The sequence below is a fragment of the Nocardia sp. NPDC057455 genome (genome assembly GCF_042802775.1).
Taxonomy (GTDB): domain Bacteria; phylum Actinomycetota; class Actinomycetes; order Mycobacteriales; family Mycobacteriaceae; genus Nocardia.
In genome coordinates, this window is sequence record NZ_JBHVDM010000036.1 from 1 (window position 1) to 57,671 (window position 57,671).

Genomic DNA, 57,671 nt, shown 5'->3' on the forward strand with positions numbered 1-57,671 from the left:
GCCCCGGACTCTCCCGAGTCCGGGGCGGTCGTGTCGGTGCGGCCGAATCGCTCAGCCGGTCGGTCCGGCCGCGCGGATCGCGGGAAGGATGACGTCGGCGACGCCACGCATGCCCAGCGGAGTGAGGTGGTAGGGCAGCAGTGTCTCGGTGGCGATGACGGGGTCGATCCAGCGGACACCGACGGGCGCGCACGCGTCACGGCCTACCGAGGCGGCGCGGGTGTCGACGTAGGTCGCGCCGTGCTCCGCGGCGACGCGGGCCACTACGGTGTTGAGGTGGTCGAAGGCCGCTTGGATGGGCGCGGCATCGGACGGTCGAAGGCCGACCAGCTCCGGACAACCGCCGTCGCGCACATAGGTCGGCCAGCCGTCGACGACGATCATCGCCTGCGGCGCCAGAGCCGAAATCTGTTGCAACGCCGTCGCATAGGGTGCCGCGATCGCATCGATGGCGGAGGCCCAGTCCGCACCGGCGCACCCTCCTACGCCGGAGAGACCGTAGACATGGCAGGCGACGATGTGCTCGGCCATCAACGCGTCGTTGGCGCCGATGTGCACCGTGACCAGCCTGGTGCCGGGGCCGAGCGCCTCGAACTGTGGTGGAATGCCCGGCTGCTGCGCGGCGGCGAGATCCGGGATGCGCGCGGAGTTGCAGGTGCGGTCGTCGAGCCGCAATCCGAGATCCCGCGCGATCAGCTTCGGTGTGTTCGCGGTCGAGCGGAGGCAGCGCGGTGGGGCGGTGACGTCGAAGTTCCGCACGCCCGTGGTGGCCGCCCCGGAATCGCCAAGCGCGACGTACTCGGCACCGCCGTCGATGGGGGCGGCCTCGGCGGGGGCGGTGGCGCCCAAAGCGATCGAGCAGGCGGTGACCGCGACGGCCCGTGCAAGATTCGTCATGTCGGATCCTGTCCGTCCGTTCGTCGGCGCGCTCACGGGACATGTACGTCTCTGTGCCGAACGGTACTCGGCAAGCCGGGCCCACGGGCGGAATCGGGTGGCAGACTTCCAGGTATGACGACATCTGGATGGGCCGACGTGGACCGCTATCTCGTGGAGACGCTGGTGGCGGATCCCGATTCCGACGCGGCGTTGGAGGCGAACAAGGCGGCCGGCCTGCCCCCGATCGACGTGTCACCGCCGCAGGGCAAATTCCTGCATCTGCTCGCCAGGACGGTCGGGGCGCGGCGTGTGCTGGAGATCGGCACGCTCGGCGGATACAGCACGATCTGGCTCGCTCGCGCGGTCGGACCCAAGGGCCGGGTTGTCACGCTGGAGTTCGCCGCCGAGCACGCCGAGGTGGCGCGGGCCAACCTGGAGCGGGCGGGTGTCGGCGACCGGGTGGAGATCCGGGTCGGCGCCGCACTGGACAGCTTGCCCGTGCTCGCGGAAGAGGACCCGGACCCGTTCGACCTGGTGTTCATCGACGCCGACAAAGTGAACAACTCGAATTACGTACTGTGGGCGCTGCGGCTGACCCGGCCGGGCTCGGTGATCATCGTCGACAACGTCGTGCGCGGCGGCGCGATCGCCGAGGAGCATTCCGAGGACCCGAACGCGCAGGCCGGTCGCGAGCTGGTCGAGCTGCTCACCGCCGAGCCGAGCCTGGACGCGACCGTGGTCCAGACCGTCGGCGGCAAGGGCTGGGACGGCTTCGCCTATGCCGTGGTGAACGGCGACAGCGCCGAGTGAATCCGCTCGGCTAGGGCTCCAGCACCACCTTGCCGGTCGTTGCGCGCGTTTCCAGCGCGCGGTGCGCCGCGGCCGCGTCGGCGAGCGCGAAGCGATGGACCGCGGGACGCAGCCGGCCGGCGGCCGCCTCGGCCATGGCGCGGTTCTCGAGGACGCGCAGATCGCCGCCGGCCCGCGCCGACATCGGCGGGCCGATCACCATCTCCGAGGTGATGCCGCGTTCGGCCAGTTCTCGGGCGGAAAGCCGCACCGGCCCTTCGGCGGCCGACTTGCCGGACCAGCCGTAGACCAGATGCTGTCCGCCCGGTGCGAGCAGATCGATGCCGGCGCGGGCGACGTCGCCGCCGACCGAGTCGAACAGCACATGCGCCCCGTGGTCGCCGACATGCGCGCGGACCCGCTCGGGCCAGTCCGGCGACAGGTAGTCCACCGCCAGGTCGGCGCCGTTGCGCCGCACCTGGTCGACTTTCGCGGGGCCACCGGCCAGGCCGATCACCATGGCCCCGGCGTTGTTCGCGTATTGCACGAGCAGGGTGCCGATGCCGCCCGCCGCGGCCGTCACCAGCACGATGCTGCCGGGCTTCAGTTCGGTGAATTGGAGGATTCCCATGGTGGTCCGTCCGGTGCCGATCATCGCCACCGCCTCCGCCGCGTCCAGGTTCGCCGGGATCTCGTGCAGCCGGGCGGCCTCCGTCACGGCCAGTTCGGCGTAACCGCCGGGCACCACGCCGAGATGGGCCACCGCCTGCGCGCCCAGCAGGCTCGCGGACACACCTGCGCCCACGCGGTCGATGGTGCCCGCGACTTCGCGGCCTGGGATGGTCGGCAGCTCCGGGGCGGGAAACGGCCCGGCCCGGCCCTCGCGCAGGGCCGTATCGATCAAATGCACACCGGCCGCCGCCACGGCGATGCGGACCTGGCCGGGGCCGGGGGCGGGATCGGGTACGGGTTCGTAGCGCAGATTCTCGGCCGGGCCGAAGGCATGGAGGCGAATGGCGTGCACGGTGGCTCCCTTGTCGTGCGGCGGTCACCGGCCAGCCTGCAACATCAAGTCAGGTCGAGGTCAACCGATCACGGCGCGCGGCTCTGGCCTCGAATCCGTCGCAGAGCGCGTCGAGGCCGTCGTAGAGCAGTTCCTCCTGCGTCAGGTCGCCCACACCGCTGCCGGCCAGATCGGTCAGGACGGGTGGGACCGGTTGCGGTGCCGTGCCGTTCAGCAGTGTCCGCAGCGCGTTGTCGCCGCCGGGATCCATGCCTTTGCGCGCCATCAATTCGGCGCTGATCTCCGGCAGCGTCGCACCGGAGATGTGATTCCACACGGAGAAGGACATGCCGGTCGCCTCGCGGGTGGACACGCCGAGTTCCCGGAAGCCGTCCACCAACCAGGCCAGGCAGGCCAGGCTCTGCGGCCCGAAACTGTAACGCGGAGTGGCGAAGGTGAGCAGCACCCACGGATGCCGACGGTACAGGGCCCAGTCGATCTCGGCGGCGATGCGCACCCGGTCGCGCCAGGTCCACCGCTGTCCTTCGGGAGAGGGGTAGGGGTTGCGCCGGGCCACTTCGTCGGTCATCAACGCGAGCAGTTCGTCTTTGTTCGCGACATGGCGATACAGCGACATGGCGCCGACGCCGAGCCGGTCGGCGATGCGTCGCATGGACAGCGCGTCCAAACCCTCCGCGTCGGCGAGTTCGATCGCGGTATCGACTATGGCGGCGCGGTGCAGCATGCGTACACTGTACCCGGACTCATGCGTACGACGTACGCGCCAGCGAGAGGATGTTCGGCGATGACAGACGTGCAGCCGGTGCGGACCGCGCCGTCGACGACCGGCTCGCACCGCGCCTGGCTGGGCCTCGCGGTCCTGCTGCTGCCGGTGCTGCTGGTGTCGATGGACATCTCGGTGCTGTTCCTCGCGCTGCCGACGCTGACCCTCGACCTGGATCCGTCGGCGGACCAGCAGCTGTGGATCCTGGACATCTACGGCTTCCTGATCGCGGGATTGCTCATCACCATGGGCAATCTCGGCGACCGGATCGGGCGGCGCAACATCTTGCTCGTGGGCGCCGCGGTCTTCGGCATCGCTTCGGTGATCGCCGCGTTCGCGCCCAGCGCGGGCGTGCTGATCGCGGCGCGGGCGCTGATGGGCATCGGCGGTGCGACGCTGCTGCCGTCCAGCCTGGCGCTGATCTCGAGCCTGTTCCCGGACGCGCGGGAGCGGGCCGCCGCGATCGGCGTCTGGACGGCGTTCTTCGCAGGCGGCTCTGCCGTGGGGCCGATCATCGGGGGCGTGCTGCTGCATCACTTCTGGTGGGGTTCGGTGTTCCTCATCAACATCCCGGTGCTATTGGTGCTGTTCGCGTTCGGTCCGTTCGTCCTGCCGGAACACCGGGCGGGCGTGCGGGGGCCACTGGACCTGCCGAGCGTCGCCTTGTCGATCGGCGGCATCCTGCCGGTGGTGTACGGCATCAAACACGCCGCGACCGAAGGCATCGACGCGCAGGCGATCGTCATCGCGCTGACCGGCGCGGTGATCCTGACCGTGTTCGTGCGTAGGCAGCGCCGGCTCGACGAACCGCTGCTCGATCTGCGATTGTTCGCCCGGCCCCAGTTCTCGGTGGCCATCGGGGCCAGTCTGACCGGCATGATGTCGCTGGCCGGGCTGAGCTACCTGACCAGCATCTACCTGCAGTCGGTGACCGGGCGCACGCCGCTGGCCGCGGCGCTGCTCGGCATCCCGATGGCGATCGCCGTTTTCGTCTGCTCGGTGGGCGGCGCCCCGGTCGGACATCGCTTCGGCGCTCGCACCACCTTCGTGTTCGCTCTGCTCGCCTCCGCGGTGGGTAACCTGATGCTGCTCGGTGTCGGCGCGCACGGCGGGCTCGGGTGGTATCTGGCCGGGTCCACGATCGCCGGAGTCGGCTACGGTCTGGCCTTCACATTGGTGTCCGAGGTGTCGGTGTCCTCGGTGCCCCCGGAGCGGGCCGGGTCGGCGGTAGGCATCTCGGAGACCAGTTTCGAACTCGGCAACGCGCTGGGGTTGGCGCTGCTCGGCTCGCTCGCGGCGCTGATCTTCCGGTCCGGGGGTGACTACGCGGCGACGCTCGGCGAGACCATCCAGCAGGCCGGTGGCGACGCGGCGCTGATCGAGGCGGCGCGCGGATCCTTCGTCGACGGCATGCACGTCGCGGTGGCCGTCGGCGCTACTGTGCTCACCGCGATGGCGCTGATCGCGCGGTTCGCCTCGCCCCGCCCGCGCTGAGCCGCGCGGCCGGGATCAGCGCCCGAACACCGCCGCCACGACCTCGGCCGCCCAGCGGTTCATCGGCCGGACGATCGTGCCGTGCACCCAGCGAACGGGGCGTACCACCAGCGCGTGCCAGACGACCGCGAAGGCGGCGAATACCGGGCGCAGCACGTAGCGGTAAACCGCCCGGCACGGAATCACTACGAGCACGCCCACGATGAGGGTGGCCACACGCCCCCCGTACCGGGCGGTCGCGCGCACCACGGCCCACAGTGGGCGGAGCACCCAACGCCACAATTGCGACAGAGGCCAGACGATCAGCCACTCGACGATGTGGTGGCACACCCAGGCGATGGCATAGACGATCGGGGACACGATCCAGCGCAGCAGCCAAGCCCCGGCGGGGCGGATCACTCTGCGCCACAAGAAAACTTCCACCGCATGCCGCAGCGGTCGCAACAGGTACTCCAGCAGGAGGGAGGCCAACGGCGTGAGCACCGATCCCCACAGCAGTTGTCGGAGTACCCAGCCCCACAAGAAGTCCTTCACGAAGATCCACGCGGGCCGCAGCATCCAGTGCCATATCAGTTCGGCCACCGGAACCAACAGATGGCGCGCGACGAACACGAGCACCGCTCCGGTGACGCGACCGAGCAGGAGAATGCCCTCCCACAACAGGCGGATCGGGACCAGCACCACGATCGCGATCCCACGCGCGATCCACTGCGCGATCGAGATCTGCGTGTCCGGCGTCGACACGATGTTCCCCCTCGGCTGCTGCGCCGGGGCGAAGTCCGGCGAAAGAGTCTCCGTGGAACCTACATTCGAGCACATCGCCGCTACGGGGCGCGTGAGTAGAAATGCTCGAGTCGCGCACCGGCGCGCCTCCATGGGATCGAACGCCGTTCGCGATATTGTCAAATGTCATATTTTCGCACGATCCTGAGTCCCCGATCGCGCTTCCAGGCCCGGCATCGAGGCGGTCCAGGCGTTTCTCCGCCGCTGAGAGGACAATGTCTCCGCAGCCGACCGCAACTCGTATGGGACATGTCGCCGCCGGCCGATCACGCGAACCCCGGGTGGGTGCGCTGATCGACGCCTACAGTCGGATTCGTGAACCGCGCCCGGGCCTCGAGCAACGGCCGGCCGATCGCCGAACGGGTGGCGACGCGGCTGCTGTATCCCACGTCGCGTCCGCGCGAGCAGGCGTTGCGCGCCGCGGTGGGCGGCAAGATCGCGCTGGTCACCGGTGCGTCGCACGGGATAGGCAAGGGCAGTGCGCGCAAGCTGGCCGCGGCGGGCGCGATCGTCCTGCTCGTGGCCCGCTCCGGTGACGAACTCGACCGGCTGGCCGCGGAGATCACCGCCGCGGGCGGTGTCGCGCACACCTACGCCACCGATCTGACGGACATGGACGCCGTCGAACGGCTCGGCCGCGCGCTCCTCGACGAGCACGGCCGCCTCGACGTGGTGATCAACAACGCGGGCAAGTCGATCCGCCGCCCGATCGCCGAGTCCTACGACCGTTTCCACGATTTCACCCGCACGATCGATGTGAACTACCTCGGCCCGGTGCGCCTGCTGCTCACGCTGCTGCCCGCCATGTGCGCTCGCGGCGGAGGCCATATCGTCAATGTGTCCACCTGGGGCGTGCGCATGCCGCCCGCGCCCCGCTGGGCTGCCTACGGCGCGTCGAAATCCGCCTTCGACGTCTGGTTGCGCAGTGTCGCGGCCGAGGTGGCCTGCGACGGCGTCACCACCACCTCGATCTACCTGCCGCTCGTGCACACCAGGATGAGCGCGCCCACCGACTTCAGTCGTGTCCCCGGGCTGACCGTGGACGAGGCCGCCGACTTGGTCTGCCACGCGGTGACCGCCAAGCCACGGGAGATCGCTCCGTGGTGGTCGGCCCCGGTGCAGGCATGGACCGACCTGACCCGCGGCCGTGCCCAGCGCTTCATGGAGCGCGCCTTCCACCGCTGACCCGCAACGACCGGGGTCTCCGGTCGGCGGGCCGGGACATAGGATCGACCGATGCGTGCATCCACTGCGACCGGTCCGGCTGCGTCCGGCCTGACGATGGTGCTCGCGCTCGCCGACTCGCGACTGCCGATCGGCGGCCACGTGCACTCCGGCGGCGTGGAAGAAGCCGTCGCGTCCGGCTCGGTCCGCGACGTCGCGACGGTGGAGCTGTATCTGCGCCGCCGGATCCGGACCTCGGGACTGGTGGCCGCGTCGCTTGCCGCGGCGGTGTGCGCGGGCGAACTGAATCCGGCGCGCGCCGAGGCGGAAGCCGACGCCCGCACGCCCGCACCAGCCGCACGTGCCGCGTCGCGCGCGCAGGGCCGCGGCCTGTCGCGCCTGGCCAAACAGTTGTGGCCCCGGCACGATTGGTCGCCGCTCGGCACCACACCGCATCTGTCCACGGTCTTCGGCATGGTCGGCGCGGCTGCCGCGGTGCCGTCCAGGGAGATCGCGGGCGTAGTCGTCTACACGACCCTGACCGGCGCGGCCACCGCTGCCCAGCGTTTGCTGGCCCTGGATCCCGCCGCGATCGCCGCGTGCACGATCCGGCTGGCCGACCTGTGTGACCGCGTCGCCTCCGAGGCCGTGACCGGTCTGGCCGCGATGTCCGATCCGCTGCAGGACGTGCTCGCCGAGCGCCACCGGCAGCGGGACATACCCCTGTTCGCGAGCTGAAGCCCCGGAAGAAGGAGACCGCGCCATGCCCCCGCATCTGATCGACGGTGAGCCGCACGACCACGGTCACGAGCGGCCGAAACGGACCCGCACGCCCGGAGAGGCACTGCGCATCGGCATCGGCGGCCCGGTCGGGTCGGGCAAGACCGCGCTGGTGGCCGCGCTGTGCAGGCAGTTGCGCGACGAGCTGTCGCTGGCGGTGCTGACCAACGACATCTACACCACCGAGGACGCCGATTTCCTGCGCAGGCACGCGGTCCTGCCGGACGAGCGGATCACCGCCGTGCAGACCGGCGGCTGCCCGCACACCGCCATTCGCGACGACATCACCGCCAACCTCGACGCCATCGATGACCTGGTGGCCGCCAACCCGCCGCTGGATCTGATCCTGGTCGAATCCGGCGGCGACAATCTGACCGCGACCTTCTCCTCCGGCCTGATCGACGTGCAGATCTTCGTGGTGGACGTGGCGGGCGGCGACAAAGTCCCGCGCAAGGGCGGTCCCGGCGTAACCTTCTCGGACCTGCTGGTGGTCAACAAGACCGATCTGGCGCCGCTGGTCGGCGCGGATCTCGGCGTGATGGAGCGGGACGCGGCGCGGGTGCGCGCCAACCGGCCGACCGTGCTCGTCTCGCTCACCGGGGACCCGGCGGCGACACCGGTGCTGGCCTGGGTGCGCGAGCAGCTGCGCGCGGTCGCCGAGCGGGACCGCGCGGGCGCGGGCGAATCCGCCGCCGCGCACTGAGTGCCGCTGTTGCGCACCGAATTACGAATACTCGCCCACCCGGCGGCCCTTCCGGAGATCCATGCTCGCGGCGGGTTGTCGGCCCGCCGCACGGGCCCGCGAACGGTCCATCTGATCGGCACCGCAGCTACGCCGCTGGGCGGCGACGAACTCGACATCGTGATCGTGGTCGCGCCCGGCGCCGAATTGACGGTGCGCTCGGTCGCGGCGACACTCGCACTACCGGGCCCCGCGACGCCCCTGTCGTCCGGCCGCTGGCACCTGGAGGTCGGCAGCGGGGGAGTGCTGGATTTCGATCCGGAGCCGATGATCGTCGCCGGTGGCGCGCGGCACCACACCGTCACCACGATCCGGCTGGCCTCCGGCGCCCGGCTGCGCATGCGCGAACGTGTCCAAGTCGGCCGCGCGGGCGAGGACGGCGGCGAGTGGCGCGGAGACCTGATCGCTGACGTGGACGACATGCCGCTACTACGCCATCGGCTGGCACTGGGCGCGGGCACACCGGCCGATGACGCGCTGTCCGCGCCTCGGGCTCTGGAGAGCGAACTGGTCTACCCGGACGAATGCGCCGCGACGACGACCGGCTTGACGCAGACCCGGCTGCCGCTGGCGGCGGGTGGCAGCTTGTTCACCCGCACCGGGACGCTGCTGAGCGCCTCCGGTGGGGAACACGCCGAAGCAAGTAGCTGATCGAGGGCGGATCGGCTGGAGATTCGCTCGGTCCGCGGGAAGCCGACATCCCTGGCGGGCTGTCGAAAGCGGGTCCAGTGCCGTGTGTGATTCGTTCCTTACAGGTGTAATCCGACGAGACATGGAGAAAGAAAGGGTGGGAGCTCGACAGCGTCGTCGGGTTCCCACCCTTCCGGCTCGCTCCTCGGACACGTCATCCGATCAGCCGTCGGCCGCGTCTGTCGCCTCCGGAGCCGGATCGGTGACCTCCGGAGCCGGGTCGCCCGACTGCGGCGCGCTGAGCGCCCGGGGAGGTGCGCTGAGCGCGTGCACCGCCCCGAGTCCCGCGCCGATGCCCGCGCCGATGGCGGACAGCGGGGCGGCCATCAGAGCCGCACCGTAGGCTGCCCCGATCGGGCCTGCGGCGAGGCCGATCGGCGCGAACGGCAGACCGATGGCCAGGGCGAGACCGCCGCCGACGGCTGCTCCGAACAGTGCGAACGGGCTGGCGAACACGAAGCCCGCCGCCGCGCCGATCGCGGCGGCGCCCACAGTCTGGCCCGCCACCCGATCGGACCTCGTGCGCTCCATTCCGACCGAGTCGAGGAAGGTCGCGATATTCGCCTCGGCCATCGCGGCGCCGTCGTTGATCTGGATCGCCTGCTCCCGGTAAAGCCATTCCGGCGCGTCGACCTGCACGTCACCGAAGCGCAACTTGCCGGAAGGCGGTGCGATCGGCGGTACCGGGGCGACCGGAACCGGTGCATGCAGCCCGACCAGCGGAGCCAGGTACTGGTGGTCCGGCAGGGGACGCGCCCACTGCAACGAACTCAATATGTCGTCCGGAATCCGCAGACCCTCATAGGGGCGCATGTTCGGCGCCTCGGCGCCGGGCCACTGGGCCTGCTCGGCGATTTCGGTCCTGGTCACCGGAACGGGCTGATCGGGCTCGGCATTCGCCGTACCGGCTCCCACCAGCGCGAGAACGAGAGGAACCGTCCCCGCGGCGACGATGGAGCCCAGCTTCGGCCGATACGGTGCGGGTTCTCGGTGCTTGCCTGTGCCCATAGATCACCTTTCCTCCGAAGGAGACGTCGACGCCTCACATTCGGATCTGTCGGCGACCTGGATTGGTCGAGCGCGCTACGACACCGGTCAGCCCGCTTTGGCGTCGGTATGCGCCTTGTCCACGGCGACCCGGCTGTTGGTGGCGGTACCGAGGGCGGCGGCCAGTTGTTCGGCGTCTTCGTCGTCGCCGTTGCTGATCGCCTCCAAGGCCAGCCGGGCGAACACCCACTGCTCGGTGGCCGCCATCTGCCCGCGACTGCGGCCGAGGAAGGTGACGAACCACTGGATGACGGTGATGATGCGGCTGCGGTAGCCGACCAGGTAGTACAGGTGCAGCGCCAGCCAGGCCAGCCACGCGATGAACCCGCCGAACTCGAGCTTGCCCACCTGGCAGACGGCGCTGAACCGCGAGATGGTGGCCATGCTGCCCTTGTTGAAGTACTTGAACGGCTTGCGCTCCTGAGGCGTCTGGCCCTTCAGCCCCGCCTTGATCTGCTTGGCGGCGTAGGTCGCGCCCTGGATGGCGCCCTGCGCCTGGCCGGGCACGTTCGGCACCGACATCAGATCGCCGACCACGAAGACGTTCGGGTGGCCTTTGACGGTCAGGTCCGGTTCGACCACGACCCGGCCCGCGCGGTCGACCTCCGTGCCCTCGGACTGGTCGGCGATCATCTTGCCCAACGGGCTGGCCTGCACACCCGCCGACCAGACCTTGCACGCCGACTCGATGCGGCGGATCGTGCCGTCGGAGTCCTTCACCGTGACGCCGAACGCGTCGACATCGATCACCATGGCGTTGAGCTGGATCTCGACGCCCATCTTCTCCAGTCGCCGTTCGGCTTTGCCGCCGAGCTTGGGCCCCATCGGCCCGAGCACCGCGCCTGCGCCCTCGATGAGCACGACCCGCGCGTCGCGAGGGTCGATGTTGTGGAAGGTGCCCTCCAGGGTGCGGTCGGACAGCTCGGCGATCTGCCCGGCCAGCTCGACGCCGGTCGGTCCCGCGCCGACGATGACGAAGGTCAGCAGCCGGTCGCGCTCCTCCTGCGTTGTCGCGAGCTCGGCTTGTTCGAAGGCGCCGAGGATCCGGCCGCGTAGCTCGAGCGCGTCATCGATCGTCTTCATGCCCGGCGCGTAGGTGGCGAATCGGTCGTTGCCGAAGTAGGACTGCTGGGCGCCGGTCGCGACGATCAAGCTGTCGAACGGGGTGACCGTGTCCTGGTCGAGCAGGCGCGAGGTGACCGTGTTGCCGGTCAGGTCGATATCGGTGACCTCGCCGAGCAGCACCTGCGCGTTCTCCTGCTTGCGCAGCACGAGCCGGGTGGCCGGCGCGATCTCGCCGACCGACAGGATGCCGGTGGCGACCTGGTAGAGCAGGGGCTGGAACAGGTGGGTCGAGGTCTTCGAGATCAGCGTGATGTCGACGTCGGCGCGCTTGAGGTGCTTGGTGCCGAACAGGCCGCCGAAGCCCGAGCCGATCACCACCACCCGGTGTCGGCCGTTCTCGACAGTCTGAGTGCTCATCGTCCTGCTCCTCGATGGACCTTGGGGGCGTCCCCGGCGGCGATTCCTGACAGCTAAACCGTAGCCGCCGCGCCGGGCAGCGTCACGGCGAGATCCCCGTTCCTGGCGTGTTGCGGTACGACATCTCATCGTCGCGGGGCCGGGGCGGGGAGGATCGTCGTGACCGATCCGGCTGAGCGGACGAGGCCGGGAGCCTACGATGGGCGTTGTCGCTCAAGGAGGATTGCCATGGTCGCCGGTGACCGTGCGGTCGGCCGAAAGCCCAGCGTGCAGGCCGAATCGGAGAACATCGCGCTGATCGAGGTGCCGCACGGCCATCTGATCGACCGGGCGCTGGGGTTGCTGCCGGAACGGCGCCAGGTGCTGGCCACCCCGCCGCGGGGCAGCGACACCCTGCCGGTGCGCGGCGATGCCGGACTGCCCTACCTGGGCCGGGCATTGCACTATATGCGCTGGGGTCCGGCCGAGATGATGGAGCGCTACCGCCGGTACGGACCCGTCGCGCTGAACACCTCGCTCGGCGTGGACCGTGTGCTGGTCGCGGGACCCGACGCGCTGGACGAAGTGCTCGGTCACCGCCGCCGCGACTTCGGGCAGGGCTGGGACTACTTCATCGGCCCGTTCTTCCGGCGAGGCCTGCTGCTGCTGGAATTCGACGAGCACAAATTCCACCGCAGGATCATGCAACAGGCGTTCACCAGGGACCGGCTGGAGGCGCACCTTGCCGCGCTGACCCCGGTGGTGCGGGCGAGCATCGCACGCTGGGTGCCGCACGAGCGCGACGCCGAACGCACGGTGCGGCTGTATCCGACGATCAAAGAGCTGACCCTCGACATCGCGGGCGAGAGTTTCATGGCCGCCGACGTCGGGCCGCAGCGCAGGCAGTTGATCGACGCGTTCGTCGACTGCACCCACGCGGGACTCTCCATCATCCGGCACTCGGTGCCGGGCGGCCACTGGCGGGCCGGGTTGCGCGGCAGGAGAGTGCTCGAGGACTACTTCACCGCGATGCTGCCGCAGAAGCGCCGCGCCGAATCGGCGGACTTCTTCTCGGGCTTGTGCCACGCCCGCAGCGAAGACGGCGGCGTTTTCGGTGACGCCGACGTGGTGAACCACATGATCTTCTTGATCATGGCGGCGCACGACACCACGACGACCACCGCCACCGCCGTGGCCTACTACTTGGGCAAGCACCCCGAGTGGCAACAGCGGGTGCGCGCCGAAGTGCTGGACATGGACGCGCGCCTCGGCGACGCGCCGCCCGCCATCGCGGACCTGGAGGCGCTGCGCGACCTGGATCTGGTGGTCCGGGAGAGCCTGCGGCTGATGCCGCCGGTACCCGGACTGTCGCGCCGCGCCGTACGCGACACCGAGATAGCGGGTCGCTACATTCCGGCGGGCACCCCGGTCGACCTCGCCTACCAGGTGAACCACCTGCTACCCGAATTGTGGACCCGGCCCGAGCGCTTCGATCCGGAGCGCTTCGGCGAACAGCGGCACGAGGACAAGTCGCACCGCCTGGCCTGGATGCCGTTCGGAGCGGGCGCGCACAAGTGCATCGGGATGCACTTCGGCACCTTCGAGGTGAAGACGGTGACCGCCGCCCTGGTGCGGGAATACGAGTGGCGAATTCCCGGCGACTACCGCATGCCCTGGGGATTCACCACGATCCCCTTCCCCAGGGACGGTGCGCCGATGACGTTGCGCAGGCGCGCGGCCGCTTGAACGACCGGCCGGTCAGCGGCCGGCGAGCAGGATCTCCGCGACCTTGGTGTCGGTCTCGGCGCCCTCGGTGTAGCCGCCCGCGTCACCCAGCGAGCTCATGATGGCCAGGGTGTAGCGCTCACCCGGTCCCGCGAAGCCGACCGAGTTGACCACCCAGCCGCCCTGTTCGGCCGACCAGCCGTTCTTCAGCCCGGGACGCATGCTCGCGCCCGCGCCCCACACACCCCAGTGCTGATTGGAGTCCACCGCGCGCATCCGGTCGACCAGATAGTTGCGGTCGTCGGGGTGCATGCGGTTGAGGATGTGGTCCATCAGCCGGTCGAGGTCGGCGGCGGTGCACTTCTGGAACGACCAGTCCGGGAACAGTGCGGTGTTGGTGGGCTGCGGCACCAGTGAACTCATCCCGTTGGCTCGGAACGCGTTGTTGAACGCCATCCGGTCGATCCCCGCGTACTTGGTCCACAGCAGGTCGGCGGCGCCGTCGTTCGAGGTGGCGAGCATTCCTTCCATCAGCCCGCGATCCTCGGGCGTCAGGTTGATGGCGCCGACGCGCGCCCGGTTGAGCAGGTCGGCGGCGATCGCGAGCTTGATGGTGGACGCGGTCCAGACCGCGTTCTCGGCGTTGGCGTTGGCGTAGACGCCGCCGGAAACACGGTCGCGCAGGACGTAGCCGGTGACACCGGGACGGCTGTTGAGGTAGGCGTCGGCTTTGGCGATGCGGCTGCTCACATCGCAGTCGAAGCCGGGCAGGCAGCCCTGCGTGTGCGCGAGCGGCGCCGCGCTCGCGATCGGGAGCCCAGCGGGCAGGCTCGGGGCGATGATCGCCGCGGCGGCGAGGACACAGGCGGAGGCGGCCACGCGGGGAACGGTTCGGGTGGCGGAGGACGGGTAACGCACGAGGGACCACGATCGCACATCGCGGGTCCGGACGCACGTCTTGAGCTGGGGTCCAGGGTGTGCTATTGCCCGGTTCGGGCGATTGCGCCCCAGTGTTTTTCGTTCATCACCGCTGGCCAGGGCGCGTCAGCGGAAGGCGGCGCGCAGTTCTTCGACAGTGCGGCCGTTGAGCCGGTAGCAGTGCTCGAACGCCTCGGTGTGCCGATCCCGGGGCCAGGAATGTAGGACGACGGTGCGACCGTAGTGGCGGGAGTTGACGAGCTCCCAGCGGTCACCGATCCGGCGGACCGTGAATCCGCCTCTCGGGACCAGGGGAATCACCATCGCATCCATGAACGCGAACCAGCCTTTCGGTGCAGCTCTCTCGTTCCGCCCCGGTGCAAACACTTACCTCCCCGGTGCAGCACTGTCGCATATCGCCGCGGCGGTCCCCGCGTGACACGGCGGAGTAATCCGTTCTCGTGTGGTCTATTTCACTGGCGTCCCGATGGGGCGGTGCAGTTGCGCGTCGGTCGCTGGGCGTATAAACGTGCACGAAGTCCGAGGCCAGCGCAGCCGGACACCATCGATCGAGAGGGCGCAGATGCCGCTGCACATCCACCGTGCCGAGCGCGCCGACGTCCTCGCCCGGGTGCTGGCCGGAGTGCTGGCGTCGCCGCTGGAGGATCCCTTCGCGACCGAGGTGGTCGCGGTGCCCGCGAAGGGAGTGGAGCGCTGGCTGACGCAGACGCTCGCGGGGGTGCTCGGCGCGGACGGTTCGGGCGACGGCGTGTGCGCGAACGTCGCCTTCCCCTCGCCCGCGGCGCTGGTCGCCGAAGCGCTGGCCGCGGCGAGCGAGGTCGCGCCCGCGGAGGATCCCTGGGCGCAGGAGCGGGCGGTGTGGACACTGCTGCGGGTGATCGACGCGTCGCTGTCGGAGCCGTGGTGCGCGGTCCTGGCCAGGCACCTCGGCGCGCGTGACATCGCGGGCGGTGAGCACCGGGCCGGCCGGCGCTATGCGACCGCGGCCCGCATCGCCGCGCTGTTCGACAGCTATGCCGCGCAGCGGCCCGCACTGATCACCGAGTGGGCGGCGGGCCTGGACACCGATGGGACGGGCGCCCCGATCCCCGATGATCTGCTCTGGCAGCCGATGCTGTGGCGCGAGCTGCGTGCCGAGATCGGGGTGGCGAGTCCGGCCGAGCGGCTCGCGGCCGCCTGCGCGCGGCTGCGCGCCCGGCCGGATCTGGTCGCGCTGCCGCCGCGGCTGTCGCTGTTCGGCGTGACCCGGTTGCCCAGCGACCAGCTCGCCGTGCTGACGGCGCTGGCCGCCGCCCGCGACGTCCACCTGTGGCTCGCGCACCCCAGCCCGGTGCTGTGGTCGGCTCTGCGCGAGCTGTCCACCGCCCGCACACGGGCCGAGGATCGCAGCGCCACGGTGGTCGCTCATCCGCTGCTGGCCGGACTGGCCCGCGACGTCCGGGAGTTGCAGCAGCGGCTGGCCGCGCCCGCCGCCACCGGCTCCGACACTTATCACCCGCTCGCCTCGGTTCGATCCGAAGGCGATGTCGCGGAGGACGATTCGCCCGCGACACTGCTGCGCGCGTTGCAGCGGGGCATCCGGGACGACCGGTGGCCGCCGGCGCCGGGGGAGATCGGCGCCGACGGCACCGTGCAGGTGCACGCGTGTCACGGCCCGGCTCGGCAGGTCGAGGTGCTGCGGGAATGCCTGCTCGGGCTGTTCGCGGCGGACGAGACATTGGAGCCGCGGGACGTGCTGATCATGTGCCCGGAGGTGGAGGCGTACGCGCCGCTGGTGCGCGCGGCGTTCGGGCAGCGCACCTCGGGTACGCCGGAGGCGCAGATCGATTCGGACCATCCGGCGCACCGGCTGCGGGTGCGCCTGGCCGACCGGGGACGAGGCGTGACCAATCCGCTGCTCGCGGTGATCGCAGCGCTACTCGAGCTGGCCGACGGGCGGGTGACGGTGACCCAGGTGCTCGACCTCGCGGCCGCCGAAACCGTCCGGCGCCGTTGCGGATTCGACGACGACGACATCGAGCGGCTGCGCGAGTGGGCGGCCGAATCCGGGGCGAGGTGGGGCATCGGGCAGCGGCAGCGGCAAGCGTTCGGCCTCGCCGATTTCGCGCAGAACACGCTCAACAGCGCGGTGGACCGGATCCTGCTCGGCGTCACCGCGGGCGAGACCTCGGACGACTGGCTGGATCTCGCACTGCCCTTGGACGACGTGGACAGCAACGACGTCGACCTGGCCGGGCGCTTCGCGGAGTTCATCGACCGGCTCGCGGTCTGCCTGCGCGACCTGCGCGGTCCCCGGCCTGCGCACGAATGGGCGGTGGTGCTCGGCCGGGCGCTGGATCTGCTGACCGACGTACCGGACGGGCAGGCATGGGTGCGCACCGAGGCCAGGCAGGAACTCGCCGCCGCCACCGACCACGCGGGCGAGGTGTCGTTGCGACTGGCCGACGTCGGTGTGCTGCTGCGTTCACGGCTGGCCGCCCGTCCCACCAGGGCCAACTTCCGCACCGGCGAGCTGACCGTCTGCACGATGGTGCCGATGCGGTCGGTGCCGCACCGGGTCGTGGTGCTGCTCGGGCTGGACGACGAGATGTTCCCGCGCGCGAGCGCCGTGGACGGTGACGACGTACTGGCCCGCGAACCCCTGCTCGGCGAACGGGATCCGCGCAGCGAGGACCGGCAGCTGCTGCTGGACGCGATCCTCGCGGCCCGGGACGCGCTGCTGGTGTTCCACACCGGTGCGGATCCGGTCAGCGGGGCGCACCGTCCGCCCGCCATTCCGGTCGCCGAGTTGCTGGACGCGCTGCGCGCTCATGTCGGCGCCGCGGCGATGCCTACGGTGGTGACGCGGCATCCGCTGCAGTCCTTCGATCGCCGCAATTTCCGCGCCGAGCAGCCGTTCAGCTTCGACACCGCGGCCTTGGCCGGCGCGTACGCGGCCGACGCGCCCGTGCGCCCACGGCCCGCATTCCTGCCCGCGCCGCTGCCCGCCGCCGACGCGGCGGATGTCGCGCTGGCCGATCTGATCTCGTTCGCGGAGCACCCGGTGCGCGCCTTCCTGTGGCAACGTCTCGGCCTGCGGGTTCCCGAGCACGACGAGGACATCGCCGACCGGCTGCCCATCGAACTCGACGGCTTGGCCAAGTGGGATCTGGGCGAACGCCTGCTCGCGGCCCGCCTGACCGGCGCGGACCCGGCCGGGCTGCGGGCGGCGGAGTGGCGGCGCGGCACATTGCCGCCCTTCGGATTCGGCGCCGCCGTGCTCGACGAGGTCGAGCACACCGTGGACCGGCTGGTGCGCGCCGCGCAGGGGGACTACGCGGGCCCGGCGCGCGCCGTGGACATCGCGGTCGACCTGGGCCACGGACGCCGGCTCACCGGCACCGTGCCCGAAGTGCGCGGCGACACCCTGGTTCGCACCACCTTCTCCCGCTTGGCTCCCAAACACCGGATCGGAGCGTGGGTTTCGCTGCTCGCGCTGACCGTCACAGAAGACAGGTCCTGGCGGGCCGTGAGCACCGGCCGCGGCCAGTTCGGCCGGCCGGCCTGGCGCTGTGAGCTCACCGCTCCCGATGTGCCGGTGGCCGGAGAGATCCTGCGTCAGCTCGTCGCGCTGCGCGACGCGGGCCTGACCGAACCGCTGCCGGTCGCGCCTGCCGCGTCCGCGGTCTACGCCGAACGCCGTCTCCGTGGCGCGAGCACCGAGGACGCGATCGCCGCGGCGGAGCGCGAATTCAACGGCGGTCCCAACGGTCCCGGTCCTTTCGGCGATCACACCGACCGTCACCTGCGCTACGTCTGGGGTCCGGCACCTCGGCTCGATGACCTCATGGCCGCGCCCGCCGCGGCGGGCGAGCCCGGGGAGAGCACCCGCTTCGGTGCGCTGGCCCGGCGGATGTGGGCCCCGCTGCTGGCCGCCGAAAGCCAGGGCCAGCCGTGACCGAGCACGAGGCGGCCCGGCGCCCCCGACGGCTCGGCGCCATCCGGTACGCAACGCCGGAATTCATGGACACGGGGCGTGTCGGTCGCCGGTGGACGGACGGACGCGCGGCAGAATGTCAGCTCGGACAATCGCTTCGGCACCGTGCGACGTGGCCGGTCACTGCGGCGAGCGTGACGCCCGCGGACCGCGTGAGCACCGGCCGCGCAGGAGGGAGGCACGCATGACCGTGCAGGAAACCTCCTTCGCCGCAAACGCTTTCGACGCCGACGCGTTCGAGCCGTACGGACCGCTGCCCACCGGGACGACCGTGCTGGAGGCCAGCGCGGGCACCGGCAAGACGCACGCCATCGTCGGTCTGGCGGTGCGCTACGTCGCCGAGGCCGGAGTCGATGTGTCCCAGTTGCTGCTGGTGACGTTCAGCCGTGCGGCGACCCAGGAGCTGCGGGAACGCACCCGCGACCGATTCGTCGCCGTCGCCGCCGGATTGGCCGATCCGGCGGCGGCCCGCGCGCACGCCGACGAACTGGTCCGCCATCTCGCGCAGGCCGGGGAAGACGAGGTCCGGTTGCGGCAGCGGCGGCTGCTGAGCGCCCTGTCGGATTTCGACGCGGGCACCATCGCCACCACGCACAGCTTCTGCCAGCGCATGCTCGACGAACTCGGGCTCGCGGGCGAGCACGATCCGGCCACCCGGCTGGTGGAGACCGTCGACGACCTCGTCGGTACCGTCGTCGACGATCTGTATCTGCACCGCTATGCCCGCGCCGAACCGCCGTTCTCGGTGAAGGAGGCCCGCACGCTCGCGCTGGCCGCGGTGCGGGACCGGCACGCCGCACTGGCGCCCGACGGCGCGGCCGGTGAGCGCGTGGCGTTCGCGCAGGCCGTGCGCGCGGAGACCGAGCGCCGCAAACGACTGGCCGGGCTGCGCGACTTCGACGACCTGCTGGTGCTGCTGCACGAGGTGCTCGCCGATCCGGAACACGGGCCGCGCGCGTGCCGCCGTATCCGCGCGCGCTACCGGGTCGCCTTGGTCGACGAGTTCCAGGACACCGACCCCCTGCAATGGGACATCCTGCGCAGGTCGTTCCACGGGCACACCACCCTGGTGCTGGTCGGCGATCCCAAGCAGGCGATCTACGCCTTCCGCGGCGCGGAGGTGCTCAGCTACCTGGACGCGGTCGCGCACGCCGGCGTTCGTCGCGAGCTCACCACGAACTGGCGCAGCGACGCGGGACTGCTCGCCGCGCTGGACCACCTGCACGGTGGTGCGGCGTTGGGGCACGAGGAGATCCGGGTGTATCCGGTCGCCCCGACCAGAGGGTGGTCGCGGCTGTCCGGACCCGCCGAGTTCACCACCCCGATGCGCGTGCGGTGCCTGCCGCGCACCGGCGCGGGACCGCTGAACAAGTCCGGCTTCCCTGCCGTCGGGCGGATGCGGGCCGAGGTCGCGGGCGATCTCGCCGCCGACATCGTCCGCCTGCTCGAATCCGGCGTGCTGCTGGACGCCAAAGCGGAAATCGTTGATGCCGAACGGGATTCGCCCGCGTCCGTGGACGTGGCGCGCAGGCCGATCGGGCCCGGCGACATCGCGGTGCTGGTGCGCACCCGCTCGCAGATCGACGTGGTGCGCGCCGCGCTGGACCGCGCCGGTGTCGCGTCCGTGCTCGCCGGCGGCGTCAGCGTGTTCGCGACCGACAGCGCCACCGACTGGCTGTGGGTGCTGCGGGCGCTGGAACAGCCGCATCGCGGCGACCGGGTGCGGCTGGCCGCGTGTACACCGTTGATCGGCGTGACAGCGGCCGAGATCGACAGCGGCGGAGCGGATCTGGTCGGCCGGGTCAGCGCCCAACTGCGCGAGGCGGCGCGGCTTTTCACCCGTGCGGGATTCGCGGCCGTCTTCGAGAAGATCGCCACCGAAGCGCGCCTGGCGCAGCGACTGCTGGCCGTGGAGAACGGGGAGCGGCAGCTCACCGACCTGCGGCACATCGCGCAACTGCTCGATCAGGTCGCGCTCACCGAGGGCCTGGGATTGACCGCCCTGACCCGGTGGCTGGCCGACCGGGTGCGCGATCCCGCCTCCGGCGCCGTCGCCGACCGCAGCCGCAGGCTCGACCGGGATGCCGCCGCCGTCCAGATCGCTACCGTGCACGCGAGCAAGGGCCTCGAATTCCCGGTCGTGTACCTGCCGTTCGCCTGGGACAGCGCGAAGAATCCCTACCCGGCGACGTTGCTGTTCCACGCCGACGACGGCACCCGCGTGCTGGACGTCGGCGGTCCGGACGCCCCGGGATACGCCGAGCGCAAGACGCGCAGCGAGGCCGAGGAGGCGGGCGAGGAACTGCGGCTGCTGTACGTCGCGCTGACCCGCGCCAAGTGCCAGATCGTCGCGTGGTGGGCGCCTGCGATCACCACCGCCGCTTCGCCGCTGCACCGGATGGTCTTCGGGCGCGCGGATCGGGATGCCGTCGTCGCCACCCGCGCCGCGGTGCCCGCGGATGCCGTTGCCGTGCAGTCTCTTTCGGCATGGGCGCAGGGCGCGGGTGCGGCGATCACGGTGACGGCGGTGGCCGGTACCGGCGACGTCGAGATCCGGCGGGCGCGCACCGCACCCGGGCAGGGCGCACTGGCCGCCGCGCGCTTCGACCGGGTGCTCGACCAGCAGTGGCGGCGCACGTCGTACTCGGCGTTGACCGCGTCCGCGCACGGGCCCGCGGCGGTGGAACCCGACAGTGAACCGGAGGATCCGCGCGGGCCGGGCGACGAGCCCGCGGGCACCTCCCTGCTCGGCGCGGAGCCGGAGCCGGCCGGTGCGGCGTCGCTGATGAACGCGCTGCCTTACGGCGCGGAGTTCGGCACGTTGGTGCATGAAATCTTGGAGCGGATCGACACCGGTCGTCCGGATCTGGGGGCCGAGGTGCACGACCGGTGCCGCGCGGCGGTGGGCGAGCTGATGGCCGAGATGGATCCGGACGTGCTGGCCACCGCCCTGCTGGCGGTGCTGCGCACCCCACTCGAGGGCGGCTGCCTGGCCGACATCGACCCCCGCGACCGCCTCAGCGAACTCGAGTTCGAATTGCCGCTGGCGGGCGGGGACCGCGTCGGCGCCACCACGGCGACACTGCGGCGTATCGCGGGCCTGCTGCGTGAACATCTCCCGGCGGACGACGACATGCTTCCGTACGCCGATCTGTTGGCGGCGCTGGAGGACATCCCGCTGCGCGGTTACCTCACCGGCAGCATCGATGCCGTGCTGCGCGTCGCGGGCGGCGCGGACCCGCGATTCGTCGTCGTCGACTACAAGACCAACCGGCTGGGCACCGGCGATCTCACCGTCGCGCACTACACCCGCGACCGCATGGCCGCCGAGATGCTGCGTTCCCACTATCCGCTGCAAGCGCTGCTGTATTCGGTGGCGTTGCACCGGTACCTGCGCTGGCGGTTGCCCGGCTACGACCCCGTCCGGCACCTCGGCGGGGTTCGATACCTGTTCGTGCGCGGCATGATCGGACCGGAGACCCCCACGGGGTGCGGCGTCTTCGACTGGCACCCACCCGCAGGTCTGGTCGCCGACCTCTCGGCGCTGCTGGCCGGGGAGGCGGGGCAGTGACCTCGATCCAGGTGGCGCAGCGGGGAACCGGGCTGCTGCGCGTGTTCAACGAGGCAGGTGTGCTGTCGGCGGCGGACGTGCACGTGGCGCTGCGGTTGGGCCGGTTGGGCCGGGAATCGTCGGAGCCGGTGCTGTTCGCCGCGGCGCTGGCCGTGCGCGCGGTGCGTTCCGGCTCGGTGTGCCTGGAATTGCACCGTATGCGAGAGATCGGCGTCGACGCCGACGAGACTTGGGACGCGGGCGTCGATCCGGCGACGCTGCCGTGGCCGGACATCCCGGCCGTGGTCGCCGCGCTGCGGGCGAGCCCGCTGGTGCGCGGGGGGCCCGCGGGTCCGTTGTGTCCGCTGCGATTGGTCGAATCCCAAGGGGCAGGCGATTCCGGCCCGCTGCTCTACCTCGACCGGTACTACCGGCAGGAGCAGACGGTCCGGCGGGTGCTCACCGAGCGCTCCGCGCATCATCCGGTCGTCGATCCATCCATCGTGCGACGCGAGCTGGACCGGTTGTTCGACGCACAGGCCGGTCCCGCGCCGGACCGCCAGCGGCTGGCCGCCGCGCTCGCCGCGACGCACTGGACCACCGTGGTCGCCGGGGGGCCGGGTACCGGCAAGACCCACACCATCGCGCGGATCATCGCCTTGCTGTCCGCGCACCGTGCGGCCGAGCCGAAGCTGCCCGCCCTGCGCATCGCGCTGGCCGCCCCGACCGGCAAAGCGGCGGCACGCCTGCAGGAAGCCGTGCGCGAGCAAGCCGTCTCGCTCGGACTGCCCGAACTCACCGCCGCCACCCTGCACCGGCTGCTCGGCTGGCAGCGTGGGCGCAGCACCCGCTTCAAGCACCACGAGTTCAACCGGCTGCCCTACGACGTGATCGTGGTCGACGAAACCTCGATGGTCTCCTTGACCATGATGAGCAGGCTGCTTGCCGCGCTGCGCCCGGACACCCGTCTGATCCTGGTGGGCGATCCGGACCAGCTCGCCTCGGTCGACGCGGGCGCGGTCCTGGCCGACCTGGTCGCCGGACCGGTCGCTGCCACCCCGAACCCCGTTCTCGACGACATCCTCGGACCGGAGACGACCGCCGATCACGCCGAGGCGTTGACCGCGCTGGAGCGCACCCGCCTGCGCGGCGGCATCGTCCGGCTGACCCGGGGCCGCAGGTTCGGCGGCCGAATCGCCGACCTGGCGCTCGCGGTGCGCGCGGGGGACGCGGACGCCGCGCTCGGGCTGCTGCGCGCGGGCGGTGACGAATTGTCGCTCGGCGCGCCCGACGAGCTGACCGCGGTGCGCGCCGACGTGGTGCGGGCCGCGAGCGCGGTCACCGCCGCCGCGCTCGACGGTGACGCGGCGGGCGCGTTGCGCGCGCTCGAATCGCATCGCATGCTGTGCGCGCACCGGCAGGGACCGTTCGGCGTCGAGCGCTGGGACCGGATGGCCGCGGAGTGGGCCGCCGCCGGGGGAGCGGGCCCCGACGCCCACCAGGCGCCGTGGTATCCCGGACAACCGCTGCTGGTCACCGCGAACGATCACGAGGCGCGGATCTACAACGGCGACACCGGCGTCGTCGTGCGCATGCCGGACGGATCGCTGCGCGCGGCGCTGCAACGCGGCAGCGAGCCGTATCTGGTGCATCCGACGCAATTCCCGGCGGTGGTCACCGTGTTCGCCATGACTATCCACCGCAGTCAGGGCAGCCAGTACGACACCGTGTCCGTCGTCCTGCCCGAGCCGGAATCCACCTTGCTGACCAGGGAATTGCTGTACACCGCGATCACCAGGGCACGCCGCCACGTCCGGATCATCGGCACCGACGAGTCCATCCGCGCGGGTATCGCACGGCGGGTGCTGCGCGCAAGCGGGCTGTCCCGGCGGGAAGGAGAATCGGGGGCCCGATGACGGAATCTCACGTTCACGGCGCCCGCGGCGTCTACCCGGTGTGAGCCTGCCCCCGTTCGAGGAAATAGTGGCCGAGTACGGCCCGATGGTGTTGCGCGTCTGCCGAGCGGTGCTCGGTCCGTCCGACGCGGCCGACGCCTGGTCGGAAACGTTTCTCTCGGCGCTGCGCGCGTTTCCCGGCCTCTCCTCGGAGACGAACATCGAGGCATGGCTGGTGACCATCGCGCACCGCCGCGCGATCGACGTCGGACGGGCGATCACGCGTGCGCCCGTCCCGGCCGAGTCGTTACCGGAACGTCCCGCCACCGCCCCGGGACCCGCCGACTACGACCCCGACCTCTGGGCCGCCCTGCGCGCGCTGCCGACCAAGCAGCGCCAAGCGGTCGCCTACCACTATCTGGCCGGGCTTCCGCACGCGGAGATCGCCGAATTGCTCGGCAACTCGCCCGACGCCGCCCGCCGCGCCGCCGCGGACGGCCTGAAGACCCTGCGCAAGCTCTACCCGAAGGATGAAGCATGATGGCCACCCTCGACCGCGGTGACGGATTGTCGCGCGCACTGACCCCCGACGCCGACCTGCTCGCCACCCTGCACGCGCGACTGACCGCCGACGCCGAAGCGGCGGGCCTGCTCGATGTCGCCTACCGCCTGCTGGACACCCCCGTCGGGACATTGCTGCTGGCCGCGACACCCGCCGGACTGGTGCGCGTCGCCTACCCCACCGAAGACCACGACGCGGTGCTCGCCACGCTGGCCGCGCGGATCAGCCCCCGGATACTCGCCGCGCCCGCCCGGCTGGACGTGGCGGCGCGGCAGATCGAGGAGTACTTCGCGGGCAGTCGAACGCATTTCGACCTGCCGCTGGATCTGCGGCTGGCCTCGGGATTCCGCCGTCAGGTGATCGAGCACCTGCCCGCCATCGGCTACGGGCAGCGCGCGAGCTACGGCGCGGTGGCCGCCGCGGTCGGCAACCCACGTGCGGTGCGCGCGGTCGGCTCCGCCTGCGCGCGCAATCCGCTGCCGGTGGTGATCCCGTGCCACCGGGTGGTGCGCGGTGACGGATCCATCGGACAGTACGTCGGCGGCGTCACCGCGAAGCACGCGCTGCTGAGGATGGAAGCAGCATGAGCACGCGCGGCAGCGGCACGGCGCGGGACGGTCACCATCACGCGGACCCGGCCGCACCGCCCTCGGAGCGAGCGGAAACCGGCGCTTCCCCGACGGATCGCGTCGATGCCCAGGCGTGGCAAGCGTTGCTCGAGGAAGTCGATGCTCACGGCTGCGCGGCGACCGGACCGATCCTCACTCCGGACGAGTGCGCCGAGTTCACCGCCATGTGGGACGACCTCACCCGCTTCCGCTCCACCGTCGACATGGCGCGCTACCGATTCGGCGAAGGCACCTACCGGTACTTCGCGAACCCGGTGCCGGAGCCGATCACGGCCCTGCGGGCGGCTTTTTATCGAAGATTGCTGCCGCTGGCGCGCTCCTGGGCCGAGCGGTTCGGCGACCCGGCCCCTTGGCCGGACGACTTCGCGGACTGGCTCGACATCTGCCACGCCGCCGGCCAGATCGAGCCGACACCGATCCTCCTGCGCTACAGCGCCGGTGACTGGAACGCCTTGCACCGTGACCTCTACGGCGAGGCGGTCTTCCCGATGCAAGTCGTGATCGGCTTGAATCGGCCCGGGATCGATTACAGCGGAGGGGAATTCGTGCTCGTGGAACAGCGGCCGCGCGCGCAGTCGAAAGCAACCGTCTCCATGCTGGAACATGGGCACGCGCTGATCTTCACCACGCGTGATCGGCCGGCGCGATCCAGCCGAGGGTGGTCCCGCGCCCCGATCCGCCACGGCGTCAGCCGCGTGCGCGGCGGCCTACGGCACACGTTGGGCCTCGTGCTGCACGACGCGCAGTAGCCGCCGGTGTACACGTTGCTCGGCGGTGACGGCCGGCCGTATCGCAGTGCGGTGCCGGGCCGCTACGGGGGTCATCGCCGCAGCCGGATCTACGGCCGCCTCGACTGCCGCTGCGCCCTGCGCGCCCTCGGCCGCGGGGGCTACCGGCGGCACCGCGTCTTCTTCGCCACCGAGCGCGACGCTCTGGTCGCGGGTTATCGCCCCTGCGCCGTGTGCCTACCCGAGCGATACGCCGCGTGGAAAGCCCGGCGTCCGTAGCGATAAAGCAGCGGCGCAGGATGGAGTCGTTCCTGATCGAGGTGCCTGTCATCGAGACCCGGTTCGGTGACCGCTGTGATCCCGGGGTGCATCGGTGCCGGCAGCGCCGACAAGCCTGTGCGCCGGAGCAATCCGTGCGATGTCTTGCGCAGTGGACGCCGGTGCGCTCGAGGGCGAGATCCGCCGCATCGGGGAGGGCGGGCCGCCCGCCCGGTTTGGGAATTCTGGGAAATGGTCGCCGAGATGAATTGGTAAGCAGCACAAGATGGCACGAAAATCTGGCGCGCGACCTCGCGATGCTATTGACTGCGAATTCGAGCCCTCCTACTCGGGGCCAGGAGTCCGACATGCCCGAATATTTGCAGCGAACAGGCGCGGTACTCGCCGTCGTCCTCACTTTTGCCGGTGCGATGATCGGCAGCGCACATCCGGTCGGTGCCGACCCGTCGCCGGGTGTCGTGGCGGCAGATGTCGCACGAATAGTGGAAATGCGTTCCGAATCCGACCGGCAATCGGAACTAGAGGTGTTTTCGGCCGCGATGAACAGCACCACGCGGATTCGTCTGCTGCGCGCGGCCGATCCGGAAGCGCCTGCGCCGACGTTCTATCTCCTCAACGGCGCCGACGGCGGCGCGGACAAGAATTGGCTGGAGGGCACGGATCTCGTCGAGTTCTTTCGCGGCGAACAAGTGAATGTCGTCATCCCCTTCGGCGGCGCGGGCAGCTACTTCACCGACTGGCGCAGCGACGACCCGGTCCTGGGCAGGCAGCGCTGGTCCACCTTCCTGACCAAGGAGCTGCCGCCGCTGGTCGACGCCACGTTCAACGGCTCCGGGGCGAACGCCATCGCCGGCATCTCGATGGGCGGAACCTCGGTGTTCCAATTGGCCATGGCCGCACCGGGTCTGTACCGGGCGATCGGTTCCTACAGCGGCTGCGTGCGCACCAGCGATCCCGCGGGCCAGGCGATGGTCCAAGCAGTGGTCACCCAGCAGCGCGGCAACGTCGTCAACATGTGGGGGCCGCCGAGTGATCCCGCGTGGCGCGCCAACGATCCGTACCTGCACGCGGACCGGCTGCGCGGTCTCGCCATCTACGTCTCCACGGGAACCGGGCAGCCCGGGCCGATGGACACGCTCGACGGCGTGCACGGCGACATCTCGCACCTGCTCTATCAGCTGTTGTTCGGGACCCCGCTGGAGGCGGTGGCGCATCTGTGCACGCATCAGCTGCAGGACCGGCTGCGCCAACTGGGTGTCGCGGCGACCTTCGATTTCCGGCCGAACGGCACGCACTCCTGGGGTTACTGGCAACAGGACCTGCACAATTCGTGGCCGATGATCGAAGCGGCGATTCGATGACCCGTAAAGAGGCAGCGGTGGCGCTCGGCTCGTTCGGGGCGTGCCTGATCTCGGTTTTCATGCAGATGATCGATGTGACGATCGTCAACACCGCGCTCCCGGTCGTCACCGCGGAGCTGCGGGCTTCGCGAGCCGAGCAGCTGTGGGTGGTGGCCGGTTACTCGCTGGCGTTCGCCTGTGTGCTGCTCACCGCCGCGCGCGTCGGCGCGATCGTCGGACGCCGCCGCATGTTCCTGTGGTCGGCGGCGGCGTTCACGGCGGCCTCGGTGTGGTGCGGGCTGTCCTCCAGCGCGATGGAACTGGTGATGGCCCGGATCGTCCAGGGTGTGGCGGGGGCGGGAATGGCCGCACAGACCATCGCCATCATCACCGCGATCTTCCGGCGCGAGCATCATCAGTACGCCTTCGCCGTGTACGGCGCGACAGCCGGTTTCGCCGGAATGCTCGGCCCGATCGTGGGCGGCGCGCTGATCACCCTGGATCCGTTCGGGCTCGGCTGGCACGCGATCTTCCTGATGAACCTGCCGCTGGGCGTGGTGGCGATGGCGCTGGCCGCGGGGTACCTGCGGCTGGGTCCGGCGACGGACCGGGCCCCGCTGGACCTACGCGGGGCCGTGGTAGCCACCGCGGCGCTGTTCCTGCTGCTGTTCGCGCTGTCGGACAGTCAGCAGGCGGGCTGGCGTCCGCAGCACGCGATGTACATCGCGGCCGCGGTGGCGCTGGGCGCGGTGTTCGTGGCCCACGAGCGCGCGACACGCCGCCGTGGCGGCCGTGCGCTGGTGCGGCTGGACCTGTTCTCCGACCGCGGGTTCGCGGTCGGATCGGCGCTGGTGACGATCTTCTTCGGCCTGTTCACCGCGTTCGTGTTCACCGTCTCGATCCTGCTGCAGGACGTGTTGCGGTTCTCGGCGCTGCGAACCGGTCTCGCGATGACACCGTTCGCCCTCGGCGCGGGTGCGGGCGCGGTGCTGTCGCCGCTGTTGGTGGGGCGCTGGGGTATTCGGGCGCCCGCCGCCGGAATCGCCGTCTTCGGCGGGTGCGTCTTGGTGGGCGTGGGATACCTGTACGTGGGGTCGGGGGCGGTGAACTTGCCGCTGGTGGTCGGGCCGGTCTTCCTCGCTGGCTTCGGTGTCGGGATATTCGGCGTGCCACTGCAACCGCTGATGCTGGCGGAACTGGACGACCGGGCCATGGGCGAGGCGTCGGGCTTGCTCCCCACCGTCGAACAGATCGGCAACTCGGTCGGACTGGCGGTGCTCAGCGCGCTGTTCTTCCGCGCCCACACGCTGTCGGGCAGCATGATCATGCTCTCGGCCATCGCCGCCGCGGCCCTCGGGCTCGCCGTGCTCACCCTGGCGCTGCCGGACCGCGCGCGGGCGGCCACGAGTCCGTGGAGTTGGTCGACCGCGAACTGATCGCGATTCCGGCGTGGCACGCCTTCCAGTACTGGTCGGTGGGTCTCGACCCAGCAGATCCCGTCACATTCCCGGGCGAGAGGCGCGGGTTGGAGCAGGTCGGCAAGCAATACAGCGGCTTCCGGCTTTGTGTGGCACTCCCTCGGGAGGGCGCCCTTTCTGGGGACTAAGGGCGTTCGGAGCCGTGGACGGCTTCGGTACGGGCTTCCTCGGGTTCTGGCACGGTGTTGTGACGATCGCCGCGCCGCAGCCAGGACGGAGCCCACCAGCAGGCGTCGCCGAGCAGCCGCATGATCGCGGGCACCAGCAGCATGCGCAGTATCGTCGCGTCGATGAACAGCGCCGCGGCCATACCGAAGGCGATGTACTGCATCATGACCAGGTCCGACAGGGCGAAGGCTCCGGTCACCACGAGCAGGATCAGGGCTGCCGCGGTGATGATCCAGCCCGTGCGGGCGATGCCGACGCGTACCGCCTCGGTGGTGGTCGCGCCCGCCGCCCGCGCCTCCACGATGCGGGCGAGCAGGAAAATCTCGTAGTCGGTCGACAAGCCGTAGATCACGGCGACGATCAGCACCAGCACCAGCGCCATGATCGGCTGCGGGGTGAAGTCGAGCAGGCCCGCGCCATGGCCCTCGACGAAGATCCAGGTGAGTATGCCGAGCGTGGAGCCGAGCCCGAGCAGATTCAAGACCGCGGCCTTGAGCGGCAGCACCACCGAGCCGAAGGCCAGCACCATCAGCACGGTGGTGACGAGAAAGACGAGCGCGATCATCAGCGGCATCCGGCGCAGCAGCGCGTCGACACTGTCGCGCTGCTTCGCGGGCTGACCGCCGATCAGCACGGTCGTGCCCTTCGGCACGGGCATGGAGCGCAGGTAGTCGATGGTCGCGTTCGCGTCGTGCGCATCACGCAGCACGGTCGAGGTGGTGAAGACGTTCGGATGCCCTGGTCCCTGCACCGCGCGCGGGAACGGCGCGATGAGTCCGGGGGCTCGGCCCGCCTGCGTCACCACCCCGTCGACGTCGGCGGTGTCATGGGTGATCAGCACCAAGTCGACCGGGTTCATCTGACGCAGCGGGAAAACCTGATCGAAGTGCTGCTGCGCCGTGCGGGCCGGATGCTGCGGGGGCAGGAAACGCTCGGAGATGCCGCCGAAGGCCACGTCGCGCACCGGGGCGATGAGCACCACCAAGACGGCCACCAGCGGAATCGCCACGGCCAGCGGCCTTCGCATGACCCACCCGGCGACGCGGCCCCACGGATTGTCCCGTTCGCGGTCGCTCGCCCGGCGGGCGTGGAACCGGTTGAATCCGAGCCAGTCCACGCGCCGGCCGAGCACGGCCAGCATGGCGGGCAGCACGGTGATCGAGATGAGCGCCGCCAAGGTCACCGTCACCATCGCGCCACAGGCGAACGAGCGCAGGAAGCCCTGTGGGAACAGCAGAATGGCGCCCGCGGCGACGACCACGATGGTCGCGGAGAACACGACGGTCCGTCCGGCGGTCGCTACCGCGCGCCGTACCGCCTCGGGCACCTCGTTGCCGTCGGCCAGCTCTTCGCGGAACCGGCTCACGATGAACAGGCCGTAGTCGATGGCCAGGCCCAGACCGATCATCGAGACCACCGGTGAGACGAAGGAGTTCACCTCGGTGACGGTGGTCAGGGCGCGAATGATCCCCCACGCTCCCAGCACGGTCAGCCCACCGACGACGAGCGGTAGCGCGGCCGCCACGACGCCGCCGAACAGGAAGAACAAAAGCACCGCCACCGCGGGAACGGCGAACAGTTCCATCCGGCGCTGATCGTGGGTCATGGTGTCGTTGAGCGCGGCCGCGACCGGCTGGCCGCCGGCGACCTCCATCTCGATTCCCGGTATCCAGAACTCGTCGGCGACCGTTCGATAGTTGCGCATCACCACCGTGTCGTCGTTGCCGCGAATGGCGACGGAGACGAAGGCGTAGTCGCGGTCGGCGGAGCCGAAGACATCCGGCAGGTCGAGCCCGGTGTCGGTGGGCCAGTAGCCGGCGTTGATCTTGGCGATCTGGTCCGGAAAGCGTTGCGGCAGGCTGTTCAAGTGACCGACGATCGTGGCGGCGAAGGCGGGATCGTCGATCGTCTTGCCTGCCGGCGCGTGAAAAAGCAAGAGCACGTCGGCGATGTGATCGTGGCCGAAGGCCTCGTCTTTGAGCCGAGCCGCGCGCGCCGATTCCGAGTTCGGATCGTCCCACCCGCTGACGCTGAGATGATCGCCCAACCCGAGGCCGTACACACCGAGCGCGAGCAGTCCGGCGACCATGACCCCGATGACGGTGAATCGCCGCCGGACGAGCGTATCGGTCCAGCGCGTGAACTCGGCGAACACTGCCGCCTCCTAATCGAGACATCGTATTTTCGGCGAGGCCCAGAACAGGTGAAAAAGTAGCAATCTCAACGGATTTCATCGACAGAGAATCCAGAATCTCGATATGCCACAAATCGGTCGGCGGGTGGATTGTGAACTCTCCCTGAGTCCACGACGGGCGGGTGTGGCCGCCGTTACGCTGAGGCCGTTGCCAGCTGCGCACACGCTAATTCGTGAATCGCCGAGCAAAATGGCGATCAACTGGATCCGACCCGGAGGATGTGCATGTCGGATATTGCAATTGTCGGCATCGGCTGCAGATTTGCAGGCGGAATCGACTCGCCCGACACCTTTTGGGAATTCGTCCTGGACAAACGCGACGGTGTGGTCGAGATGCCGGCCGATCGCTGGGACTACCGTCGCTACTACGACCCGGAACCACGGACGCCGGGACGCAGTTACACCAAGCGTGCGGCGTTCATGACGATCGACCCGTGGGAGTTCGACCCGGACTTCTTCGGCATCTCCCCCCGTGAGGCGACCGTGCTGGACCCGCAGCAGCGCCTGATGCTCGAGGTGACCTGGGAGGCGCTCGACGACGCCGGGATCGCGCGGCACGCGGCCGGCAGATCGATCGGCGTCTACGTCGGCGGGTTCGTGGTGGACCAGTCGGTGATCGGCGTGGTCGGCCCGGCCCTGTTCCACACCGACATGCACACCCCGGCCAGTGCGTCCTACACGATGCTGTCCAACCGGATCGCCTACGCGCTCAACCTGGTCGGTCCCGCGCTCACGGTCGACACCGCCTGCTCGTCGTCGCTGGTCGCCTTCCATCTCGCCTGTCAGGCGCTGGAGAACGGCGACTGCGAGGTGGCGCTGGCGGGCGGCGTGAACGTCATGCTGCAGCCGGAGACCTTCGTGCTGATGTGCAAGGGCGGCTTCCTGGCCGCGGACGGCCGCTGCAAGTCCTTCGACGCCTCGGCCGACGGCTACGGGCGCGGCGAGGGCGCGGGCATGGTGGCGCTGAAGAAACTCGACGACGCGGTCCGCGACGGCGACCGGATCTACGCGGTGGTCAAGGCGACCGGCTCCAATCAGGACGGCCGCACCACGGCGATCACCGTGCCCAACGCCGAATCCCAGGAAAGCCTGGCCCGTTCGGTGTGCGAGCGCGCGGGGCTCGCGCCGAACGCGATCACCTACGTCGAGGCGCACGGCACCGGCACACTGGTCGGCGATCCGGTCGAGTTGCGCGCGCTCGGACGGGTGTTCGGCGCGCCCGCGGGGCGCACGCGATCGCTGGGCGTCGGCTCGGTGAAGTCGACACTCGGTCACACCGAGGCCGCGGCGGGTGTCGCGAGCGTGATCAAGGCGGCGCTGGCGATCCACCATCGCACCATCCCGCCGCAGGGCTGGCTCGACAAACCCAATCCCGACATCCCGTTCGACGAGTTGGGACTGCACGTCCAGCTGGAAGCGGAGGCGCTGCCCGACGCCGCCGAGCCGATGACGATCGCGGTGAACGGCTTCGGCTACGGCGGCACCAACGCCCACACCATCCTGCAGGAGTTCCGTCAGGGGGCGACCGAAACAATTTTGCCCGCACGGCATTTCGGTGTCCTGCCGATCTCGGCGCGCAGCACCGGCGCGGCACGTGCGCTGGCCGGCCGATTCGCCGACCTGATCACCGCGGGCGCTGATCCGGACCGGCTGGCCGAGGCCGCCTGGACTCGCATGGCGCACCATCAGTACCGCACGGGCATGCTCGTGGGCGACACCGCCGACCTGGTTCGGGAGCTACGCCTGTTCGCCTCGGGCGAGGGCCGCGACGCCGCGCGGACGATCGCGGCGCGGACGGCGGAGCCGGTGTTCGTGTTCTCGGGCATGGGTCCGCAATGGTGGGGAATGGCCCGCGAACTACTGAGCGGTGACAGTGTTTTCGCCGACACGGCCGTGGCGATCGACGCGGAGTTCCGCGCGATCGCGGGCTGGTCGATCGTCGAGGAGCTGCTGCGGCCCGAGCAGGAGTCCCGGGTCACCGAGACCGAGGTGGCGCAACCGGCCAACTTCCTCGTGCAGGTGGCGCTGGTGCGGGAGCTGGCCGAGTTCGGCATCCGTCCCGCGGCCGTGGTGGGGCACAGCGTCGGTGAGGTGTCGGCGGCCTACGTGAGCGGCATGCTGTCGCTGCGTGACGCGGTCCTGGTGGCCTGTCACCGAGCCCGGTTGCAGGCGACCACCGCCGGTTCGGGTGGCATGCTGGCGGTAGGGATGTCGCTCGAGCAAGCCCGCGTCCTGGTCGGCGACGACCCGAGGGTGGACATCGCCGCGATCAACAGCGCGAGCTCGCTGACCTTGTCCGGTGACGTCGACCGCTTGGACGAGATCGCCGAAAAGCTCACCGAAGAGGGCATCTTCGCGCGCAGGCTGCGTGTCGAGGTGCCGTACCACAGCCGGTTGATGGACCCCATCCTGGACGAGCTGCGCGGGGCGCTGGCCGGGCTGGAGCCGAAGGCGCCGACCGTGCCGCTGTACTCATCGGTCACCGGGGAGCCGGTACTCGGCCCGGACTGGAACGCCGAATACTGGTGCGCGAACGTGCGAGAGCCCGTCCGGTTCGCCGACGCCGTCACCGAGCTGATCGGTGCGGACAGCCGGGTCTTCCTGGAAGTCGGCCCGCACCCGGTGCTGTCGGGCAACATCCGCGAGGCTCTGCTGGGCGCGGACGTCAACGGCACGACGGTGCCCACACTGGATCGCAAGCAGCCGGATTCGGAGAGCGTCCGCCGCACCCTCATCGGCCTCTACGCCGCGGGCGTGCTCGACCTCGACGAGCTGTTCCCGGCGCGGCGCCCCGCCACCCCGCACGTGCCGCTGCCGCGTTATCCGTGGCAGCGGACCCGGCTGCATGCGGCGCTGCCGCTGTTCGAACAGGCACGGCTGGGCAGCCCCGGCGCCTACGCCATGCTCGGCGATCCCGACGTCGAGGGCAGGCCGGACTGGCTGCTGCAGGTCGGCACCGAGCTACTGCCCTGGCTGGCCGACCATGTCGTCAACGGCATCAAGATCATGCCCGGCGCGGCGTACCTGGACGCCGCGCTGAGCGCCACCGCCTCCCGTCTGGGTGTCGAACGCGTGGCGCTGGAACAGGTGCGGTTCGTGGCCCCGCTCATCATGGGCGCGCCGGATGTGCCGCTGGTGGCGCTGACCGTCGAGGAGGCCAGCGGCCGCTTCCTGATCCGATCGCGCTCGGCGACGGGGACGGCCTGGACGGTGCACGCGTTCGGCCGCACGCTGACCGGCAGCCACAAGCCCACGAAGGTGACGGTTCCCACCCTGGACGTCGGTCTCGATGTCGACCCGCAGATGTTCTACACCGGCCTGGCCGCGGCGGGGCTGCAGTACGGCCCGGCCTTCCGCCGCGTCACTTCCGTGCGCGTGGGCGCGGAGGCGGTGGTCGCCACGGTCGACGGCACGATCGCCGCGGACGCCGGACACCTCGCCCACCCCGCGGTGGTCGATGCCGCGATGCAGTCCGCGGCCCTGCTGTTCGCCGACGCCCGGATCGATGAGGGCACGCTGGTGCCGGTCGGTGTCGCGGCGGTGCGGCTGGTCGCACCGCTACCCGAACGGATCACCGTCGTCGCGCGCCGCGATCCCCGGGCCCGGCTGCGCGCCGACGTGGATCTGCTCGACGACGAACGCAACCTCGTGATGCGGTTGAGCGGCCTGCAGATCGGTGCGCTCGCGCCGGGCCAGGATCCGCTGCATCGGATGGTCGACTTCTACTACGCCGAGACGCTGGAACAACGCGATCCGCTCGATCCCGAAGCGCTGCCGCGGGATTCGGTGACCACCGTGATCATCGCACTGGGCGGCAACTGCCGCCGTGCGGGGCAACTGGCCGCCGCCCTGCCCGGCTCCCGGCTCTACGTGGCCGGCGTGGCGGGCCGCGAGCTCGCCGCCGACCTGGCCGCGACGCTGGCGGCCGCCAAGGCGGAGGGCACCGACCGGCTGCACGTCTGCGTGGTCGCGGGGGCTGTAGAGGACGACGTCGCAGACCTGTGGACGCTGGAGCGGATCGCGGTGGCCCTCGACGAGTTCGTCCACCCCGAGACCGCCGACGAGGGACCCAAGAGCGTCTTCGGCGAAGGATGGTGTCATGCCACCCTGGTGACCGAGCGGGCGTTCGCGCTGCCGGACAGCCCGATCCCGCCGAACTCGAATCATGCCGCGCTGGCCGGCGCGCGCCGGGTGCTGCTCAACGAGCAGTCGGCGCTGCGCTGGCGGCTGATCGACGTGGAACCCGACACCGAGATCGCCGTTCTGATCGAGGAAATGGCCGTGCCGGGCGCGTTCTGGAACGACAATCTCGACGAGGTCGTGCTGCGCGCGGGCAAGCGCTGGGCCCCGCTGGTGACCAAGCCGCTGCAGGAGCGTCTCGACGCCCTCGACACCGCCGAACCGCTGACCGACCCGGAAGCCGGGTTCGCGCTGGAGCTGCCCCGGACCCGGATGCTGTCGGCGTTGGCGTGGCGGCGATGCCCGCGGCGCGAACCGGGACCGGGCCAGGTCGAGGTGCGAATGAAGATCATCGGCCTCAACTACAAGGATCCGCTCAAGGTCATCGGCCTGCTCGGCGAGCGAGAACTCGCGCCCACCTATTTCGGCACCGTGCCCGGAATGGAAGGCGTCGGCGAAGTGGTGCGCGTTGGCGAGGGAGTCACCGATCTGGCGGTGGGCGAGCTGGTCGCGATCGCCGCCAAAGGCATGATGCAGCGCTACGTCGTCGTCGACCGGCAGCTGACGATCCCGCTGCCGCCCGACGCCGATCCCGCGTACTGCACCAGCACCATCGCTTTCGGCACCGCCGAGTACGCGCTGCTGGATCTGGCCCGGTTGGAACCGGGCGAGACGGTGCTGATCCACGGTGCCGCGGGCGGTGTCGGCACGGCCGCGATCCAGGTGGCCAAGGACCGCGGGGCACGCATCATCGGCACGGCGAGCACGGACGAGCGCCGCGCCCACGTGCTCGCCCTCGGCGCCGATCACGCGATCGACTCGCGCTCGCTCAACTTCGTCGACGACGTACTGGAGCTGACCGAAGGCAAGGGCGTCGAGGTCGTGCTCAGCAGCGCGCCGGGGGAGATCCTGCGTCAGAACTTCAACGCCGCCGCGGAATTCGGCCGCATCGTCGAGGTCGGCAAGGCCGACATCTACACCGGTGGATTGCTCGAGATGGCCAACTTCGACAAGAATCTGGCGTACTACTCGATGGATCTGGACCGCCTGGTCGCCGTCGACGCGCAGCGGCTTACCCGGCTGCTGCAGCGGGTCTACGAGAAGGTGCTCGCGGGCACCTACCAGCCGCTGCCCTACAAGCTGTTCGAAACCGACGAGGTGGGTAAGGCCTTCGAGGAGACCATCCGCTCGACCGGCCTCGCCCGGATCGCGTTGCGCATGGATTCGCCTGCCCCGGCGGTGCGGCCCCACCTACCCGAGATCGAGATCGACAGCGCAGCGACCTATCTCGTCACCGGCGGGTTCGGTGGATTCGGGATGGCCATCGGGCGCTGGCTGGTGCTGCGGGGGGCGCGGCGGCTGGTACTGCTCGGCCGCGGCGGCGCGAGCACGGAGGAGGCGCGCAGGCAACTCGAGGCGTGGCGCACCGTCGGCGTCGACGTGGTCGAAGAGCGTGCCGACGTGACCGACCCGGAGGCTGTCACCGCGATCGTCGCGCGGTCCCACAGCGTCGAGCACCCGCTGCGCGGAGTCTTCCACGCGGCGGGATCCGTGGCCGACAACCGTCTGGCCGCGATGCGATTCGAGGAGCTGGCCACGGTGTATCGCCCGAAGGTGCACGGCGCCCGGGTACTGCATCGAGCCGTGGCCGACGCCGGGATCCGGTTGGACATGTTCGTGCTGTGCTCCTCGGGCGGTTCGATGTACGGCATCTACGGCCAGTACAACTACTGCGCGGCCAACGTGGCGGTGGAGTCGCTGGCCGAGGAATGGTCCCGGGCGGGCGAGCGGGCGCTGTGCGTCGGCTGGGGTCATCTGTCGGGTGCGACGGGCGGCATGGCCGCCGACGAGACGGCCCTCAAGTACCTCGACCTGGTGGGGTTCGACCCGATCGACATGGCGGACGCCACCGCCTATCTGGAGCAGACGCTGCGCCTGGGCGACGCTCGCGCGGCGATCATCCCGACCGACTGGGCCAAGCTGACCGGTACCTTCCCGCAGCTGACCCGGACCGGCCGCACGATCGCGCTCGCGCAGTCCTCCGCCAAGGACACCTCCGAACTGGCCCGGTTGCGGGCCGAGGTGGCCGCGATCGAGGAGAGCAAGCGCGGGGCCTTCGTCGCCCGCAAGATGGCCGAGGAGCTCGCCGTCGTCATGGGCGTGCCGGTCGAATCCATCGACATGACCGTTCCGGTGCCCGAACTCGGACTGGATTCGCTGATGGCGGTGGAACTCGGCGCGCGGGTCACCAAGACCCTCGGCATCGACCTGATGTCGCTGCAGATGGGCCGATCGTTCAGCCTGGAGCAGGCGGGTCCGAAGGTGGCGGAGCTGATCCTGGCCGCGGATGCCGGTCAGGCACAGCCGGTTCCGGTCCCCGCCACGCCGATGGCCGAGCCCGCGGCCCCGAACGGCGTCGCGGCCGAACCGGTGCAGGCGCTGGCGGCCGAGGCCAGGCTGTGACCGGCCGTCGTCGAAACGAGGTGACACCGTGGTCGGTTTCGGGTTGATCGATGAATGGGAGCCGGGGCCGGGCCGGCTGGTCAGCTGGGTGGCGTCACCGGATTCGGTGGCGCGCGCCCGGCGGGCGCCGGTTCATCCGGCCCCGCCCTCGCACCAGCAGGAGCAGTATCTCCGGCTCGCCGAGCGGCACGCCCAGGCGGATTTCCGGTACTCGGGACTGTGCCTGGTGACCGCGGAGATCCCGACCGGCGGCCTCGACCCGGCCGCGATGACACGGGCGGTCAACGCGTTCCTGTTGCGCCACGACACCTTTCGGACTTGGTTCCGGATCGGCTCCGCGGGCGCGATCGAGCGGCACCTCGTGCCCGCGGAGGACGTCGAATTCGTGCCGATCGACTACGGCCGCGTCGACGAGGCCCGCGCCATCCGCGATCATGTCCAGAAGACGACGCCGGGGCCCTTCGACTGGGACTGCTTCACCTTCGGTGCGATCGAACGCGAGGATTCGACCACGGTCTACCTGGCGGTCGATCATCTGCACACCGACGGATTCGGCCAGTACCTGTCCGGATTCGACCTCGCGCTGCTGTATGTGCGCGAGGTGTGGGAAGACGTCGGCATGCTGACCCCCGCGGCCAGCTACCTCGATTACTGCACCGCTGAGCGGGAGTACACGAGCCGGATGACGCTCGCCTCGCCCGGCGTGCGGAAATGGCTGGAGCTCATCCGGGGCAACGACGGCGAACTACCCTCGTTCCCTTTGGATCTGGGCAGGCGCACCGATGTGTACAATCGCAGCGCGCATCGCACGATCACACTGTTCGACGAGCACACCGCGTTGCGCTTCGAGCGGGTCTGCCGCGCCAACGGCGCGGAATTCGTCGGTGGCATCTTCGCCGCGGCGGCGCTGGCCGAACGCGAACTCATCGATAGCGACTACTACTTCGGCATGACGCCGGTCAGCACCCGCAGCAGCGCGGCCGAACGCGCGTCGGTCGGCTGGTATGTGACGCTGCTGCCGGTGGCCTTTCCGATCGGCGCCGCCACCACCTTCGCGCGCGCCGCGGCCATCGCGCAGCACGCCTACGAGAACGGACTGCGCCTGGCCCCCACCTCGTTCCAGCGCGTGGTGGAACTGCTGCCCGCCGACTCCGATCTGGACCTGGAACCGGGCTGGTCCACGCCGATGATCTCCTATGTGGACGCCCGAGAGTTGCTCGGCAACGAGTTCTTCGACTTGGCGTCGTGCGGGCTGTACGCCAATCGCGCCGCGTCCGAGCAGGTGCTGATCTGGATCAACCGGCTGGCGTCGGAAACCACGCTGAGCGTCATCTATCCCGACACACCGGTGGCGCACGGCTCCGTAGAGCGCTACGTGGCCACGCTCGAAGCGGTGTTCACGGCGGCGGCCGAGGACACCCTGTGAGGAGGACACGTGCACACCGCATTCGGTGACCCGGGAATCCCCGACGGAGAGAAGTCCGTCTACACCGTCACCATCGCCGATCGGCCGCCGAAGCTCGACCTGATCAGTGTGGTCGCCCACGACGGCGACGGCTACCGCTCGGTCCTCGAGGCAGGGCTGGGGCACGGGAATTTCACGATGACCATCGAGCAGCGGTTCCAGCGCTTCGAAGGCAGGCTACGGGCCGAGCACTACCGCGCCGAAACCCGCTCGGGCAGCACGGTGGTGTCCCGCGAGGAGGCCAACTTCCTCGATACCGTCCACCTCCAGTTCGGCGGCGGGATCGCGCCCTTCCCGATCGACGTGATGCCGCTTGCCGGTGGCTTGACGCTGCTACGCGGCCTGGACTTCGCCGAGGGCGCGAAGGAGTGCGTAGATCTGTGGCTGGCCTTCTCGGTGCACATCCCCCTCGGTGCCGAAGTGGAGCAGCGCACCGTCGTCGAGGTGCCGGCCGGGCGCATCACCAGTTGGCAGGTCCGGCTGCGGCCACGGCTGTCCGGGCTGAACACGATGCTGGAGAAGATGCTCGGCGGATTCCTGCCACCAGCGGTGGCCCACTTCGACGCGGCCCCGCCCCACCGCCTGGTCCGCCTCAGCTTCCCGACCGGGCCGATGCCGTGGGACCCGCGCGGCCTGCTCGAACTGGTCGCCTAGATCCGCCGCCGATCGAGGGAGTGGCACATGGTCGAGGCCGAGTCCGCGAAAGGACCTCTCCACCATGTACCACTCGCGTGTGTCATGCGGTGGGTGTGCGTTCTCGGACACGGGTGAGAGTGGCCGGGATGATGCGGCGGGGGCGGGGGGACCACCAGTTGGCGGGGCCCATGAGTTGGACGAGGGCGGGGACCAGGAGCATGCGGACGAGGGTGGCGTCCACGACGAGGGCGATGATCATGCCGAGGCCGAGGAAACGCATGGGAGTCAGCGGCGACAGGGTGAAGGCTCCGGTGACGATCACCAGCAGGGTTGCCGCGGCGGTGATCACGCGGGCGGTCTTGACCGTGCCCGCACGGACCGCGGCCGCGGTGTCGGCGCCCGCGTCGTGTGCTTCGACCATGCGCGACAGCAGGAACACCTCGTAATCGGTGGAGAGCCCGAAGACGACCGCGATGATCAGCACCAGCATGCCGGCGGCGATCGGGCCGGTGCTCACGCCGAGCACGCCGGACAGATGCCCGCCGCAGAAGATCCAGGTGAGCACGCCGAACGTGGCGGCGAGGCTCAGGAACGCGAGGGCGACCGCCTTGAGCGGCAGCACGATCGAGCCGAACGCGGCCGACAGCAGCACCATCGTCGCGCCGACCATGACGAGGATCATCCACGGCATCGCGGCGACGATGGAGCGCACGCTGTCCACGGTGGCCGCGGTGTCGCCGCCGATCCACAGCACCGTGCCGTCCGGGGGAGTCACCTCGCGCAGGCCGCGGACCGAGGCACTCGCCGCTTCGGTGCGGTCGGTGTCGCGCAGGAACGCGTGGAACACGACGAAGTCCTCGGCGCGACCCACCTGGACGACCTGGCGCACACCGTCGATCTCGCCCAGCGCCGCCGCCGTCGCGTCCACGGCGGCGGACTGGGGCGGCCCGTCCGTGCCGTGCAGCACGGCGGTGACGCCGCTGCCGGCCGCGGGAAACTGCGCGGTGAGCTCTTCGACGGTGACCCGCATCGGGTTGCCCGCGGGCAACGCATGATGGTCGATGTCCCCCAGCCGCAGCCCGGCCAGCGGCGCCGCGAAGACCAGCAGGACGGCGCCGACGGCCATGGTCACCAGACCCGGCCGCCGCAGCACGCGGTCTACCAAGCCACCCCAGAACCGGTCGGTGCGATCGATCGCGCGCGCGGTACCGATGCGCGCGCCGAACAGGGCCAGCAGTGCGGGCAGCACGGTGAGCGAGAGCCCGGCGGCCAGCGCCACCGCCGTGATCGCGCCGATGCCCAGTGACCGCAGCACTGCCTGCGGGAAGACGAACATCCCCGCGAACGCGCAGACCAGCAGCAGCGCCGAGAACGCGATCGTGCGGCCCGCGGTCGCGTAGGTGCGCCTGATCGCGGCGGTCACCTCGTGCCCGGCCGCGACCTCCTCGCGGAACCGGGTGACCAGGAACAACCCGTAGTCGATGGCCATTCCGAGACCGAGCAGCGAGGCGATGTTCACCGCGAACGTGCTCACCTCGGTGAGTTCGGCGAGCACCCGGATGGCGCCCATCGCGCCGAGCACAGTCAGGCCGCCGACCACGACCGGGAAGGAGGCCGCGACGAGACCACCGAACACCAGCACCAGGATGAGCAGCGTCAGTGGCAGCGAGATCGATTCGGCGCGGAGCAGGTCGTGCTGGGACTGCGCGTTGATCTCCGTGGAGACCGCGCTGTAGCCGGACAGATCGGTCGCGACACCCGGGACGCGCAGCAGCGGTTCGAGGTCCGGATACGCGCCGACGCGCTGGTTGGCGTCGCCGGCGAGGTACACGACGGCCAATGCGTGCCGGTTGTCCGCGGAGCGCAGGAACTGCTTGCGTGCGATTCCGGCGTTCCAATAGGTTTCGATCGGCCGTTGCAGCATCGCGGGATCGATCCGCGCCAGCGACTCTCGCACTCGCGGGCCGATGTGGTCGAGCGTCTGTCCCTCCGGCGCGGTGTACCGCACCACCACGTCCGGATTCTGCGGTCCGAAGTTCTCGCTCACGAGCTGATCCACATGCGCGGACTCGCTGCCGGGATCGACGAACCCGGCCGCCGTGACCTTCTCCGACGCTCCGATGCCGAGCAGCCCGGCCAGCAGCATCATCACGGTCGCGACCGCGAGCACCATCCGTGGCCGGGCGAGGACGACCCGGGCGAGGGCGGTCATCCCACGGCCGCATCGTGCGGGGCCAGTTCGGCTTCCAGCCGCGCGGCGATCTTGTCCAGCAGCGCCTCCAGCCGGGGTTCGATGCCCGCGCCGTTGCGGCAGGAGACGGTCAGTTCCAGCTTCCCGCGCGATTCGACCATGGCGAACAGCAGCGGCATCGCGCCGCTGTGCTGCGGCAGCACCCGCATGGTGGTCGGCCTCCAGCCGGGTACGGCCATCTCGTCGAGATCGAAGCCGCCCATGTGGGAGACGGTGGCCGAGACCATGTTCCGGTTCAGCCGTGCCCCGAGCCAGTTGCTTCCGCGCAGCACCCCGCGGATGACGGCGGCCGGGAACTTCGACAGCTTGCCGTTGTCCAACTGGTTCAGTTCGCTCTTCTCCCGCAACCCGGTGCGCATGCGCCCGCTGATCGTCGCCCAGTCCTCGCCGGGGGCGACGTCGAGAAACAGGGGCAGTGCGAGGTTCCCGGTCGAGCGCAGTCCGGGATCGTGCCTGCGCAGGTCGACCGGAATCATGAAGCGCGACCGGGTCTCCGATTCCGCGGCAAGGACCGCCGCCACCCGCGCGACGATGCCCTTGCCGGAAGCCTCGATCGTGCGGTGGCGCAGTAGCCAGCGCGGGGCCGCCGGATCCTGGCGGCCACGTCCGGTTGGCGCCCGGAACGTGGGCAGCACCCGGGTCGGTCTGCCCGGCGCGCCGTTGCGCGCCACCAGCTCGGCGTCGGCGATCGGGTCGGGAGCGCCGGCGGGCGGCTGGCCGCGCAGGGCGCGGAAGACGTCGTCCACCCACATCCGCAGACCCATGCCGTCCATCACGCCGTGGAAGGCGCGGAACACGACGGTGGTCTGGTCACCGGTCAGCAACAGCACCTCGGTGGTCCGTTCCGGTGTGGGACCGATCGGGCTGTTGAGTACCGCGTCGTGTTCCAACGCGGCGTAGTTCAACGACCATCCCGGCACGACGCGCACCCTGGCGGCCAGACCGCTGTCCACCCAGTCGCCGCCGTCGCGGACCAGGCGGGCGCCCGGGTCTGCCGCCGAGGCCACGTCGACGGCCCGCTGGAGGGCGGCCGGGTCCAGGCTGCCGTCACCGTGCACGGCGAGGTGCATGACGAACGGTGGAGAAACTCGCCGCGTGGCGAAATAGAGACGTTCGGTGGGCGTGATCTTCCGGCGGAAGACAGAGGTGTTGCTCATGCTGATCTCCGGTACCGAGGTGGTGCTCAGCGCAGATTGCGGGTGAGTTCGACCGCTCCGCCCTCGGCGGGCAGCCAGGCGAGGAAGGCGGCCAGTCCGCTGTCGCGGTCCACGACCGGCTGGTAGCCGAAATCCCGTGCGGCGGCGGTGGTGTCGTAGGTGGCGCTGCGGGTCATCAGGGCCACGGCGTAGCGCGAGAGCGGTGGTGACCAGCGCGTCGCGACGGCCGGGATGCGCCAGATCGTCTCGATGACGCGTACCGCGGCATTGATCACCCTGGGATCGGGTCTCCTGGTCGGCGGCTGATAACCCAGTCGAACGGCCACCTCTCGGAGGAATCCCCAGACATCGGTCTGCTCGGCATCGGCGATGAAATACGCTTTGCCGCCGACCGCGTCCGACGCAGCCGCCTTCACACACGCGTCGACGATGTTGTCGACGTGGCACAGCGAGGCATACACGGTGCGGCCGAAGGACAGATCCGGTAGCGTTCCCGCGCCCGTCCGGCCGAGCAGCCGCACGATGGGACCGGACCTGTCGCCCGCTCCCCAGATCGCGCGGGGGCGCAGCGCGCAAGTGCGGAACCCTTCGCTGTCGGCGGCCAGGACCGCTCGCTCGGCCGCGGCTTTGGTCTCGGAGTACAGGTTCAGATAGCGCCGGGGATACGGCACCGATTCGTCGATGTCGAGCTGGTCGCCGCCGTGGTAGTCCATCAGGGCGCTCGGGCTGGAGATGAACACGAACCGCGCCGCCCCGCCGCGGCGGGCCGCTTCGAGCAATCGCTCGGTGGCGCGGACGTTCTCGTTCCAGAACTGTTCCCGGGTGCCGCGCTCGTCGACGCGGGCCGCGCTGTGGAACACGATGTCGACCCCATGGGTCGCCCGCTCGAGCGAGGCGGGATCGGTCAGGTCCCCGTAGACCAGCTGAACCTTGTCGACGTCGGCGCCGAGGTCGGTCAGATCGCTGGTGCGCCGCACCAGGATCGACACGTCGTGCTCGCCGTCGCGCACCAATCTGCGTACCAGCGCGCCGCCCAGAAATCCGGACGCACCGGTCACCAGAACTTTGCTCATTGCCTCTCCTCCTTGCCGGACCGGGTTCGCCACCAGGTCAAGCCGAAGATCTGTGTCAGGACCGCGGTCTCGAACCGGCCGCGTCCGGAACCCTCGGCGGCGCGCAGGGCCGCCGGGATCTGCGCCGCGTGCACGACGACGCTGAGGAACGCGTCGATCCACCAGACGGCGCGCAGGATCCGGCTGTCGGGGACACGGCCGGTCGCCGCGACGAGCGCGCCGCCGGCCAGATACAGCCACCCCAGGATGGGAACCGCCCGCAGTGCCATCGTGTTCATCGTCGGTTGTCCGTTCCGATTCGCTGGGCCGCCCACGTCGTGAGCTGTTCGCGCCCGATCTTCGCGTTGTGCCGGATGTCCACCGGGAACGACGGGTGGACCAGGAAATCGGCGATCGTCCTGGTGAGGTCGAACCGCGCCCCGTGGGCCCGCAGCGCGGCCGCGACGACCTCCGCGTCGGCGCCGGGCTTCGGTTCCACGCAGAGCACAGGTCGCTGTGCTCCACGCGCCCCGACGCCGACCAGCGCCGTGCGAGCCACGCCAGCGACGGTGTTGAAAACTTGCTCGACCTGGACGGTGAACATCGGACCGTGCGCCGTGATCACTCGCTGACTCTTGCGTCCGCAGAACCAGATCCGCCCTTGATCGTCGATCCACGCCAGATCGCCGGTGCGGTGCCAGATGCGGTCACCGTCGGCGATCTTGCCCAGCGTGTTCGCCTCTTGCGGCCAGTAGTATCCGGCGCTGACATTCGGTCCGGCGACGACGAGTTCACCGATCCCGCCGGTGTCCTCGAGCCCGCCCGCGAGCTCTTCGGCCCGTGTCCACGTCGGGATGGCGTCGTCGGTGATGGCGACGATGCGCGCCTGCACCCGGTAGGAGGGCCTGCCGATACAGGTTCCCGCCCCGCGGTGCGCCCGTTCGACCAATCCGTCCAGCAGTTCCCTGGACTCGATGGTGGACATCGGCAGCGCCTCGGTGGACCCGTATCCGGCGACGACCTTCGCATCCTCGCCGAGCACCGCGCGCAGTCCGGCGATGCACCAGTCCGGCACCGGCGCGCCGCCGGAATAGACGCTGTCCAGCGTGGTCAGCGCGGCCGGGTGGACGCGGAGGTGTTCGAGCAGCGGAATCAGCACGGCCGGGGAGGCGAACATGGTTCGCACCCCGAACTTCTGGATCGCGTCGACCACGTGCACGGGATCGGTAGCGCCGACCTTGCTCGGAATCAACGGCGGCAGCACGCATCGCGAGCCGAGCAACAGATCCAGCACGCCGACCAGCGGAAGCGTGATCAGCGAGGCCTCCGGCGCCGCCTCCCCGCGCGCCACGTGCACCTGCTCCACCATCGCCGCTAGGTTGCCGTGCGTCAGCTGCACGGCCTTGGCGGGTCCGGTGCTGCCGGTGGTGAACGCGATGAACAGCAGGTCGTCCTCGGTGGCCGCCCGGCCCGCGGTGACCGAGCCGGTGGGCGTGCGGCCCCAGTCCCGCAGCGACTCGCCGCGCCAGAACCACCGCCTGCCGACGGTGACCGCGGTGTGGACGCCACGGAAGCCGCGCCGGAACAGCACACGCAGCGCGTGCGCCTGCGGGATGCCGATGAACGCCTCGGCGTCCACGGCGCGCAAGCAGCGCAGCATCTTTCGCACGCCCATCCCGGGGTCGATCACCACCGCGACCGCGCCGATCTTGAGCAGCCCGAACATGATCGCGTACAGCTCAGGGCTCGGCAGCACCAGCACGATGGTGCGGGTCCCGGTGCCGACGCCCGACGCGGCGAGCCGCTGCGCGATCGTGTCCGACCAGGCGTCCAGCTCGCGATAGGTCAGCTGCCGGTAGGCCGGCAGGCCATCGGGGCCGACCCCGTCCGCGTAGCGCACGGCCACCCGGGTGGGGTCGGTGCGGACGACCGCACGAAACCGATCGATGGCCTGCCAGTAGGTTCCCGTTGTCACGCAGGCGCCCCGGCGAAGACGGGCAACCGGTAGAGCACCGCCGCCGCCGAAGGACCGGCGCCCGCCGCGACGAACAGCACCTGGCGGTGCTCGGCGAAGGCGTCGTCCGCGATCGCCAGGTCGTAGGCCGCGGTGAGCGCCGCGGTGTGCGGGTCACCGTCGCGCAGATCCGGAGTGCGCACCGAGCGCTGGTCGATGCCCAGTGCGGCGGCCAGCCGCTTCGGGAACTCCGCGCTCGGCGTCGACGCGATCAACGCGATCTCCTCGAGCGAGGCGTGCCCGGAATCGGCGAGCGCTTGCCGCGCGGCGTCGACGGCCACCTCGAGCAGGCGGTCCTCGAAGCCGGGCTCCCGCTCCACGGTCATGGCGCCGCGACCGGTGTTGCCCATGGTCGAGATGTCGACGTAGGCCTCGACGGCGGGCGTGCCTTCCCCCGCGACGGTGTGCACCCTGCCGAAGCCGGTCGGCTCGTCGGTGCGTTCGAGCAGCAGCGCCGCGCCGCAGGTGGCATAGGGAAACCGTTCGTCACCGATCGAGCGGAGCAGCGACGGATGAGTGTCGCCGGAGACGATCAGCACGTGCTCGGCACTGCCGGTCTCCAGGACCGAGGTGGCCACCTGGACCGCGTTGAGCACGCTGACCGCCCCGTTCATCAGGTCGAACGAGAAGGTCCGCGGGTCGTCCTTGGCGTATTCGAGCCCGATGCCCGCCGCCTTCTGGATCAGCGCCGATACCGCCGGTTCGACGGTGTTGGAATCGCGGAAGATGCCCGCGTTGATCAGCAGCCCGACCTGTTCGGAGCGGATTCCCGCGCGCTCGAGGCTCCGCTTCGCCGCGCGGGCGCTGTGCTCGACGATGCTGTTGGTGTCGCCGCCCCGGCTGACGCCGGTGGACTTGATGCGTATGCTCATGACCTACCTCAGACCTTCAGCGACGAGATGGTGGTGGACAGGAACCCGGTGACGATGCCGGAGGCCGCGGGCACCAGCAGCAACTTCGATCCCGCGGGGATGTTCTGCTCACCGAGCTGATCGTGCAGCACGATGAAATGCGAAGTGGTGGAGGTGTTTCCGTACTTCTCGATGACCCGCAGATCCGGCGGCATCGGGCTGCCGAACTCACGCTCGGCGATCGCGTTCATCCACGGGATGGCCGCGGCGCCGAACTGATGGTGGATCACGTAGTCGAACTTCTCGTCGGCGAAGGTCTTGCCCTGCGCCTCGAGGAATTTCCGCTGCGTATTGGTACCGAGCAGGAAGCGGTCCTCGTTGTGCATCCGGCGGTTGTCGGTGTACATCGCGATGCCCTGTGTCTTGCCGCTCGGCATGCCGAGGCATAGCTGCGCGTATTCCGCGGCGGTCATCATCTCGATGTAGTGGATCATGTCGTTTTCGTCGACCGCTTGGTCCAGTACGATCGCACAGCCGGAGTCACCGACGGACAGCGAAGCGAACTGCGGATCGTATTTCTGGGAAATCTCGGCCACTGCGGTTTCGGCAATCGGAGTAATGGCCTCGCCGCTGACGACGAGTCCGTTCCGAACGGCGCCGGACCGGATCATTCGATCCAGGATGTAGGTGCCGGTGAGCATTCCGGCGCAGGCATTCGTAATATCGAAAGTAATGGCGTTCTTGGCTCCGATAAGGCGACTTATCGAACCCGCGAACGATGGCTCCATATATACTCTCGTCGCATGCTTGCTCCGCGTGATCGAGGCGGAGATGACAACGTCGATCTCTTCAGGTGTGTACCTTGACCTGGACAGACAGTCCTCAACCGCCTTGACGGCCAGCGTGAACGAATCCTCGTGACTTTCCGGCCTGGTATCGCGTACCCGGCGTTCGCGGACGCCGGTTATTTTTTCCAGGTCGAACGAAGGCGTTTCTTTCAGTCCGGAAAGCAATTCCGTGGTGGTGACAACTCGGGACGGTAGATAGGCGCCGAGGGATTCGAAACGAGAATGGGGAGACACGAGCGCTCCTGAAATCGTGGAGATATACGGTTCCGGATCGACTCTGATCGTCGGTGCAATGAACACTACCCGACGGTAACAACAAATGGCTATATGCCCGTCGGCACTGCCGTCTGAGACGGAAATCACTGACGTGGGTATCTGTTTCGTGAGGTATCACCAACCGGTGACCGGCTGGCTATGGCTTACGCAGTATTGCGATGTGATCTGCCGTTTCGGTCTATCGCCGCGTTTCACGTTCGAGGCTGCGGGGGCGCACGGTGTCACTTTCGGAATGGTTACCGATCGGCTATTGGTGGTCGGCGCCGGTTCCTGAGTCGGCGGCGGGATTGCTCTCTCGCCGGATGTGAGTGACCTCACTGCGGTATCGCGTAGCGGGCGGCCGGTGCGGGTCGCGCGTCGTCCGATTCGAGCGGGCAACGAACAAGGTTGTGGCAGAGGGGAAGTCGTCGGTGTGGCGGATCGGCCGCATCGGTGCGACCCGCCGACCGGCCATGAGTCCGGCGGATTGCCTCCACCTGCCGAAAAGCGCGGCAGCGAGGGTGAGCCTGGACGTGTTGTGCCGGTTCGGGATTCGATCCCGAGCCGGCGCCTACATCCCGGTTACCGGCGCGGGCCGGTGCGCTGCGGGGCTCAGGCCTCGGTGCTCAGTGCGGAGCGCGCTGTGGCGATCCGCTCGATGACGTCCGCGGCGTGCGCGTCGAAACGTTCCCGGGAGACGGGGATCTCGCCGTCGAGCCAGGGGCGATAGAGGTAGGCGAGCGCGCCGAAGATGGCGCTGGCGTTGAGCGCGTAGTCGTGCTCGTCGGGCACCGGCTGGGTGTAGTCGCCCGCGCTGATGGTCAATGCGATCGGCGCGGTGAACAAGCCGATGAGTTCGTTGGCGCGCGGCATCAGCACCGGGGTGGCCTGTGATTCGATGAACATGATCCGGCCGCGGCGGCGGTCCGCCAACAGATAGTCGGTGAAGACGCCGACCATATGGCGGAACATCGCGTCGCGGTCGATGGGCGCGTTGGGCAACTCGTCGAGCAGCCGGTCGCGGGCGCCGAGGACGACGGTGTCCAGCACAGTCGTCAGTAGCGCGTCCAGGTTCGGGAAGCTTTCGTAGAAGTAGCGCTCGGTGAGTCCGGCCTGCCGGCACACGCCACGCATGGACGTCTCGGCCGCGCCCACGGTCGCCATCAGCTCCGTGCACGCCTCGACAAGCTGCTCCCGGCGCGCGGCGACGCGATCGGCGGGCGATTGCCCGCGCCAGCGGCGCATGCCCGGAATCGACCCGTCGGCTTCGTCCATGGCGTCATCCTCTCATAGCAACCGAATTGACATCATGTGATGTTGACAGCACCTGATGTCATCATTACATTGCGAAGACACCGATCGATGACGAGGGGCGCGAGATGGGTTCTGCCGTATATGCCGACCAGACACACGCCATCAACGCGCGAGCGGTGGAATTCGACTTCGCCACGGTGCCGATGCATTACATTCCCGGCGAGGCGATGGCCACCCACATCATCAACGTGATGCACCTGGTGCTCCCCGAAGGGGAGCGCGCCATGGCGCAGGCGCTGGCCGAGGCGCTACCCCTGATCGAAGACGAGCGCCTTCGCGAGGAAGTCCGCGGCTTCATCGGCCAGGAATCCATGCATGCCAGTTCGCACGAGAAGGCGCGCGAGCAACTGGAGCGGCTCGGCCTCGAAGTCGGCCCGATGGTCGACCGCCTCAGCTGGCTGGTCGACCGTATCCTCGGCGACCACGGACTGACCGGCCGGGCCAAACGGGAGTGGCTGTGCGAGCGGCTGGCGTTGTTCGCCGGCATGGAGCACTACACCGCGGTCATCGGGGAGTGGCTGCTCACCAACGACACGCTCGAAGCCAAGGGCATGCACCCGGCGATGCTGGACCTGATCCGCTGGCACGGCGCCGAGGAAGTCGAGCACCGCAGCGTGGTCTACGACGCCTACATGCACGTCGACGGCGGATACGCGCGCAAGGCGCGGCAGGCGCTCATCGCGAGTACGGGATTGCTCGTCTTGTTCGTCATCTCCGGGGGCTACCTGTTCCACAAGGACCCGTCGAAGCACAAGGGACGATTCTGGCCACTACAGCTGGCCGGCGCGTCGGTGCGCGGCGTGGTGCCCAGCTTCACGACGTTCTTCACCGAAATCCCGCGCTATCTGCGGCCGGGCTTCCACCCGTCGCAACTCGGCCCGATGGACAACGCGCTGCGTTACCTCGCGCAGTCGCCCGCGGCACGGGCGGCGAACGCGTGACCGCCGTGGGGGAGCGGTTCCAGCCAGGGGCGGCGCTGCGGCTGATCGGCTCGGCGGCCGACGCCTACAAGCGCCTTTTCGTAGAAAGCGATGCCGCGCAACTGCTTTCGCGCCCCGATCCGGTCCGCCGCACCGGATACGAATTCGAGGTGATCGTCGACCGGATCGGCCATGAGGCCCACGGCGTGGTGAGCTTGTGGCTGCGCCACCCCGAGGGCGGTGCACTGCCCGCGTGGACACCGGGCGCGCACCTGGACGTTTTCCTGCCGTCCGGTCGACAGCGGCAGTATTCGCTCACCAACGACCCCGCCGACCGTGGATTCTATCGCATCGCGGTGCGTCTCATCGCCGACGGCGAGGGCGGCTCCGTGGAGATCCACCGCGATCTGCGCGTGGGTGACCGGCTGTGCGTGCGCGGTCCGCGCAATGCGTTCCCGCTCGTCGAGGCGCCGTGTTATCTGTTCGTCGCGGGCGGTATCGGGATCACGCCGATCCTGCCCATGGTCGCCGCGGCCGAACGCGCGGGAGTGCCCTGGCGATTAATGTATCTGGGCCGGTCGAGGTCGCGCATGCCGTTCCTGTACGACCTGGCCCGCTATATCGGCGGCGACGTGGTGGTTCGGCCGGACGACGAGTACGGCGTACCCGACGCGCGGATGATCTTCGAACAGACCCCGCCCGGCGCCGCGGTGTACGTCTGCGGCCCACCGCCGCTGGCCGAGGCCGCGCGTGCGGTGCTCGCGCTGCACGATCCGACGGCGTCGCTGCACACCGAGCGCTTCTCTCCGCTGCCCGTGCGGAACGGGGAGCCGTTCCGGATCAGGTTGCATCGCAGCGGGTTCGATGTGGAGGTCGCCGCCGACGAGTCCGCGCTCGCTGCGATCCGTCGCGTGCTGCCCGGCGTGGCCTACTCCTGTCAGCAAGGATTCTGCGGCACTTGCAAGACGCGGTTGCTCGCGGGCGCGGTGGATCACCGGGACCGCTCGCTGCTCGAGTCCGAGCGCGCGGAGTCGATGCTGACCTGCGTCTCCCGAGCGCGCGGCGGCGAACTCGAACTGGATCTGTGAGCTCGGCGGGCGACGATGCCCGCGTGCGGAAGGAAAACATGGCTGCGCATCCGGAACATGTGCCGATCGCGGTGATCGGGGCCGGGATAGCCGGGATAGGGCTGGCGGTATCGCTGCGCGAAGCGGGCATCGATGATTTCGTGCTGCTCGAGCGCGCGGACGATCTCGGCGGCACCTGGCGGGCGAACACCTATCCGGGCTGCGCCTGTGACGTGCCCTCGCACCTGTATTCGTACTCTTTCGCGCCGAATCCGGACTGGTCGCGCACCTACGGCACGCAGCAGGAGATCCTCGCCTACCTCGGGTCGGTCGCGAAACGCCATGACGTGGTGCGGCACATGCGGTTCGGCGTCGAGTTGCTCGAGGCGCGCTGGGACGACGCGGCCACGCTGTGGCGGCTGCGCACCAGTCGCGGTGACCTGACCGCGCGGGTGCTGGTTTCCGCGGTCGGGCCGTTCAGCGAGGCGCAGATCCCGCGGCTGCCCGGCGCGCAGACCTTCGAAGGGACGCAATTCCATTCGCTGCACTGGGATCACGGGCACGACCTCACCGGTGAGCGCGTCGCGGTGATCGGCACGGGCGCGTCCGCGGTGCAGTTCATCCCGGAGATCCAGCCTCTGGTGGGCAAGCTGACCGTGTTCCAGCGTTCGGCGCCGTGGATCGTGTCGCGACTGGATCGCCGCACCCTGGCCGCCGAACGCGCGCTGCTGCGCCGGGTCCCCGCGCTGGGCAAAGCGATCCGCGGCCTCCTCTACACCGGCATCGAAGGGTTCGGCCTGGTCGGCTTCGTGGACAAGCGGTTCCGGCATCCGTACGAGGCGTTGGGCAGACTCCAACTGCTGCGCCAGGTGCGGGATCCGCAGCTGCGTCGCAAACTCACCCCCGATTATGTGATCGGGTGTAAGCGGGCGATCTTCTCCGACGCCTACTATCCGGCCCTGACCAGGCCGAACGTTGAGGTGGTGACCGAGGGAATCCAGGAGATCCGCGCCCGGTCGATCGTCACCGCCGATGGCGCGGAGCACGCGGTGGACACGATCATCTGGGGCACCGGATTCGGCGTTCCCCCGGTGATTTTCGATCGGGTTCACGGGCTCGGCGGTCACTCGATCGGGGACCGGTACCGGGCGCGTCCGAGCAGCTATCTCGGTGCTGCCGTGGCGGGCTTCCCGAACTTCTTCTGCACGCTCGGGCCGTTCGGTGCGGCGGGCAATCAGTCCGCGATCTATATGATCGAGGCGCAGGTGCGCTATATCGTCGATGCCGTGACCACCATGCGTGCCCACGACATCCGGCGGATCGATGTACGCGAGGAGGTGCAGCGAGCCTTCCTCGACGAGGTGACCGAGCGCAGCCGCGACACCGCCTGGCTGACCGGCGGTTGCCGCAGCTACTACCAGACCGCCGACGGAGGCAACGCCGGTCTGTACCCCAACTGGAGTTTCGAGTACCGGCGGCGCACAAGCCGTTTCGATCCGGAGTCCTACCAGCTGCGGGCCGGGTGAGCGTCGTGGTCGTCGACCTGCTGCGTCAGCTGCTGTCCCCACCTGCCGAGCACCGGCTGGATGTGCGCGATCGGGTGGTGGTGATCACCGGCGCGGGTACCGGCATCGGCCGCGCGCTCGCCGAAAAGCTCTACGCCTCGGGCGCTTCGGTGGCGCTGATCGACATCGACCAGGCCGCCGCCGCTGCCGTCGGGCGCTCGATGGGGGAGCGCGCACTGGTCGTGCGCGCGGACGTCTCCGATCGAATCGGGATGCGCGAAGCCATCTCCCGGGTGCGCGAGCGTTTCGGCCGGATCGATGTGGTGGTGGCCAACGCGGGAGTGGTGCCCGAGCCCGCCACGATCCGGACGATGAGCCCCGGCGATTTCGATCGGGTCATCGGCATCAATGTGACCGGGGTGTTCAACACCGTACATCCCGCGCTGGAGGACATCGTCGCCACGAAAGGGCACGTGGTGGTGGTCTCCTCCGCCGCGGCGTTCGCGCCCGGCATGGCCGGTTCGCCCTACATGATCAGCAAAGCCGCGGTCGAGCAGTTCGGGCGGGCGTTGCGGGTCGAACTCGCCGCGGTCGGCGCGACCGCGGGTGTGGCGTACTTCGGCATCGTGGATACCGCGATGACCCATGGCACGCTCGACGAGGACGAGTTGGGCGCCGCCCTGGGCGCGTTACTGCCGTGGCCGCTCAGCCTGCGCATCACCGTGCGGGACGCGGCGGAATCCATCGCCGAAGGAATCGCCCGGCGTGCGGCGCGCACCATCGCGCCGCCGCAGTGGGAGCCCTACGCGTTGTTCCGCGGCGTGATCAATGTGGTGCTGGACAGCAGGCTGGCCCGGGACCCGCGCGTACACGAGCTGATCCATCGGGTCGAACAGCGCGTCGCCGACAGCGATCCCGTCACCCCGATACCGCGCTGACGCGCTCTGGGCCGGTCTACGGCGCGGCGGGGAAGATCGCGGGCAGCGTCAACGCGTACTCCACATCGGCTCGGGTGCCGATCGTCGTGAGCAGCACGCGGATCATCGTCAGGCGTGCCGCCGCGACGGTTTCCGCGTCCGGTTCGGCGCCGGGCGCGGTGCCCGCGGAGATCCGGTAGACCACGTACTCGCACAGGTGCAGTGCCGCGTCGAGATCGAGCGGGCTCGGCACCGGGCGGCGCAGCTCGGCGAACGTCTCGCGCACCAGTTCGCGGATGTCGTCGAGCGCGCGCTCGCGGTACACCGACACCGGCGAGCCAGGGTCGTGCAGCTCGGCGAACAGCGGCCGCAGCATGGGGCCGTGCCCGCGCGCCCAGTCCAAATAGGCGTCGATCAGCCGGATGCCCAGCTCGACCGGCTCGTCGGTGCCGGTCAACGCCGCGCGGATGCCGCCGACCAACCCCTCGTTGGAGCTGTCGAGCACCGCGAGCAGCGGTTCGTTCGCGTTGCCGAAGTAGCGGTAGAAGGTCGGCCTGGCCAGTCCCGCCTGCTCGATGATCTGCGCGACGCTCAACCCGCGGGAGCCGGTGCGGGTGAACACTTCCGCCGTCGCGAGCACGATCCGGGCGCGGACCTCCTCGGCCTGCTCCTGAGTCTGCGGCGGCCTTCCGCGCCGCGCGGCCGTCGGCTCAGCCGGCATAGTGCCGCCTCACAACGCGGCCCTCGGGATAACTGTGCGCCACGACGAACAGCTTGACACGAGGTGTGACATAGACATTAATCTAACACCACTGTTCATTTAATGGGACGCGTCCGGGGCGCGGTCCACCGTCCTCGAGAGGGCCGACCATGACGACCGCCTCCCAACCGGCCACCGCCGACGCGCTGTCCCCGTCACTGGTGCAGCCGTTGCTCGCGCACGCCGTCGCCGGGGGCGCACCCGCGGTCGAAGTGTTCGCGCCGGCGACCGGCGCGAAGATCGTCGATCTGCCGCAGTCCTCCGCCGATGACATCGAGACCGCGTTCGCCACCGCCCGCGAGGCGCAGCGCGAGTGGGCGCGACGACCGGTGCGGGAGCGGATCGCGGTGCTGCGCCGGTTCCACGACATCGTGCTGGCCGAGCAGGACACCATCCTGGACATCGTGCAGACCGAGGCCGGCAAGGCGCGAGCGCACGCCTTCGACGAGGTCGGCGACGTGGCCGTGAACGCCAGGTACTACGCCTCGGTGGCCGCCCGGCTGCTGGCCACGCGCAAACCGCGCGGGGTGCTGCCCGTGCTCACCCAGGTCGACGTTCGGCATCGGCCCAAGGGCGTGGTCGCGGTCATCTCGCCGTGGAACTACCCGCTGGCCCTGGCCGCCTCCGACGCGCTGCCCGCCCTGGTCGCGGGCAACGCGGTGGTGGCGCGCCCGGACAACCAGACCGCGCTCACCGCGCTGTGGGCCATCGACGCCGCCGTGCGCGCCGGACTGCCGCGCGGGCTCTGGCAGGCGGTGCTCGGCCGCGGTGCGGTGATCGGCGGTGAGGTGATCGCCCGTGCCGACTACGTCGACTACACCGGCTCCAGCGCGACCGGACGGACCATCGCCAAGCAGGCGGGTGAGCGGCTGATCGGCTACTCGCTCGAACTCGGCGGCAAGAACCCGCTGCTGGTGCTGGCAGACGCGGACGTCGCGCGCGCCGCCAAGATCGCCATCCGAGCATGCTTCGCCTCGGCGGGGCAGCTGTGCGAGTCGATGGAGCGGATCTACGTGCACGACAGCGTCTACGACCGCTTCGTCACCGAATTCGTCGGGCACGTCGAGGCCATCCGGCTCGGCGGCGGTCTGAACTATGACAGCGACATGGGATCGCTGACCTTCCAGCGCCAGCTCGACACGGTCGTCGCGCACGTGAACGACGCGGTCGCCAAGGGCGCCACCATCCTGGCGGGCGGTCGCGCGCGTCCGGACCTCGGACCGTACTTCTACGAGCCGACCGTCCTGGCCGGAGTGCGGCCGGGCATGACGGTCCACCGCGAGGAGACCTTCGGCCCCGTGGTCTCGATCTACCGCGTGGACAGTGACGACGAAGCCGTCGAACAGGCCAACGACACGGCCTACGGTCTCAACGCCAGCGTCTGGACCAAGGACACCGCCCGCGGCCGCGCGGTGGCGGCGCGGATCGTCGCGGGCTCGGTGAACGTCAACGAGGGCTTCATCGCCGCCTGGGGCAGCGCCGACGCGCCGTCCGGCGGGCTCGGCATCTCCGGCACCGGACGCAGGCACGGTCCGGAGGGCCTGCTCAAGTACATCGACACCCAGACCATCGCGGTGCAGCGAATGCTGCCGATCGCGCCGCTGCCCGGCATGTCCGAAGCGGTATGGGCCAAGACGATGACGCTGTACTTCGGCGTCATGAAAACGCTTCGGCAGAAATAACTCGCACGAGTGACGGATCAGGAAGCAGTACGGATGAAACTGGATACGGTGGCGGGCAAGAGGGTCCTGGTCACGGGAGCCGCGATGGGGCTGGGCAAGCTGTTCGCCGAGCGCGCGGTGCGCGAAGGTGCCGCGGCGGTGGTGCTGTGGGACATCAACGAGGCCGCACTGAAGGAGACCGCCGCCGAACTCACCGGCCGCGGCAGCGCCGTTCATCACCACGTGGTGGACGTGGCCTCGCCCGAGGCGATCACCGAGGCGGCGGCGAGCGTGCGCGAGCAGGTCGGCGGCATCGACATCCTGGTCAACAACGCGGGCATCGTGCGCGGCAACAGCTACTTCTGGGAAACACAGAACCGCGCCGACATCGACAAGACCATGGCGATCAACTCGCTCGCCCCGATGTATGTCACGCTCGAGTTCTTGCCCGCCATGGTCGCTGGAGCAACCGAGGCGCGGGTGCTCACCATCGCCTCCTCGGCGAGCCTGGTGTCCAACCCGCGCATGAGCGTGTACGCCGCGTCCAAGTGGGCGGCGCTGGGTTGGTCGGACTCGGTGCGCATCGAACTGGAACAGGCCGGCCACGAGCACGTGAAGATCACCACGGTCTGCCCGACCTACATCAACACCGGAATGTTCGAAGGCGCCAAGGGATTCCTGTTCACCCCGATCCTCGAACAGCACAAGGTGGTCGACACCTCGTGGCGCGAGATGAAGAACGGCACCCCGCTGATCGTGTTGCCGTGGACCTCGCGCCTGAACAAGGCGCTCTCCGGACTGCTGCCGATCAAGCTGCGTGACCTGTTCCTCGATACGGTCGGCGTCTACCACTCCATGGACGAGTTCACCGGCCGCAAGAAGTAACGCGCAGCGACGTCGGGTGAACTCCGAGGCCACACCGCTCGCATGGTGTCGGGCGCTTCCTCGACGGACCGGCGCGGTCGTCAGCGTGGACGGGTGCCGATGACCACGGTCGCGTAGTGCTCTTCGGATGCCGCGACCTGGCCCGCGAGACCCTTGTCCGCCAGGACGGCGAGTGCGATCGGCGCTTGGTCCTCGCTGGACTCCACGAGCAGATGCCCACCCGCAGACAGCCAACCGGCCGCCTCGGCCGCAACCCGGCGGAAGACGTCCAAGCCGTCCGGGCCGCCGTCGAGGGCAGTGCGCGGTTCGTGATCGCGGGCCTCCGGCGGCATCCGCGCGATCATCTCCGACGGGACGTACGGGGTGTTGCAGAGCAGGATGTCGATACAACC

At 69.8% G+C, this 57,671-nt stretch carries 44 protein-coding genes (1 of these 44 running past the window's edge); 25 read left to right on the forward strand and 19 right to left on the reverse strand.

Going from position 1 to position 57,671, the window contains the following annotated elements; translation table 11 throughout:
* Positions 1–51: 51 nt before the first annotated feature.
* Complete coding sequence (locus ACFU5M_RS16730) at positions 52–897, reverse strand: SGNH/GDSL hydrolase family protein (protein ID WP_379049660.1); 846 nt, start codon at positions 895–897, stop codon at positions 52–54.
* Positions 898–1,011: 114 nt separating this feature from the next.
* Between ACFU5M_RS16730 and ACFU5M_RS16735 the strand changes: the two genes are divergently transcribed.
* The gene (locus ACFU5M_RS16735; RefSeq protein ID WP_379049663.1) at positions 1,012–1,689 is read left to right on the forward strand and encodes an O-methyltransferase; all 678 of its coding nucleotides are present in this window, start codon (positions 1,012–1,014) and stop codon (positions 1,687–1,689) included.
* A 10-nt stretch (positions 1,690–1,699) separates the two neighbouring features.
* On the opposite strand, the gene ACFU5M_RS16740 is transcribed toward ACFU5M_RS16735, so the two are convergent.
* Together ACFU5M_RS16740 and ACFU5M_RS16745 are read right to left on the reverse strand one after the other, a co-directional pair.
* On the reverse strand, positions 1,700–2,692 hold the full coding sequence (locus tag ACFU5M_RS16740; protein WP_379049666.1) for a zinc-binding dehydrogenase: 993 nt from the start codon (positions 2,690–2,692) through the stop codon (positions 1,700–1,702).
* Positions 2,693–2,741: 49 nt separating this feature from the next.
* A complete protein-coding gene (locus ACFU5M_RS16745; RefSeq protein ID WP_379049669.1) occupies positions 2,742–3,416 on the reverse strand; it encodes a TetR/AcrR family transcriptional regulator in 675 nt (224 codons plus the stop codon).
* Positions 3,417–3,476: 60 nt separating this feature from the next.
* On the opposite strand from ACFU5M_RS16745, the gene ACFU5M_RS16750 reads away from it, so the two are divergent.
* Positions 3,477–4,949 carry an MFS transporter gene (locus ACFU5M_RS16750; protein WP_379049671.1) on the forward strand — a complete coding sequence of 491 codons (1,473 nt, stop codon included), beginning with the start codon at positions 3,477–3,479 and terminating at the stop codon, positions 4,947–4,949.
* Positions 4,950–4,964: 15 nt separating this feature from the next.
* Here ACFU5M_RS16750 and ACFU5M_RS16755 read toward each other — a convergent pair whose 3' ends face one another.
* Positions 4,965–5,693 carry a hypothetical protein gene (locus ACFU5M_RS16755; RefSeq protein WP_379049674.1) on the reverse strand — a complete coding sequence of 243 codons (729 nt, stop codon included), beginning with the start codon at positions 5,691–5,693 and terminating at the stop codon, positions 4,965–4,967.
* Positions 5,694–6,047: 354 nt separating this feature from the next.
* Here ACFU5M_RS16755 and ACFU5M_RS16760 point away from each other — a divergent pair, with 354 nt between their 5' ends.
* Genes ACFU5M_RS16760 through ACFU5M_RS16775 form a run of 4 tightly spaced genes read left to right on the forward strand, consistent with a single transcriptional unit; the run spans position 6,048 to position 9,069 of the window.
* Positions 6,048–6,917, forward strand: coding sequence for an SDR family NAD(P)-dependent oxidoreductase (locus ACFU5M_RS16760; RefSeq protein ID WP_379049677.1), 870 nt, complete (start codon positions 6,048–6,050; stop codon positions 6,915–6,917).
* A 51-nt stretch (positions 6,918–6,968) separates the two neighbouring features.
* Positions 6,969–7,634, forward strand: a complete 666-nt coding sequence (locus ACFU5M_RS16765; RefSeq protein ID WP_379049680.1) for an urease accessory protein UreF — start codon at positions 6,969–6,971, stop codon at positions 7,632–7,634.
* Between the two features lie 25 nt (positions 7,635–7,659).
* Entirely contained in the window at positions 7,660–8,379 is a 720-nt protein-coding gene (gene ureG / locus ACFU5M_RS16770; protein WP_379049683.1) for an urease accessory protein UreG, read from the forward strand.
* Between the two features lie 9 nt (positions 8,380–8,388).
* Entirely contained in the window at positions 8,389–9,069 is a 681-nt protein-coding gene (locus ACFU5M_RS16775; RefSeq protein ID WP_379049686.1) for an urease accessory protein UreD, read from the forward strand.
* Between the two features lie 201 nt (positions 9,070–9,270).
* Here ACFU5M_RS16775 and ACFU5M_RS16780 read toward each other — a convergent pair whose 3' ends face one another.
* Complete coding sequence (locus ACFU5M_RS16780) at positions 9,271–10,116, reverse strand: hypothetical protein (RefSeq protein ID WP_379049689.1); 846 nt, start codon at positions 10,114–10,116, stop codon at positions 9,271–9,273.
* A gap of 87 nt (positions 10,117–10,203) precedes the next feature.
* On the reverse strand, positions 10,204–11,637 hold the full coding sequence (locus ACFU5M_RS16785; RefSeq protein WP_379049692.1) for an NAD(P)/FAD-dependent oxidoreductase: 1,434 nt from the start codon (positions 11,635–11,637) through the stop codon (positions 10,204–10,206).
* Between the two features lie 228 nt (positions 11,638–11,865).
* On the opposite strand from ACFU5M_RS16785, the gene ACFU5M_RS16790 reads away from it, so the two are divergent.
* Positions 11,866–13,362, forward strand: a complete 1,497-nt coding sequence (locus ACFU5M_RS16790; RefSeq protein WP_379049695.1) for a cytochrome P450 — start codon at positions 11,866–11,868, stop codon at positions 13,360–13,362.
* A 12-nt stretch (positions 13,363–13,374) separates the two neighbouring features.
* On the opposite strand, the gene ACFU5M_RS16795 is transcribed toward ACFU5M_RS16790, so the two are convergent.
* Complete coding sequence (locus ACFU5M_RS16795; RefSeq protein ID WP_379049698.1) at positions 13,375–14,220, reverse strand: tat pathway signal sequence; 846 nt, start codon at positions 14,218–14,220, stop codon at positions 13,375–13,377.
* A 165-nt stretch (positions 14,221–14,385) separates the two neighbouring features.
* Positions 14,386–14,583, reverse strand: a complete 198-nt coding sequence (locus ACFU5M_RS16800; protein WP_245660045.1) for a hypothetical protein — start codon at positions 14,581–14,583, stop codon at positions 14,386–14,388.
* 259 nt (positions 14,584–14,842) lie between these two features.
* Between ACFU5M_RS16800 and recC the strand changes: the two genes are divergently transcribed.
* The 9 genes from recC to ACFU5M_RS16845 all read left to right on the forward strand — a co-directional run bounded on the left by recC (position 14,843) and on the right by ACFU5M_RS16845 (position 28,675).
* Complete coding sequence (gene recC, locus ACFU5M_RS16805) at positions 14,843–18,217, forward strand: exodeoxyribonuclease V subunit gamma (protein ID WP_379049701.1); 3,375 nt, start codon at positions 14,843–14,845, stop codon at positions 18,215–18,217.
* 223 nt (positions 18,218–18,440) lie between these two features.
* On the forward strand, positions 18,441–21,827 hold the full coding sequence (locus ACFU5M_RS16810) for a UvrD-helicase domain-containing protein (RefSeq protein WP_379049704.1): 3,387 nt from the start codon (positions 18,441–18,443) through the stop codon (positions 21,825–21,827).
* Positions 21,824–23,722, forward strand: a complete 1,899-nt coding sequence (gene recD / locus ACFU5M_RS16815; RefSeq protein WP_379049707.1) for an exodeoxyribonuclease V subunit alpha — start codon at positions 21,824–21,826, stop codon at positions 23,720–23,722. Before ACFU5M_RS16810 ends, recD begins: the two co-directional genes overlap by 4 nt.
* 46 nt (positions 23,723–23,768) lie before the next feature.
* Positions 23,769–24,242 carry an RNA polymerase sigma factor gene (locus tag ACFU5M_RS16820; RefSeq protein ID WP_379049782.1) on the forward strand — a complete coding sequence of 158 codons (474 nt, stop codon included), beginning with the start codon at positions 23,769–23,771 and terminating at the stop codon, positions 24,240–24,242.
* Positions 24,242–24,850, forward strand: a complete 609-nt coding sequence (locus ACFU5M_RS16825; protein ID WP_379049784.1) for a methylated-DNA--[protein]-cysteine S-methyltransferase — start codon at positions 24,242–24,244, stop codon at positions 24,848–24,850. Before ACFU5M_RS16820 ends, ACFU5M_RS16825 begins: the two co-directional genes overlap by 1 nt.
* Positions 24,847–25,641, forward strand: coding sequence for a 2OG-Fe(II) oxygenase (locus ACFU5M_RS16830; protein WP_379049710.1), 795 nt, complete (start codon positions 24,847–24,849; stop codon positions 25,639–25,641). The genes ACFU5M_RS16825 and ACFU5M_RS16830 overlap by 4 nt, the downstream gene beginning before the upstream one ends.
* A 6-nt stretch (positions 25,642–25,647) precedes the next feature.
* Complete coding sequence (locus ACFU5M_RS16835) at positions 25,648–25,899, forward strand: Ada metal-binding domain-containing protein (RefSeq protein ID WP_379049713.1); 252 nt, start codon at positions 25,648–25,650, stop codon at positions 25,897–25,899.
* A 347-nt stretch (positions 25,900–26,246) separates the two neighbouring features.
* Entirely contained in the window at positions 26,247–27,260 is a 1,014-nt protein-coding gene (locus ACFU5M_RS16840) for an alpha/beta hydrolase (RefSeq protein WP_379049716.1), read from the forward strand.
* Positions 27,257–28,675, forward strand: coding sequence for an MFS transporter (locus ACFU5M_RS16845; RefSeq protein ID WP_379049719.1), 1,419 nt, complete (start codon positions 27,257–27,259; stop codon positions 28,673–28,675). Before ACFU5M_RS16840 ends, ACFU5M_RS16845 begins: the two co-directional genes overlap by 4 nt.
* 166 nt (positions 28,676–28,841) lie before the next feature.
* Here the strand turns inward: ACFU5M_RS16845 and ACFU5M_RS16850 are convergent, their stop codons facing one another.
* On the reverse strand, positions 28,842–31,040 hold the full coding sequence (locus tag ACFU5M_RS16850; protein ID WP_379049722.1) for an MMPL family transporter: 2,199 nt from the start codon (positions 31,038–31,040) through the stop codon (positions 28,842–28,844).
* Between the two features lie 264 nt (positions 31,041–31,304).
* On the opposite strand from ACFU5M_RS16850, the gene ACFU5M_RS16855 reads away from it, so the two are divergent.
* The 3 genes from ACFU5M_RS16855 to ACFU5M_RS16865 are packed head-to-tail and all read left to right on the forward strand — an operon-like array spanning position 31,305 to position 39,840.
* Positions 31,305–37,721: a type I polyketide synthase gene (locus tag ACFU5M_RS16855; protein ID WP_379049725.1), complete on the forward strand. Its 6,417-nt coding sequence runs from the start codon at positions 31,305–31,307 to the stop codon at positions 37,719–37,721.
* A gap of 28 nt (positions 37,722–37,749) precedes the next feature.
* On the forward strand, positions 37,750–39,147 hold the full coding sequence (locus tag ACFU5M_RS16860; protein WP_379049728.1) for a condensation domain-containing protein: 1,398 nt from the start codon (positions 37,750–37,752) through the stop codon (positions 39,145–39,147).
* A 9-nt stretch (positions 39,148–39,156) separates the two neighbouring features.
* Positions 39,157–39,840 carry a hypothetical protein gene (locus ACFU5M_RS16865; protein ID WP_379049731.1) on the forward strand — a complete coding sequence of 228 codons (684 nt, stop codon included), beginning with the start codon at positions 39,157–39,159 and terminating at the stop codon, positions 39,838–39,840.
* An 82-nt stretch (positions 39,841–39,922) separates the two neighbouring features.
* Here ACFU5M_RS16865 and ACFU5M_RS16870 read toward each other — a convergent pair whose 3' ends face one another.
* The 8 genes from ACFU5M_RS16870 to ACFU5M_RS16905 all read right to left on the reverse strand — a co-directional run bounded on the left by ACFU5M_RS16870 (position 39,923) and on the right by ACFU5M_RS16905 (position 49,525).
* Positions 39,923–42,034, reverse strand: coding sequence for an MMPL family transporter (locus ACFU5M_RS16870; protein ID WP_379049734.1), 2,112 nt, complete (start codon positions 42,032–42,034; stop codon positions 39,923–39,925).
* Positions 42,031–43,230: a peptide synthetase gene (locus ACFU5M_RS16875; RefSeq protein ID WP_379049737.1), complete on the reverse strand. Its 1,200-nt coding sequence runs from the start codon at positions 43,228–43,230 to the stop codon at positions 42,031–42,033. Before ACFU5M_RS16875 ends, ACFU5M_RS16870 begins: the two co-directional genes overlap by 4 nt.
* Before the next feature lie 26 nt (positions 43,231–43,256).
* Positions 43,257–44,303, reverse strand: a complete 1,047-nt coding sequence (locus tag ACFU5M_RS16880) for an NAD-dependent epimerase/dehydratase family protein (RefSeq protein ID WP_379049739.1) — start codon at positions 44,301–44,303, stop codon at positions 43,257–43,259.
* Positions 44,300–44,572, reverse strand: coding sequence for a hypothetical protein (locus tag ACFU5M_RS16885; RefSeq protein WP_379049742.1), 273 nt, complete (start codon positions 44,570–44,572; stop codon positions 44,300–44,302). Before ACFU5M_RS16885 ends, ACFU5M_RS16880 begins: the two co-directional genes overlap by 4 nt.
* A gap of 5 nt (positions 44,573–44,577) precedes the next feature.
* The gene (locus ACFU5M_RS16890) at positions 44,578–46,257 is read right to left on the reverse strand and encodes a fatty acid CoA ligase family protein (RefSeq protein WP_379049743.1); all 1,680 of its coding nucleotides are present in this window, start codon (positions 46,255–46,257) and stop codon (positions 44,578–44,580) included.
* Entirely contained in the window at positions 46,254–47,168 is a 915-nt protein-coding gene (locus ACFU5M_RS16895; RefSeq protein ID WP_379049745.1) for a hypothetical protein, read from the reverse strand. The genes ACFU5M_RS16890 and ACFU5M_RS16895 overlap by 4 nt, the downstream gene beginning before the upstream one ends.
* A gap of 8 nt (positions 47,169–47,176) precedes the next feature.
* Positions 47,177–48,229 (reverse strand): 3-oxoacyl-ACP synthase III family protein, encoded by a 1,053-nt coding sequence (locus tag ACFU5M_RS16900; protein ID WP_379049786.1) that lies wholly within the window; start codon positions 48,227–48,229, stop codon positions 47,177–47,179.
* 633 nt (positions 48,230–48,862) lie between these two features.
* A complete protein-coding gene (locus tag ACFU5M_RS16905) occupies positions 48,863–49,525 on the reverse strand; it encodes a TetR/AcrR family transcriptional regulator (protein ID WP_379049746.1) in 663 nt (220 codons plus the stop codon).
* A 104-nt stretch (positions 49,526–49,629) separates the two neighbouring features.
* On the opposite strand from ACFU5M_RS16905, the gene ACFU5M_RS16910 reads away from it, so the two are divergent.
* From ACFU5M_RS16910 to ACFU5M_RS16925, 4 genes are read left to right on the forward strand one after another with little or no spacing between them, the layout of a single operon-like run.
* The gene (locus ACFU5M_RS16910) at positions 49,630–50,505 is read left to right on the forward strand and encodes a metal-dependent hydrolase (protein ID WP_379049749.1); all 876 of its coding nucleotides are present in this window, start codon (positions 49,630–49,632) and stop codon (positions 50,503–50,505) included.
* Positions 50,502–51,572, forward strand: a complete 1,071-nt coding sequence (locus ACFU5M_RS16915; protein WP_379049751.1) for a PDR/VanB family oxidoreductase — start codon at positions 50,502–50,504, stop codon at positions 51,570–51,572. Before ACFU5M_RS16910 ends, ACFU5M_RS16915 begins: the two co-directional genes overlap by 4 nt.
* Positions 51,573–51,610: 38 nt before the next feature.
* Positions 51,611–53,077: a flavin-containing monooxygenase gene (locus ACFU5M_RS16920; protein ID WP_379049753.1), complete on the forward strand. Its 1,467-nt coding sequence runs from the start codon at positions 51,611–51,613 to the stop codon at positions 53,075–53,077.
* Between the two features lie 5 nt (positions 53,078–53,082).
* Entirely contained in the window at positions 53,083–53,994 is a 912-nt protein-coding gene (locus ACFU5M_RS16925) for a short-chain dehydrogenase/reductase (protein ID WP_379049789.1), read from the forward strand.
* A 16-nt stretch (positions 53,995–54,010) separates the two neighbouring features.
* On the opposite strand, the gene ACFU5M_RS16930 is transcribed toward ACFU5M_RS16925, so the two are convergent.
* Positions 54,011–54,694: a TetR/AcrR family transcriptional regulator gene (locus ACFU5M_RS16930; protein ID WP_379049756.1), complete on the reverse strand. Its 684-nt coding sequence runs from the start codon at positions 54,692–54,694 to the stop codon at positions 54,011–54,013.
* A gap of 149 nt (positions 54,695–54,843) precedes the next feature.
* On the opposite strand from ACFU5M_RS16930, the gene ACFU5M_RS16935 reads away from it, so the two are divergent.
* Together ACFU5M_RS16935 and ACFU5M_RS16940 are read left to right on the forward strand one after the other, a co-directional pair.
* The gene (locus tag ACFU5M_RS16935; protein WP_379049759.1) at positions 54,844–56,415 is read left to right on the forward strand and encodes a succinic semialdehyde dehydrogenase; all 1,572 of its coding nucleotides are present in this window, start codon (positions 54,844–54,846) and stop codon (positions 56,413–56,415) included.
* A 33-nt stretch (positions 56,416–56,448) separates the two neighbouring features.
* Positions 56,449–57,279 carry an SDR family NAD(P)-dependent oxidoreductase gene (locus ACFU5M_RS16940; RefSeq protein WP_379049760.1) on the forward strand — a complete coding sequence of 277 codons (831 nt, stop codon included), beginning with the start codon at positions 56,449–56,451 and terminating at the stop codon, positions 57,277–57,279.
* An 80-nt stretch (positions 57,280–57,359) separates the two neighbouring features.
* Here the strand turns inward: ACFU5M_RS16940 and ACFU5M_RS16945 are convergent, their stop codons facing one another.
* Positions 57,360–57,671, reverse strand: the 3' portion of a protein-coding gene (locus tag ACFU5M_RS16945) for a putative protein N(5)-glutamine methyltransferase (RefSeq protein ID WP_379049762.1). It continues 492 nt past the right edge of the window; 312 of the gene's 804 nt are visible here — the last part of the coding sequence; its start codon lies beyond the right edge, outside the window; its stop codon occupies positions 57,360–57,362.

Bases quoted from the DNA above. Each gene is read 5' to 3' on its own strand.
- ACFU5M_RS16730 (WP_379049660.1), bottom strand. From the start codon at position 897: ATGACGAATCTTGCACGGGCCGTCGCGGTCACCGCCTGCTCGATCGCT.
- ACFU5M_RS16735 (WP_379049663.1), top strand. From the start codon at position 1,012: ATGACGACATCTGGATGGGCCGACGTGGACCGCTATCTCGTGGAGACG.
- ACFU5M_RS16745 (WP_379049669.1), bottom strand. From the start codon at position 3,416: ATGCTGCACCGCGCCGCCATAGTCGATACCGCGATCGAACTCGCCGAC.
- ACFU5M_RS16750 (WP_379049671.1), top strand. From the start codon at position 3,477: ATGACAGACGTGCAGCCGGTGCGGACCGCGCCGTCGACGACCGGCTCG.
- ACFU5M_RS16765 (WP_379049680.1), top strand. From the start codon at position 6,969: ATGCGTGCATCCACTGCGACCGGTCCGGCTGCGTCCGGCCTGACGATG.
- ureG (WP_379049683.1), top strand. From the start codon at position 7,660: ATGCCCCCGCATCTGATCGACGGTGAGCCGCACGACCACGGTCACGAG.
- ACFU5M_RS16780 (WP_379049689.1), bottom strand. From the start codon at position 10,116: ATGGGCACAGGCAAGCACCGAGAACCCGCACCGTATCGGCCGAAGCTG.
- ACFU5M_RS16785 (WP_379049692.1), bottom strand. From the start codon at position 11,637: ATGAGCACTCAGACTGTCGAGAACGGCCGACACCGGGTGGTGGTGATC.
- ACFU5M_RS16790 (WP_379049695.1), top strand. From the start codon at position 11,866: ATGGTCGCCGGTGACCGTGCGGTCGGCCGAAAGCCCAGCGTGCAGGCC.
- ACFU5M_RS16800 (WP_245660045.1), bottom strand. From the start codon at position 14,583: ATGGTGATTCCCCTGGTCCCGAGAGGCGGATTCACGGTCCGCCGGATC.
- recC (WP_379049701.1), top strand. From the start codon at position 14,843: ATGCCGCTGCACATCCACCGTGCCGAGCGCGCCGACGTCCTCGCCCGG.
- ACFU5M_RS16810 (WP_379049704.1), top strand. From the start codon at position 18,441: ATGACCGTGCAGGAAACCTCCTTCGCCGCAAACGCTTTCGACGCCGAC.
- ACFU5M_RS16825 (WP_379049784.1), top strand. From the start codon at position 24,242: ATGGCCACCCTCGACCGCGGTGACGGATTGTCGCGCGCACTGACCCCC.
- ACFU5M_RS16830 (WP_379049710.1), top strand. From the start codon at position 24,847: ATGAGCACGCGCGGCAGCGGCACGGCGCGGGACGGTCACCATCACGCG.
- ACFU5M_RS16840 (WP_379049716.1), top strand. From the start codon at position 26,247: ATGCCCGAATATTTGCAGCGAACAGGCGCGGTACTCGCCGTCGTCCTC.
- ACFU5M_RS16845 (WP_379049719.1), top strand. From the start codon at position 27,257: ATGACCCGTAAAGAGGCAGCGGTGGCGCTCGGCTCGTTCGGGGCGTGC.
- ACFU5M_RS16855 (WP_379049725.1), top strand. From the start codon at position 31,305: ATGTCGGATATTGCAATTGTCGGCATCGGCTGCAGATTTGCAGGCGGA.
- ACFU5M_RS16870 (WP_379049734.1), bottom strand. From the start codon at position 42,034: ATGACCGCCCTCGCCCGGGTCGTCCTCGCCCGGCCACGGATGGTGCTC.
- ACFU5M_RS16875 (WP_379049737.1), bottom strand. From the start codon at position 43,230: ATGAGCAACACCTCTGTCTTCCGCCGGAAGATCACGCCCACCGAACGT.
- ACFU5M_RS16880 (WP_379049739.1), bottom strand. From the start codon at position 44,303: ATGAGCAAAGTTCTGGTGACCGGTGCGTCCGGATTTCTGGGCGGCGCG.
- ACFU5M_RS16885 (WP_379049742.1), bottom strand. From the start codon at position 44,572: ATGGCACTGCGGGCGGTTCCCATCCTGGGGTGGCTGTATCTGGCCGGC.
- ACFU5M_RS16895 (WP_379049745.1), bottom strand. From the start codon at position 47,168: ATGAGCATACGCATCAAGTCCACCGGCGTCAGCCGGGGCGGCGACACC.
- ACFU5M_RS16905 (WP_379049746.1), bottom strand. From the start codon at position 49,525: ATGGACGAAGCCGACGGGTCGATTCCGGGCATGCGCCGCTGGCGCGGG.
- ACFU5M_RS16910 (WP_379049749.1), top strand. From the start codon at position 49,630: ATGGGTTCTGCCGTATATGCCGACCAGACACACGCCATCAACGCGCGA.
- ACFU5M_RS16920 (WP_379049753.1), top strand. From the start codon at position 51,611: ATGGCTGCGCATCCGGAACATGTGCCGATCGCGGTGATCGGGGCCGGG.
- ACFU5M_RS16930 (WP_379049756.1), bottom strand. From the start codon at position 54,694: ATGCCGGCTGAGCCGACGGCCGCGCGGCGCGGAAGGCCGCCGCAGACT.
- ACFU5M_RS16935 (WP_379049759.1), top strand. From the start codon at position 54,844: ATGACGACCGCCTCCCAACCGGCCACCGCCGACGCGCTGTCCCCGTCA.
- ACFU5M_RS16940 (WP_379049760.1), top strand. From the start codon at position 56,449: ATGAAACTGGATACGGTGGCGGGCAAGAGGGTCCTGGTCACGGGAGCC.